This is a genomic window from Pseudomonas ogarae (genome assembly GCF_014268695.2).
Lineage (GTDB): Bacteria > Pseudomonadota > Gammaproteobacteria > Pseudomonadales > Pseudomonadaceae > Aquipseudomonas > Aquipseudomonas kilonensis.
On record NZ_CP077086.1, the window covers coordinates 5,704,440 to 5,762,110 of the forward strand.

Genomic DNA, 57,671 nt, shown 5'->3' on the forward strand with positions numbered 1-57,671 from the left:
GCCGACCAGGGCCGCGATCCGATTGCCGTGCTCGACGGCGGCAGCCTGGGCCGCGATGAGCTGCCTTCGCTGCTGGAAAAGTACCGCGACCTGTTCATCCAGGCCGAAGTACAGACCCAGGAAGAACTGGAAGAAAAAATCATGCGGCGCATGACCCAACTGGGTTTTGCCAGCGAAGAAAACGGCGTGTATCGCTTCCTGCCGCCGATGCATCGGTTCCTCGACGTGTGCCTGTCGGTCCAGCAGGACCGCGACCTGGCCGCCAGCCTGCACAGCGTGCTGCCGTTGCCGGTGCCCGTGCTGATCGACGAAGACAGCGACAAAAAACTGCTGCAGACCGATGATCCGCTGGACCTCAGCGAATTTGAAGGTAAGAGCGAAGAAGACGCACTGGCCCGCGCCATTGCCGAAGAACAGGAGACCGACGCATGAGCAAGGAACGCTACGGCATCCGCCGTTTTGCCCTTTTGAACACCGCCGGCTACAGCCTCGGTCTGTTCCCGCTGGAAGAACCGCTGTCGGTGTACGGCGCGAACAACCTCGGTAAATCCGCCTCGATCAACGCCTTGCAGTTCCCGATCCTGGCGCGCATGTCGGACATGAGCTTCGGCAAGTACAGCCTGGAGCAATCCCGGCGCTTCTACTTTGCCTCGGACACCAGCTACATTCTGGTGGAAGTCGCCCTGCCCCACGGCCCGCACGTAATTGGCGTGGTCGGTCGCGGCCCTGGCGGCGGTTTCGGTCACCAGTTCTTTGCCTACGCTGGCAAACTGGACCTGGCCCACTATCAGAAAAATGACACCTGCCTGCGTCAGAAAGAGCTGTTCACCAACCTGGAGCGCGAAGGCCTGAAAGCCTACGAACTCAAGCCGGATGAACTGCGACGCCTGCTGGTGGGTGGCCACACCTCGATCCCGCTGGACCTGACGCTGATCCCGCTGCGCTCCACCAGCGAACAAAGCCTCAAGACCTTCCGCGCACTGTTCATCAACCTGCTGCACATGCGCGAAATCACCGCAGCCAAGCTCAAGCAATTGTTCCTCGACGCGTTCGAACACAGCCTGCGCTCCGGTAGCGTGGACTACATCGCCGCGTGCGAAGAAGCCTTCCGCGATGTACGCCGCATGGAGCAGGACTACAACTCCCTGGTGGCGGCCGGCCCGCTGGTGGAAGCCCTGGCCAATGGCGTGAAGCAGCGCGATATCCTGCGCGGCAAATTGCATCGTCTCTCGCCGTTGCTCGATTCGCTGCTGGGTACCTGGTCGGACTACGCCAGTGCGCGCAAGGAAGAGCTGACCATCCAGGCCGAGCACTACCGCAACGAACAGGATTCGCTGCAGAACGACCAGCGCGGCGGCACTCAGGAGCTGATGCGCCTGGAGCGGGAAATCAGCGGCATCCAGCGTTGGCTCGGCGAACTGTCGGTGCTCAAGCATCGCTTTGCCCTGGTGGATGACGTCAAGGTCCTGGAGCAGCAACTGCTCGCCGCCAAGGACGCCCACGACGAACTGGCCGGCGCCCTGGCCCAGTCCCGGCAGTTCAGCGCCGAGGACCTGGAAGAGCGCCTGCGCGACCTGGAAAAACGCCTGAAGTCGGTCAAGCAGCAACTCGATCACGCCGACAACAACAGCTACGCCCGTCTGCGGGAAGAGTTCTCGCAGCAGGACGTCGAACGCCTGATGCGCCTGTTCAACAGCGCCCTGTTCAGCCTGCCACTGGGCGAACACGGCATCGCGCTGGACGAGAACGGCGAGTGGGTCAAATCCATGGAGCTGATCCTCGACGGCTTCAAGGGCGAGCGTTTCGAAGTGCCGGGCCTGTCCATCGACCTGTCCCACATCGAGCCACCTGCCCTGCAAGCCCTGGCCGACCGAGCCGCGCTGCGCGACCAGAAAGAGCGCCTGGAAAAAGAACTCAAGCAGCTCAAGACCCAGCAAGCCGTGGCCGCCGACCGCGCCGCGAGCAAGACCCGGACCGAGGCGCTGTACCAGCAGGTCCTGGATGCGCAGAAAGCCCTGGAAGACTTCCGTCGCAGCCAGACCCTGAGTGCAGAGGAAGGCGAGAAGCTCGAGCAACTGGCGCAGATGGAAGCCGCTCAGGACGAACTCAAGCGCTCCAGCGATGCCTTCACCGAGCGCGTCCAGCAGCTGTCCGCCAAGTTGCAGTTGGTGGGCCGGCAGATCGCCGACATGGAAGCCAAGCAGCGCACCCTCGACGACGCCCTGCGCCGTCGTCAATTGCTGCCGGCAGACCTGCCGTTCGGCACGCCGTTCATGGACCCTGTCGACGACTCCATGGACAACCTGCTGCCGCTGCTCAATGACTACCAGGACAGCTGGCAAGGGCTGCTGCGGGTCGACGGCCAGATCGAAGCGCTGTATGCCCAGGTGCGCCTCAAGGGCGTGGCCAAGTTCGACAGCGAAGACGACATGGAGCGACGCCTGCAACTGCTGATCAACGCCTATGCCCACCGCACCGACGAAGCGCTGACCCTGGGCAAGGCGCGCCGTGCGGCGGTGACCGACATCGCCCGGACCCTGCGCAATATCCGCAGCGACTACGACAGCCTCGAGCACCAACTGGCGCTGTTCAACCGCGAGATCAACAAGCGCCAGGTGTCCAACCTGCAGAGCTTCCGGATCGTCCTGGCGCCGAACAAGGAAGCGCTCAAGCACATCGACCAGATCATCCACAGTGCCGGCCAGTACGAGGAAGGCGAGACGCTGTCGGTGTTCGACCTCAGCCAGAGCGCCGAGCAGGACAACAAGAACGAAGAAGCCAAGGAATACCTGGCGCGGCTGGTGGCGGCGAACCACAACCAGCTCGGCCTCAAGGACCTGTTCGAGCTGGCGTTCGAGATCACCAAGGTCAACGGTCAGCCCGTGATCCACACCGACATCGACGGCGCGGCGTCCAACGGCACCACCATGACCATCAAGGCGCTGACCAACATGTACTTGTTGCTGCACCTGATGGACCGCGAACAGGCCGGCCGCGTGCGCCTGCCGTACTACCTGGACGAAGCCGCGGACATCGACGAGAAAAACCAGGCCGCCCTGCTGGAAACCAGCCTGCAACTGGGCTTCGTGCCGATCCTGGCCAGTGTGAAGCCGCAAGTCTGCGCCAGTGTCGCCATCGACCTGGAAGGAGGCAGCGGTCCGAACGGCATCTACATCGACGAAGCGGACTGGAAATACATCCGTCGTCACGATGCGGTGAAGGCCACGGTGAATGTCCAGGCCGACGAGCCGGAGCTGGATTCGGTGTGAGTGAATAACCGGGCATGAAAAAGGCCGCAGTCCAAATGGATCGCGGCCTTTTTTTATTGCGCTAGTTCTTGAGTTTTCAGGGCACCTGATGGCCTCATCGCGAGCAAGCTCGCTCCCACAGGGGATGCAGGATCGCCCATCCAAAGCATTCCAAGGTGGGAGCGAGCCTGCTCACGATGGCGTCAGAATAGACTAACGTTACACCAATCACTTACCCAGACTGATCTTCGGCGCCCAGGTCAGCCATTCATCTTCAAACTTATCGAACAGCGGGAAAGTCTGCTCCGGTCGAGCCGGATTGCCCATTCGTTCGCCATCCGGCGTTGCGAACGCAATGCCGCCCTGGATAAGCGTTTCAAGGGACTCGGTTCTCACCGTCGCGCCCTTGAACAGACCGAAGTCCAGACCGAAGCCACTGCTATTCCAGAAGCGTGTGCCGCTGCGCACCAGTGGCGCATATTTGGGCTCGATCAAGATATGGATCAGCACTCGGTCTGCGGTCTGGCCCAATTCATAACCAGTAACCTTGCCCACCGTAATCTCGCGATAGGTCACCGGCACACCGGTCTTCAACGAACCACGGCGGGCCGCGCTCAGCACCAGGCTCAATCCCGCTTCGGGCACCGCACTTTCCGGTGGGTTGGCCAGGGCCACGAAGCTTTTCTGCGGCCCGAGGTTTTTCGCCGAAGGCTGCACTTCAACGTACTGGCCGGTTACCAGGGTTTCCAGGTTGGAGGTCTTCATCAACCCCAACTCCGGCTTGACCACCCAGAACTGGGACCCGACCCGGGCGATGCGCTCGGGCACTTCGGTGATACGCGCAGTGAGCAGCACCGATTGCATATCGGCGCTGAGATCGACATCCTCGATCTGGCCCACATCCAGCCCTTTGAAACGGATCGGCGTACCGCTGCGCAAACCATCGGCGCGGTCGACCTTGATCGTCACCACGGTGCCGCGCTGTTGTGCCGCTTCATGATCGGCAAACAGGCGGAAACGCGGGATGCGTCTTTTCAGCGGCACATTGGGTTCCGGAGTTTCGAAGGCAATCCCGCCGGCCATCAGGCTTTGCAGGGACTCGCTCTTGACCTGGATCCCGCCCGTCAAACCTCCCGTAAGGGTGATGCCACTGGCGTTCCAGAAACGTGTCGAGCCGTTGACCAGCCCTTCGTATTCTTTCTCGATGTGCACACCAATGATCAGTTGCTTCTTCTTGCGGGAAAACTGGTAGCTCTGCACCGACCCGACCTTGACCTGCTTGTAGAGGATCGGACTGCCGACTTCCAGGGAACCGAGGTTTTCGGTCAGCAGGACCAAGTGCAAGCCCGGTGAACGCAAGTCCAGCGGCGGCGCCTTTGCCCTGGCTTCGTACTCGCGCTGCGGCGCGCCGCCCTTGTCACCCGGTCGCACAGCAATGTAGTTGCCCTTGACCAACGCTTCCAGACCGGTGATCCCCGCCAGGGAAATCGACGGCTTGACGACCCAGAACTGCGTGCCGGTTACCAGGTAATCTTCGGCCAAGGGATCCAGGGTCAATTCAGCCGTGGCGCTGGACAGGTCCGGATCGACCTTGAGGGTCTTCAGGCTGCCGACCTGGATGCCTTTGTACATGACCGGTGTACGACCGGCCTGCAAGCCCTCGAAATCACTGAGCTTGACCTTCACCCGGATGCCCGCCGCAGCGGCGTCAAAGTCTTCGTAAAGACGGAACGGCAGGCTTGGGTCCGTCGGCGGGCTGTCCTTGCGGCTTTCCGGCGTGGCGAAAGCAATCCCTCCGGCCACGATGCTGGCCAGGGACTCGCTGCGCACTTTGACGCCCGAGAGGTTGGCATCGATGCTGATGCCACTGGCGTTCCAGAAACGCGTGTGTTTGCGCACCAGGCTGGCATAGGTCGGTTCGATGAAGATTTTGATCTCGACCTTGCTCTGATCCTCGGACAACAGGTAGCTCTTCACCTGACCGACCTGGATCTGTTTGTAGAACACCGGGCTGCCGCGGTTCAGCGAACCCAATCGATCAGCCTTGAGGGTCAGGTGCAAACCCGGTTTGGCGTCCGACAGTGGAGGCTCTTCGACCAGTGCCTTGAATTTACGGGTCGATTCGCCTTCACCCGGGCTGATAGCTACGTAGTTACCCGATACCAGGGTTTCCAGGCCGGTGATACCGGCCAGGCTCACGCTCGGCTTGACCAGCCAGAAACGTGTTCCGGTCTTGAGGTATTGCTCGACGTCCTTGTTCATCTCGACCGTCGCGACCACTCCCTTGGAGCTGCCTTCGTCATCGAGTGTAAGGGCCGTCACTTTGCCGACCGGCATCCCTTTGTAGACGACTTCGGTTTTGTTGACCTGGATGCCTTCACCACTCTCAAAGCGCACATTGATCTCGATTCCGGTCTCGTTATAAGCCCGCCAGCCGAGCCAGCCGCCGATGATCAAGGCGATCAGCGGCAGGACCCAGATGGCCGACCAGTTCGAAGCCGGTCGGGTTTTAGCGGTAGGCAAATCAGTCATGGTCGTCATCCGACTCCGTGTTATCCCAAATCAGTCGGGGATCGAAGGTTACTGCGGCAATCATTGTCAAAATCACTACGCTGGCGAAAGCAATCGCGCCAAGACCGGCTTCGACACTGGCGAGCCGCCCAAAATTCACCACCGCCACCAGAATGGCGATCACGAAAATATCGAGCATCGACCAACGACCAATGAACTCGATGAAACGGTACATAAGGATGCGTTGCCGCGCCGACATGGGCTGGTGCCGCTGCACGGAAAACAGTAATAAGGCGATACCCACCAGCTTGAAAGTGGGCACCAGGATACTGGCGATGAACACCACGGCGGCAATAGGAATCATGCCGTGTTGTACCAACTCGATGACGCCGGACATGATAGTACTCGGAGCGCCTTGGCCCAGCGAGTTGATGGTCATGATCGGCAACATGTTGGCCGGAATATAAAGAACCGCGGCGGTGATCAACAACGCCCAGGTCCGCATCAAGCTGTTCGGGCGACGGGGGTGAACCAGCGCGCCGCAGCGAGTACAGGTTTGGTTGTCGGCTTCAGCATCCTGCCGATTCAACTCATGGCATTCCGCACAGATCAGAATGCCTGCATCAATCGCCCGCATGGGCATCTTCTCCTGATAACGCCTGCCAGATCTGATGCGGTGACATCACCACCTCCAACCAGACCTGGACCAGCAACAAACTGATGAAGCACACCAGGCCAAGGCCTATGGTCATGGCCGCCATATCTGCCAACTTGACGATGGCCACCAGCACGCCCATGAGGTAGACCTCAAGCATCCCCCAGTCTCGTAAATGGTGATAAATGCGGTAGAGCAACAAACCGTAGCTACGGCCAACGTCCAAGCGAATGGTCAGCAGCACAGCCAACTGGCAAAGCAACTTGAGTAGCGGAATACCCATGCTGCACAGGAACACCACCGCCGATACACCTTGCATACCGGTATCGAACAGACCGACCACGCCACTCCAAACGGTGTCCTGGGAGGACTGCCCGAGCAGATTGAGTTGCATGATGGGTAAGAAGTTGGCCGGCACATATAACAGCAGGGCGGCGATAACCAAGGCAAGACTGCGTTCGACTACATTGTGCCGGTGAGCATAGAGCTCATAGCCACAGCGGGGGCACTCGGCTTTTTCACCATGGGCCAGCTGAGGCTTGCGCATCAACAGGTCGCACTCATGACACGCCACCAGACCGCTCAGGGGCAGATCTGACAACCTATCAATGTCTGACGGATCGGGCATAAACAGCTCTGGCTCAGCTAAAGTGGGGCTATTCTAGTGCTCCAGCTCGGAAATAACTGTGCAAATTTATCACGAGCTTTCGCAGACTTTCCTAGGGACAAAAACAAAACCCCTACCTGCATCAGCAGATAGGGGTTTCGGAATTTAATCTTGACGATGACCTACTCTCACATGGGGAAACCCCACACTACCATCGGCGATGCATCGTTTCACTGCTGAGTTCGGGATGGGATCAGGTGGTTCCAATGCTCTATGGTCGTCAAGAAATTCGGGTACTGAGTCGTGGCCAGTCGGCCTCGCTTCAGCAAATTGGGTATGTGATAGCTTCGGTGTTTTGTGAGATTCGAACTTTCGGTTCGTTTCGTCTTCACACACCGCAATCTGGTCTCTTTCGCTTTTGGGCTTGGAGTTCACAAATTGCTTGGGTGTTATATGGTCAAGCCTCACGGGCAATTAGTACAGGTTAGCTCAACGCCTCACAGCGCTTACACACCCTGCCTATCAACGTCGTAGTCTTCGACGGCCCTTCAGGGGACTCAAGGTCCCAGTGAGATCTCATCTTGAGGCAAGTTTCCCGCTTAGATGCTTTCAGCGGTTATCTTTCCCGAACATAGCTACCCGGCAATGCCACTGGCGTGACAACCGGAACACCAGAGGTTCGTCCACTCCGGTCCTCTCGTACTAGGAGCAGCCCCTCTCAAATCTCAAACGTCCACGGCAGATAGGGACCGAACTGTCTCACGACGTTCTAAACCCAGCTCGCGTACCACTTTAAATGGCGAACAGCCATACCCTTGGGACCGGCTTCAGCCCCAGGATGTGATGAGCCGACATCGAGGTGCCAAACACCGCCGTCGATATGAACTCTTGGGCGGTATCAGCCTGTTATCCCCGGAGTACCTTTTATCCGTTGAGCGATGGCCCTTCCATACAGAACCACCGGATCACTAAGACCTACTTTCGTACCTGCTCGACGTGTCTGTCTCGCAGTCAAGCGCGCTTTTGCCTTTATACTCTACGACCGATTTCCGACCGGTCTGAGCGCACCTTCGTACTCCTCCGTTACTCTTTAGGAGGAGACCGCCCCAGTCAAACTACCCACCATACACTGTCCTCGATCCGGATAACGGACCTGAGTTAGAACCTCAAAGTTGCCAGGGTGGTATTTCAAGGATGGCTCCACGCGAACTGGCGTCCACGCTTCAAAGCCTCCCACCTATCCTACACAAGCAAATTCAAAGTCCAGTGCAAAGCTATAGTAAAGGTTCACGGGGTCTTTCCGTCTAGCCGCGGATACACTGCATCTTCACAGCGATTTCAATTTCACTGAGTCTCGGGTGGAGACAGCGCCGCCATCGTTACGCCATTCGTGCAGGTCGGAACTTACCCGACAAGGAATTTCGCTACCTTAGGACCGTTATAGTTACGGCCGCCGTTTACCGGGGCTTCGATCAAGAGCTTCGCGTTAGCTAACCCCATCAATTAACCTTCCGGCACCGGGCAGGCGTCACACCCTATACGTCCACTTTCGTGTTTGCAGAGTGCTGTGTTTTTAATAAACAGTCGCAGCGGCCTGGTATCTTCGACCGGCGTGGGCTTACGCAGCAAGTGCTTCACCCTCACCGGCGCACCTTCTCCCGAAGTTACGGTGCCATTTTGCCTAGTTCCTTCACCCGAGTTCTCTCAAGCGCCTTGGTATTCTCTACCCAACCACCTGTGTCGGTTTGGGGTACGGTTCCTGGTTACCTGAAGCTTAGAAGCTTTTCTTGGAAGCATGGCATCAACCACTTCGTCACCCAAAGGGTAACTCGTCATCAGCTCTCGGCCTTAGAATCCCGGATTTACCTAAGATTCCAGCCTACCACCTTAAACTTGGACAACCAACGCCAAGCTGGCCTAGCCTTCTCCGTCCCTCCATCGCAATAACCAGAAGTACAGGAATATTAACCTGTTTTCCATCGACTACGCTTTTCAGCCTCGCCTTAGGGACCGACTAACCCTGCGTCGATTAACGTTGCGCAGGAAACCTTGGTCTTTCGGCGTGGGTGTTTTTCACACCCATTGTCGTTACTCATGTCAGCATTCGCACTTCTGATACCTCCAGCAAGCTTCTCAACTCACCTTCACAGGCTTACAGAACGCTCCTCTACCGCATCACTTGCGTGATACCCGTAGCTTCGGTGTATGGTTTGAGCCCCGTTACATCTTCCGCGCAGGCCGACTCGACTAGTGAGCTATTACGCTTTCTTTAAAGGGTGGCTGCTTCTAAGCCAACCTCCTAGCTGTCTAAGCCTTCCCACATCGTTTCCCACTTAACCATAACTTTGGGACCTTAGCTGACGGTCTGGGTTGTTTCCCTTTTCACGACGGACGTTAGCACCCGCCGTGTGTCTCCCATGCTCGGCACTTGTAGGTATTCGGAGTTTGCATCGGTTTGGTAAGTCGGGATGACCCCCTAGCCGAAACAGTGCTCTACCCCCTACAGTGATACATGAGGCGCTACCTAAATAGCTTTCGAGGAGAACCAGCTATCTCCGAGCTTGATTAGCCTTTCACTCCGATCCACAGGTCATCCGCTAACTTTTCAACGGTAGTCGGTTCGGTCCTCCAGTTAGTGTTACCCAACCTTCAACCTGCCCATGGATAGATCGCCCGGTTTCGGGTCTATTCCCAGCGACTAGACGCCCTATTAAGACTCGCTTTCGCTACGCCTCCCCTATTCGGTTAAGCTCGCCACTGAAAATAAGTCGCTGACCCATTATACAAAAGGTACGCAGTCACCCAACAAAGTGGGCTCCCACTGCTTGTACGCATACGGTTTCAGGATCTATTTCACTCCCCTCTCCGGGGTTCTTTTCGCCTTTCCCTCACGGTACTAGTTCACTATCGGTCAGTCAGTAGTATTTAGCCTTGGAGGATGGTCCCCCCATATTCAGACAAAGTTTCTCGTGCTCCGTCCTACTCGATTTCACTTCTAAGATCCTTTCGCGTACAGGGCTATCACCCACTATGGCCGCACTTTCCAGAGCGTTCCGCTAAAATCAAAGAAGCTTAAGGGCTAGTCCCCGTTCGCTCGCCACTACTAAGGGAATCTCGGTTGATTTCTTTTCCTCAGGGTACTTAGATGTTTCAGTTCCCCTGGTTCGCCTCTTGCACCTATGTATTCAGTACAAGATAACCATCTTATGATGGCTGGGTTCCCCCATTCAGACATCTCCGGATCAAAGTCTGTTTGCCGACTCCCCGAAGCTTTTCGCAGGCTACCACGTCTTTCATCGCCTCTGACTGCCAAGGCATCCACCGTATGCGCTTCTTCACTTGACCATATAACCCCAAGCAATCTGGTTATACTGTGAAGACGACATTCGCCGAAAATTCGAATTTCTCAACTAAGAGAACTCACAAATTTTACCTTAGCCTGATCCGTTACCAGTGAAAGTAACGTCCAGTCTATCTTTCTATCACATACCCAAATTTTTAAAGAACGATCTAATCAAAAGACTAGAAATCAACATTCACCATCACCTTGATGGAATGCTCATTTCTAAGCTTTCAGAAGCAGTTTATGGTGGAGCCAAGCGGGATCGAACCGCTGACCTCCTGCGTGCAAGGCAGGCGCTCTCCCAGCTGAGCTATGGCCCCATTACAAAATTGGTGGGTCTGGGCAGATTCGAACTGCCGACCTCACCCTTATCAGGGGTGCGCTCTAACCAACTGAGCTACAGACCCAATTTCGAGCTTGTAACTGTTAGCCATGAGCTATCAGCTTGGAGCTTAAAGCTGCTTCTATCGTCTTCTTCAATGAATCAAGCAATTCGTGTGGGAGCTCATGAAGCAGCTGCGGTCGTCGATTAAGGAGGTGATCCAGCCGCAGGTTCCCCTACGGCTACCTTGTTACGACTTCACCCCAGTCATGAATCACACCGTGGTAACCGTCCCCCCGAAGGTTAGACTAGCTACTTCTGGTGCAACCCACTCCCATGGTGTGACGGGCGGTGTGTACAAGGCCCGGGAACGTATTCACCGCGACATTCTGATTCGCGATTACTAGCGATTCCGACTTCACGCAGTCGAGTTGCAGACTGCGATCCGGACTACGATCGGTTTTGTGGGATTAGCTCCACCTCGCGGCTTGGCAACCCTCTGTACCGACCATTGTAGCACGTGTGTAGCCCAGGCCGTAAGGGCCATGATGACTTGACGTCATCCCCACCTTCCTCCGGTTTGTCACCGGCAGTCTCCTTAGAGTGCCCACCATGACGTGCTGGTAACTAAGGACAAGGGTTGCGCTCGTTACGGGACTTAACCCAACATCTCACGACACGAGCTGACGACAGCCATGCAGCACCTGTCTCAATGTTCCCGAAGGCACCAATCCATCTCTGGAAAGTTCATTGGATGTCAAGGCCTGGTAAGGTTCTTCGCGTTGCTTCGAATTAAACCACATGCTCCACCGCTTGTGCGGGCCCCCGTCAATTCATTTGAGTTTTAACCTTGCGGCCGTACTCCCCAGGCGGTCAACTTAATGCGTTAGCTGCGCCACTAAGAGCTCAAGGCTCCCAACGGCTAGTTGACATCGTTTACGGCGTGGACTACCAGGGTATCTAATCCTGTTTGCTCCCCACGCTTTCGCACCTCAGTGTCAGTATCAGTCCAGGTGGTCGCCTTCGCCACTGGTGTTCCTTCCTATATCTACGCATTTCACCGCTACACAGGAAATTCCACCACCCTCTACCATACTCTAGCTTGTCAGTTTTGAATGCAGTTCCCAGGTTGAGCCCGGGGCTTTCACATCCAACTTAACAAACCACCTACGCGCGCTTTACGCCCAGTAATTCCGATTAACGCTTGCACCCTCTGTATTACCGCGGCTGCTGGCACAGAGTTAGCCGGTGCTTATTCTGTCGGTAACGTCAAAACACTAACGTATTAGGTTAATGCCCTTCCTCCCAACTTAAAGTGCTTTACAATCCGAAGACCTTCTTCACACACGCGGCATGGCTGGATCAGGCTTTCGCCCATTGTCCAATATTCCCCACTGCTGCCTCCCGTAGGAGTCTGGACCGTGTCTCAGTTCCAGTGTGACTGATCATCCTCTCAGACCAGTTACGGATCGTCGCCTTGGTGAGCCATTACCCCACCAACTAGCTAATCCGACCTAGGCTCATCTGATAGCGCAAGGCCCGAAGGTCCCCTGCTTTCTCCCGTAGGACGTATGCGGTATTAGCGTCCGTTTCCGAGCGTTATCCCCCACTACCAGGCAGATTCCTAGGCATTACTCACCCGTCCGCCGCTCTCAAGAGGTGCAAGCACCTCTCTACCGCTCGACTTGCATGTGTTAGGCCTGCCGCCAGCGTTCAATCTGAGCCATGATCAAACTCTTCAGTTCAAACATCTTTGGGTTTTGAGAAAACCCTAAACTTGGCTCAGCAATCGTTGGTTACATCTTTGATTTCTCGCGGAGTAACTTGTGATGCTGATAATCTGTTGACTAGCAGTCTGACTCCACAAGCACCCACACGAATTGCTTGATTCAGTTGTTAAAGAGCGGTTGGCTGAGTCTTTCGTCTCAACCGAGGCGCGCATTCTACAGCGCCCCGTGCATCTGTCAAGCGGTTATTTTCAGAAGTTTTCAAAGTTTCCTTTGCAACTTCAACCACTTGCGCTTCCGATCTCTCGTTAGCGGGAGGCGAATTCTACAGCGTTACTCGCTGCTGTCAACACCTCTTTTTCACCGCTTTCGACCGAGAAGATCGAACCGCCGATAGAGCCAAACAACACCGCTCTACCTGCTCCTTCCGGGCTTCGATTACCTGAAGCCCAACACCTTCGAAACTTACTTAACTCATTGAATTTCAAGGAGTTTTCCGTTTCGACTGCGCCGGAAGTGGGGCGAATTATAGACTTCCAGAATCTGCCGTCAACCCCTAATTACGCTTTTGTTGCAGAAGCGACTTTCCTACCCAGCAAACGCGGGATCCGGCGCATAACCGGCGGAACCCTCAGTACCAACAGTACGGCACCTATAAAGGCGTATATCGACCACTCTTTCAGATCTGCCCGCACGATCCACAGCATATGCAGCAGCCCAAGCCCCAGGATCAGATAAACCAGGCGATGCAGTTTCTTCCAGCGCACGCCAAGCCGCCGCTGACTGTAGCGATTGGAGGTGACCGCCAGCGCCAGCAGGCCGAGAAACCCAAGCGCCCCAACAATAATGTAAGGCCGCTTGCTCAACTCGACACCCAGCTGCGACCAGTCAAACCCCAATATGAACGCCGCATACCCACTCAAATGCAGCACCACATAAGCAAAGCACCACAATCCCAATTGGCGTCTGACCGCAATCCACCCCGCCCATCCCGTCAGCTTTTGCAGCGGCGTCATGCTCAAGGTAATCAACAACAGGATCAACGTGCCCAACCCGAGCCGATCCACCAGCACCTTGCCTGGGTCAGGACCCAGCGAGTTCATCAAGGCCTCGTAAAGCCACAACAAGGGCCAGACCGCCGCCGCGATGAAGACGCCGACTCGCCAGACTGGAAAACGCATCAGTAGTCCTTCCTCAGGTCCATCCCTGCATATAAAGAAGCGACTTCATCCTGATAGCCGTTGAACATCAACGTATCGCGAACATTGGGACTGAACAGCCCGCTTGGTAAACGACGTTCACGCGCCTGGGTCCAGCGCGGGTGATCGACCGTTGGATTGACGTTGGCATAAAAGCCGTATTCGTCAGACGCAATGCTTTGCCAAGTCGTCTTCGGCTGCTCGCTCACCAAACTGATACGTACGATGGACTTCACACTTTTGAAACCGTACTTCCATGGGACCACCAACCGCAGCGGCGCCCCGTTCTGGTTCGGCAACTCCCGTCCGTACATCCCAACCGCCAGGATGGCCAACGGATTCATGGCCTCGTCCAATCGCAAGCCTTCGACATATGGCCAATCGATCAAGGCGAAACCAGAACGCTGCCCCGGCATGACCTTGGGATCCTGCAGGGTTTCGAAGCGGATGTACTTGGCCTTGGAGGTCGGCTCGACCTGCTTGAGCAGCGCGGAAATGGGGAAGCCGATCCAAGGAATGACCATCGACCAGGCCTCGACACAGCGCAATCGATAAATACGCTCTTCCAGTTGATAAGGCTTCATGAAGTCTTCCAACCCGTAGCGTCCCGGCTTGCCCACCTCCCCGTCCACGACCACACTCCAGGGCTCGGTCTTCAACGATCCAGCATTGGCTGCCGGGTCTCCCTTGTCGGTTCCGAACTCATAGAAGTTGTTGTAATGGGTCGCGTCCTTGAACGGTGTAATGGACTCATTCTTGACCGTGACTGCGCCCCATTGGACTGAAGGCAGTTTCTCGGCGAACCAGGACGGTGCCTTGCCGGGCTCGACATCGGCATAACGCGCCGCATCGGCAGCACTGGCCCATCGTGGCAAGCTGCTCACGGCCAGACCCGCCATGGTTGCACCGAGCATCTGACGACGGGATAGATAAAGGGATTCTGGCGTGACGTCCGATTCATGGCAGTCGGACGACTTGGGGATCTTGATCAGCATGACAACTCCGCAGCATTGGAGGGCAGGTACACCAATAGACTGCGGAGTATGGGTGAAATTACATTAAGGCAACGTTTAGCGTCGGCGAAGACGCAACAAGTATTGCACCGGCCCAGAGGCGGCATAGCCCAGGAACACCAACAACAGGATACGTGGAGGATCACTGAACACCACGGCAAACACCAGCACCACTGCCAGAATTGCCACGAACGGCACGCGCCCCTTCAGATCCAGCTCCTTGAAGCTGTTGTACTTGATGTTGCTGACCATCAGCATCCCGGCCGCCGCAACCAGCAGCGCCACCAGAAACGACATTTTTGAACCCTGGATGCCGTAATCGCTGAATGCCCAGACAACACCTGCCACGACACCCGCCGCGGCCGGACTGGCCAGGCCGATGAAGTAACGCTTGTCAGCCTTGCCGACCTGAGTGTTGAAACGAGCCAGGCGCAACGCCGCACCCGCCACATAGACAAAGGCAACCATCCAGCCGACCTTGCCCATATCCCCCAGCGCCCAACCGAACGCCAGCAAGGCAGGCGCTACGCCGAAGGCGACCATGTCGGACAGCGAATCGTATTCGGCGCCGAACGCGCTCTGGGTATTGGTCATGCGGGCCACGCGCCCGTCCAGGCCATCGAGCACCATGGCGACGAAGATCGCAATGGCGGCGAACGCGAAGTAACGGCTCGCCCCTGCGCTATCGCCAGCGCTCAAGGCAGCCTGGGCACTCATGGAGCTGATGATGGAATAGAAACCGGCGAACAGGTTCGCGGTGGTGAACAGATTCGGCAGCAGATAGATGCCACGATGCCGGACCTTACGGCCTTCTGCGTCATGGCCTTCTTCGACGTGCTCATCGATGGGCAACAGGCTTTCGGCGTCAGGAGCCTGGTTTGGCTCGTCGGGACGTTCGCTCATGGACAATACCTTGCAACGGTGTGAAAAAATTCGACAGATGTCTGGGACGACGGTTCTACCGCAAACGATGCAGCTTTATACCAGAAGCCACCGCCCAAACGAAAAAACGCGGCCAAGGCCGCGTTTTTCGATCAAGTTCGCGACTTAGTTCTTGGCTTTGTCGACGATCTTGTTGGCACCGATCCACGGCATCATCGAGCGCAGTTGCTCGCCGATGATTTCGATACCGTGGGCGGCGTTGTTGCGACGCTTGGCGGTCATCGAAGGATAGCCGGTAGCGCCTTCGCTGATGAACATCTTGGCGTATTCGCCGTCCTGGATACGTTTCAGGGCGTTGCGCATGGCCTGGCGGGATTCGGCGTTGATGACTTCCGGACCGGTCACGTACTCGCCGTACTCGGCGTTGTTGGAGATCGAGTAGTTCATGTTGGCGATACCGCCTTCGTACATGAGGTCAACGATCAGCTTCAGTTCGTGCAGGCACTCGAAGTAGGCCATTTCTGGCGCGTAGCCAGCTTCAACCAGGGTTTCGAAACCGGCCTTGACCAGCTCGACGGTACCGCCGCACAGAACGGCTTGCTCGCCGAACAGGTCGGTTTCGGTCTCGTCCTTGAAGGTGGTTTCGATGATGCCGGTACGACCGCCACCCACGCCAGCAGCGTAGGACAAGGCCACGTTCTTGGCGTTGCCGGACGCATCCTGGTAGATCGCAATCAGGTCAGGGATACCGCCGCCTTTCACGAACTCGGAACGCACGGTGTGACCCGGAGCCTTCGGCGCGATCATGATCACGTCGAGGTCGGCACGTGGCACAACCTGGTTGTAGTGGATCGCGAAGCCGTGGGAGAAGGCCAGGGTGGCGCCTTTCTTGATGTTTGGTTCGATTTCGTTCTTGTACAGCGCCGATTGGAACTCGTCCGGGGTCAGGATCATGACCAGGTCGGCGGCAGCAACGGCAGAAGCCACGTCGGTCACTTTCAGGCCATGGGCCTCGGCCTTGGCAACGGTGGCCGAGCCTTTACGCAGGCCGACAGTCACGTCAACGCCGGAATCTTTCAGGTTGCACGCTTGGGCGTGACCTTGGGAGCCGTAGCCGATGATGGCGACTTTCTTGCCCTGGATGATCGACAGGTCGCAGTCTTTATCGTAGAAAACTTTCATGAATTTCCCCTATATCCGGCCGTTCAGGCCATTCGCTAATTTGGTTAGATGCTCAGTACTTTGTCGCCACGGGCAATCCCGGTGACGCCACTGCGTACGGTTTCCAGAATCGAGGCAGTGCCGATCGATTGAATGAAGCTGTCGAGCTTGTCGCTGGTACCGGTCAACTGAACGGTATAGACGCTGGCGCTGACATCGACGATCTGCCCACGATAAATATCGGTAGTGCGTTTGATCTCGGCGCGCTGGGCGCCGGTGGCCTTGACCTTGACCAGCATCAGTTCACGCTCGATGTGAGCGCTTTCCGACAGGTCCACCAGCTTGACCACCTCGATCAGCTTGTTCAGGTTCTTGGTGATCTGCTCGATGATTTCATCGTGCCCCACGGTGGTCAGCGTCAGACGCGACAGGGTCGGGTCTTCGGTTGGCGCCACGGTCAGGCTTTCGATGTTGTAGTTGCGCTGCGAGAACAGGCCCACAACACGAGACAGCGCACCCGGTTCGTTTTCCAGAAGCAGGGAAATAATATGTCGCATGATTAGGTACGCTCCGTCTTGCTCAGCCACATATCGCGCATGGAGCCGTCTTTGATCTGCATCGGGTAGACGTGCTCGCTGGTGTCGACCGCAATATCGATCACCACCAGGCGATCCTTCATGGCGAACGCTTCCTCCATCTTCGACTTCAAATCCTTCGATTCGGTGATGCGCACGCCAACGTGACCGTAGGCCTCTGCCAGCTTGACGAAATCAGGCAACGATTCCATGTACGAGTGCGAGTGACGGCTGCCGTAGCTCATGTCCTGCCACTGGCGAACCATCCCCAACACGCCGTTGTTCAGGATCACGATCTTCACCGGCAAACCGTATTGCAGGCAGGTGGACAGTTCCTGGATGTTCATCTGGATGCTGCCTTCGCCCGTGACGCAGGCGACATCAGCCTCTGGGAAGCTCAACTTGATGCCCATGGCCGCCGGGAAACCGAAGCCCATGGTGCCCAGGCCGCCGGAGTTGATCCAGCGATTGGGTTTGTCGAACTTGTAGTACTGCGCAGCGAACATCTGGTGCTGACCCACGTCGGAGGTCACAAAGGCGTCGCCCTTGGTCACTTCGCACAGGGTTTCGATCACGGTCTGCGGCTTGATCACACTGCCGTCACCCTTGTCATAAGGGAACAGGCCACGATCGCCGCGCCATTCATCAACCTGCTTCCACCAACTGGCCACGGACTCCTTGTTTGGAACCTCGCCGATTTCCTTGAGAATGGCGACCATTTCGGTCAGCACGCTCTCTACAGGACCGACAATCGGCACGTCTGCCTTGATGGTCTTGGAAATGGACGCCGGGTCGATGTCGATGTGGATGATCTTGGCGTTCGGGCAGAATTTCGCCGGACCATTGATGACGCGGTCGTCGAAACGTGCGCCGACCGCCAGGATCACATCGGCGTGGTGCATCGCCAGGTTGGCGGTGTAGCTGCCGTGCATGCCGAGCATACCGATGAACTGACGATCGGTGCCCGGGAACGCGCCCAGGCCCATCAGCGTATTGGTGACCGGCAGGTTGAGCATTTTCGCCAGTTCGGTCAGCGGCGCGGAGCCACCGCCGAGGATCACGCCACCACCGGAGTACAGCACCGGGCGCTTGGCCGCCAGGAGCATCTCGGCTGCCTTGCGGATTTGCCCGGAGTGGCCGCGTACGGCCGGGCTGTAGGAGCGCAGCTTGGCTTTTTTCGGGAAGATGTATTCGAACTTCTCGGCCGGGTTGGTCATGTCTTTCGGGACATCGACCACGACCGGGCCCGGACGACCGGATTCAGCCAGGTAGAAGGCCTTCTTCATGACTTCTGGGATTTCCGACGCGTGCTTGATCATGAAGCTGTGCTTCACGATCGGCCGGGAGATACCGATCATGTCGGTTTCCTGGAATGCGTCGGTACCCACCATGGTGCTGGGCACCTGACCGGAAATGATCACCATCGGGATGGAGTCCATGTACGCGGTGGCGATACCGGTGATGGCGTTCGTGGCGCCTGGACCGGAAGTCACCAGTACCACGCCGGCCTTGCCGGTGGCACGGGCATAGCCGTCAGCCATATGGGTGGCCGCCTGCTCGTGACGAACCAGGATGTGGGTCACTTCCGGTTCTTTGAACAGGGCATCATAGACATGAAGAAGAGCACCACCGGGGTACCCGTAGATATATTTGACGCCTTCGTCACGCAAAAAGCGGACGAGCATCTCACCGCCAGATAAAAGCTCCACGTTGTTCACCTCTAAAACGCCAGAATACCGACCCACAAGAAAGGGACGGGTCTTAATAGGTTTACTTCTCGGCAGAGCATGAGCGACGGTGGTCGCCGACTACGTCAGCACTGACTGAGCAAGTATTGGGATCGTCCCAAGTGTTGCGGGCCTTTCCCACCCAGCGCGAGGTAACGCGTTGCGGGTGTAACAGGTCGGCGCGGATGTGCGCCTCATGATCTGCCGAGTGGGTCTGCTTCTGGCAGTCCCTCTACAGCGGACTTTGGATTCTTCTGTTTCGCCTCCTTCAAGTCAAGTCGTCTATGTGCTTTATTCGAAGTAAGCGCATGAGAACGCAAGAAAAAACCTTTAAACGGCAACTGTGTTAGCTTCAATTGCGCAACCCATGACAAGGAAACAGCATGCGAATGATCTTCTTGACGGCCAGCCTGCTGGTTGGCCTGAGCCCGATATGCATGGCCGGTCAGGTCTACAAATGGGTAGACGCCCAGGGCGTTACCCACTTCGGCGCCCAGCCGCCCGAAGGCACGGAAGCCACGACCGTGATCAAGTCCGCCCCGCCGCCCGCCAAACCGGCGGCACCGCCGTCTGGCGGAGTCATTGGCGACCAAAAGGCCATCGACCAACAGGTCAAGAAACAGGTTGCCGAGCAGGAAGCCCAGCTCAAGGCGTTCTGCGAACAGGCCCGGACCAACCTGGCGCAATTGCAGAACAACCCCAGGGTGCGCGAAGACGTGGAGGGGGAAATGCGCCGCCTCACCGAAGAAGAGCGGCGCCAGCGGATCGAGGAGACACGCCAGCAAATCGAGGAGAACTGTCAGTAACGTCGGTCAGCCGGCGTTGCTGATCAACTGATCGAACTGCGCCAGCAGCCGCTGCAACTCGATGCCCTGCCCTGGCCGCTGGGCATAGACCATCTCGGCCATGGCAAGGATGCCCGAGGCGTTGGGCAGCGGCAGGTCATTTTCCAGGATGGCTTTCATCCTGGGCAGGAAGATCCATTGCAGCCATTGCTCGAAGTCCAGGGTGTCGACCGCGAACGGCTCGACACTGGCCAGCGCCTGCGCCGAAGGCGAAACATCGCTCCACCAGCCCTGGACCCGCAACTCCCGCTCGATCAACAGCAACTGATCGGCGATCTGAGGAAAACGCGTATCCATCAAAGCGAAACCTTGGCCTTCTGACGGGCCAATGCCGCGCCAGCGGAATCGCCCTGTTTCTCACGGGCCTGGGCGATCAATTCCCACAGGCTGGCCTGAAGTGCCGGGCGACCACTGGAGAATGTCAGGCCACGACGAGCCAGTTGTTCGGCTTGCGGCGCATCGCCCTGGGCCATGCGTACCTGGGCCAGGCGATAAAGCACCTGGGGTTCGCGCGGCGCCACACGCTGGGCGCGCTCCAGGCTGGAGGACGCACCGTTGAGATCACCGCCAGCCTGTTGCTGTTGCGCCGTGGTCAACAGGGCCAGCACCGGGCCGTCCAGCTGTTCATCGGCGGACAACCCACCGGCACCTGCCGACGGGACGCTGCTCGGCGTCGAAGGCATGCTGTAGCTGCCCTGGTTGATCGGTGAGGTTTCGATTGGCCCAGGGGTGATCGGACCCGGCGTGATCGGCGTGCTGCTGATCGGCGCCGAGGCCGTCGCGCCACCACCAGGCACCATCACGACGACACCGGTGTCGCCCTGCGGGATTGCCTGGACCTGGCCCTGCACCGGCCGCTTCACCGTCGTCTGACGGAAACCGCCGTTGGCCGAGACCCGCTCACTGTTGGAAACAGCAGTGCCGGAATCAACGACCGGAATCGAACCGCGCTGTACGGTAGAGCAACCACTGAGCAAAGCCACGGCCGTTACCGCTGGAATCAACCACTTGTTCACTTGAAACCCTCTTTGCTTAATTCATCCAGTCCTTGACCCAATCCATCACCGACTCGGCGGGATTCGTGCCGCCACAGGCTGCACCGGGTGGTGGTTCGCTGCCGCGAATATACGGCATCTGCACAGCGCCCGGGCAATTGGCATCGGAGCCTTGGCCCGTGCGCGAATCAACCCACGCCTGGACGATGTTGTCCGGTTGCGGCATGTCCAGCGGCAACGGGTCGGCCTTGCGCATGAAACTGGTCCAGACCTGCAGTGCACCGGTGGCACCGGTGAACGGGGTCTTGCCGTTGTCATCCCGTCCGAGCCAGACCACCGCCAGCAGGTCCTGGCTGAAGCCGGCGAACCAGCTGTCGCGCGAGTCGTTACTGGTGCCGGTCTTGCCCGCCAGGGTCAGGGTCCGGGGCAGCACGTTATAGACCGAACTGCCGGTGCCTTCACGCATGACCCGCTGCATCGCGCTCTGGATCAGGTAAATGGAGGCCGGATCGAAACGCTGCTGGATCTGGAACGGATAACGCTTGAGCGGTTCGCCATCGGCGGTCAGCACGCTGCGAATGCCGCGCATCGGCGTATTGAAACCGCCATTGGCCAGCGTCTGGTACATGGCCGCCACTTCGATCGGCGCAAGGCCACCGGCCCCCAACAGCATCGATGGGAACGCCGGGAATTCACGACTCACCCCCAGGCGCGCCAAGGTCTTGAGGACGTTCGGCACGCCGACTTCAAGCCCTAGGCGAGCCGTCGACAGGTTGTAGGAATGCGCCAGCCCCTGGTAGAGGAACACCGTGCCGTGGGACCGACGATCATAGTTCTGCGGTTTCCAGACCTGGCCATCGGCGCCCTTGACCGAGAACGTCTCGTCCGACAGCCAACTGGTCAGTGTGTACTGGCTCGGCTTTTCCAGGGCGGTGAGGTACACCGCCGGCTTGATCAGCGAGCCAATCGGGCGCACCGCATCCAGGGCCCGGTTGAAACCGGCGAAACTGGCCTGGCGGCTGCCGATCATGGCCTGGACTTCGCCGGTTTCCGGGTTGGTCACCACCATGGCCGCTTCGACTTCGTCAGCGCCCTTGCGCCCGCCCAGTCGCTTGAAGGTGTCCTCGACCGAGGCTTCGGCCTTCATCTGCAGGATTGGGTCGAAGCTGGTGAAGATGCGCAGGCCTTCTTCGGTCAAGTCTTCGTCGCGGTAGTCTTCGCGCAGCTGACGCTTGACCAGGTCCATGAAACCTGGGAAGGAACTGTCCGCCAGGCTGCCACGCTTGGTCACGCCCAATGGCATCTTTTTCGCTGCCTCGACTTGCTCGGCCGTCGCTACACCCTGTTCCTGCAGCAGGTCGAGCACCAGGTTGCGCCGTTCGAGGGCGCGTTCCGGATTACGACGCGGGTTGTAGGAAGACGGTCCCTTGACCATGCCCACCAGCAACGCCACCTGATGCAGCTTGAGCTCGGACAACGGCTGGCTGAAGAAGAACTGGCTGGCAAGGCCGAAACCGTGCACCGCCCGCTGACCGTCCTGGCCGACGAATACCTCGTTGAGGTAGGCCTCCAGAATCTCCTGTTTGTCGTAGTGCAGCTCCAGCAACAACGCCATCATGGCTTCGGTGAGCTTGCGGGTCAGGCTGCGCTCGTTGGTCAGGTAGAAGTTCTTGACCAACTGTTGGGTCAGGGTACTGCCGCCCTGGCGCATACGGCCTGAGGAGGTGTTGACCCAGATGGCCCGGGCGATCGACTTGGGCGAGACGCCGAAGTGATGGTAGAAGTCGCGGTCTTCGACGGCGATCAGCGTATCGAGCAGGAACGGCGGCACCTGGTCGATCTTGATCAGGATCCGGTCTTCGAGGTTCTTGGGGTACAGGCCACCAATGAGCAGCGGCTCAAGGCGCACCACCGACAGGCTCGCGTTTTTTGCGCCGGTCAGCGCAGCGACATAATCACCGGAAAACCGCACCCGCACCGGTTGCGCCTGTTCCATGCCTTCATAGAACTGGAAACCACGGGTATTGAGGTCGATGGTATTGCCATTGACCGAGGCCGCACCCGGACCGTTGGCCACGCTTTCACGGCGATAACCCAAGGCATCGAGTTCGGTCAGGAAATCATCCTTGCTCAGCTTTTGTCCGACGAACAGCTCCAGCGGCCGGGCATAGACCTTGGCCGGAATGGTCCAGCGCTTGCCGGAGAATTTCTCCTGGACCACGGCATCGAGATAGACCGCAAAACCGGCGAGCACGACGAGGCCCACCAGGCTGAGTTTAAGGGCCCAGCCCAGCCAGGGCCGCAGGCGGCTGGCGGGTGGTTTCTTGGGGGTACGGGGGGATCGGGTACGAGTCATGGCGGCGGATTATACGCACTTTGTCGCGGTTCAACATGAGCCCAGCACACAGGCCATCCGGTTTGCGTTCGCGTCGCTTGCCGCCATAATGACGGCCTTGAATTTTTCCCGTCTATGAAGGACCGCCCGTGAGCCAATCCCTGATCGCTGCCCTGCAAAACCCGGCCCTCTACCCGCATCCCGTCGAAGGGTTCCAGGTCATCGAGACCCACATTTCCTGGGTATTGCTCACCGGGCCTTACGCCTACAAGTTCAAAAAGCCGGTCAACTTCGGTTTCCTCGATTTCACCAGCCTCGAGGCGCGCAAGCACTTCTGTGGCGAGGAGTTGCGCCTCAACCAGCGCCTGACCCAGGACCTGTACCTGGAAGTCCTGCCGATTACCGGCAGCGCCGAAGCGCCACAGCTGGGTGGCGACGGCCCGGCCATCGAGTACGCCCTGAAGATGCGTCAGTTCCCGCAGAGCGAACTGCTCAGCACGCTGCAAGCCAACGGTGAGCTGACCACCGCGCACATCGACGAGATGGCCGCGCAGATCGCCCAGTTCCACCTCTCCACGCCCAAGGTGCCCGCCGAGAACGACGCCGGCACCCCGCAAAGCGTGATGGCACCGGTGCTGCAGAACTTCGAACAGATCCGCCCGTTCCTCAACGACAAGGCCGACCTGTTGCAACTCGAGGCCCTGCAAGCCTGGGCCGAGAGCAGTTTCGAACGCCTCAAGCCGCTGTTCACCCAGCGCAAGGCCGAAGGTTTCATCCGCGAATGCCACGGTGATATCCACCTGGGCAACGCCACCGTGATCGACGGCAAGGTGGTGATTTTCGACTGCATCGAGTTCAACGAACCGTTCCGTTTCACCGACGTCTACGCCGACACCGCGTTCCTGGCGATGGACCTGGAGGACCGCGGCCTGAAGTCGCTGGCACGGCGCTTCGTCAGCCAGTACCTGGAACTGACCGGCGACTACCAGGGCCTGGAGCTGCTGAACTTCTATAAAGCCTATCGCGCCCTCGTCCGGGCAAAAGTCGCACTGTTCAGCATGCCGGCCGAAGCCGATCCGGTGCAGCGCGCCACCACCCTGCGCCAGTACCGCAACTACGCCAACCTGGCCGAAAGCTACAGCACCATTCCTTCGCGCTTCCTGGCCATCACCCACGGCGTCTCGGCTGTCGGCAAAAGCCATGTCGCGATGCGCCTGGTAGAGGCACTGGGCGCCATCCGCCTGCGTTCGGACGTGGAGCGCAAGCGCCTGTTCGGCCAGCAACAGGTACCCAACGATCCACAGGCCGGCATTTATAGCAGCGACGCCAGCAGCGCTACCTACGCCCGCCTGCATGAAATCGCCGCGGTGATCCTGCACGCCGGCTTCCCGGTGGTGATCGATGCCACTTACCTCAAGCGTGATCAGCGCGACGCAGCGGCGAAAATCGCCGAGGCCACCGGTGCTCCGTTCCTGATCCTCGACTGCAACGCGCCGCAAGCGGTCATCGAAAGCCGCCTGGCACAGCGTCAGGCCGACCAGAAAGACCCCTCCGATGCGAATCTGGCGGTCATTGCCGCACAACAATCCAGCCGTGAAGCCCTGACCCCGGCGGAAATTCTCTGCAGCAAACGGGTCCAAACCAACGAAAGCGGCACACTCGACATCGTGGTGGCGCAGATCCGTCAGCGCCTGCCAGGCCTGTAACTATTTTCGGCCGTGAAGCGATGCCCGGCTTCACGGCCGCCAAATAGTGGCACTATACTGGCGTCATAAAACCAACAGGTGATATGAAATGAGCCTCCCCAAGCTTCTCAATACCCCGCTTTATGCCTTGCTGCGCAAAGACGATATCGCCGGGTTCAACAGCGAACGCCCACAAGGTCCGGTCGACATGCGCGGCGGCGACTTTCGAGGCCTTGATCTGCGGGAACTGAACGCGGACGACGTTGACTTCAGCGACGCCTACTTCCGCTCCGCCGATCTGCGTGGCATCGATTTTCGCAAGTCGTCACTGGAAGGCGCGAGCCTGGCCCATGCGCAAATATCCGGCGCCTACTTCCCGCCCGAGTTGTCTGCGGACGAGATCCTGATGTCGATGAACTTCGGCACCCGCCTGCGCTATCGCAGCCGCTGACAGGTAAACCAGGTCGGCCAACGCGCGGACCTGCCACCACCGAACGGATCTCCAGCGCCCCCGCTTGCGCTGGAGAATGCAGCCTTTTCCCACCGCATCGTGCGTAATGCATTAGAAGCTTTTGCGTCGAATCCGACCAAAGAATCACGCTTTTCCTACTGACCGCTACACTGCTCAGAAGCTTGCCCACTGCACCAGTCGGCCGTCGCAAGGAGGCTCGATGAATGATGAACTGCAACACCTGAAGAATCTGGGCAAGACATCAGCCCAGTGGCTGCACGCTGTGGGCATCCACAGCGCTTCCGATCTACGCCGGCTCGGCGCGGTGGACGCCTATCGCGCCGTGCGCACGCGCGGCTTCCGAGCGTCCAAGGTGTTGCTGTACGCCATCGAGGGCGCATTGATGGATGTGCATTGGAATGACATCCCCGCCGAGCGCAAAGAAGCCCTGAACAAACAGCTGGACGCCATTTCAACTCGCCACAAAGCCTGACGCCTCCTTCGCTTCCAGCGCGAACCCTGGCCGCGAGGTTATTTCGGCGAATCGCAAAACAATGTTTGACATGGTAATGAGAATCGCTATGATTACCACATCCGGTCGCGAGACTGGTCGATATTTGAACAGCCCTTGGTTCGGACTCTCAGATATCTCCTCATCAGGCTAATCACGGTTATTTGACCCGGCTTTTGCCGGGTCTTTTTTTGCCTGTAGAAAATCACTTCCCGACGTGTTCGCGCATCTGCGCACAGTAATCCTGTGGCGGCATGGCCGGGGTGTACCACACGTAATCCGCCATGGCCGATGTCACCTCACTGCCCTCCTCGGCCAGCATCAGGACGATAGGCGCCTCGCTGGCACCGAGATCCAACGCATGCAGCGGCACACCGACATCTTTTCGCGCATGCCAGGCACCGGCGAACAACAATGCCGGTGTCGGCGCTTGCAACAGGCGCTCGGCCATGCGCCGGTCACGCTGTTGCTGCACGGCCAGCATCGCCGGCATTTGCGACTCTGGCAGCAAACCGCAGTGGGATTCACGGATTTGCCCCAACAACGCGTCCTTCACCGTGGCTGCATTGGAGCGAGTGCCCATCAAGTCCGGAGCTTGTCGATAGAAACGCTGGATTTCGGCGGCGTCCAGATTGGCGGCCAGCAACGGATAGCGCTGCGCCAGGACAAACTCGACGACGGGGCCATACAGGCTCCAATCCCAGCCCGGCGACCAGTCCAGCGCGTCGGGCAGGTCCTTCGGCAAGGCGGGTAGCTGGCGGACTGAATCAACGCGTGGCTGCTGGGCGGGGGTGAGCATTTCCAGCAACAGGCTGCCCTGGGCCCGCTGCCCGGCCAGGGCCTGGAGCAGCCATACCTGCAGTGCGTGGTGATCGCGATTGTCGTGCCGCTCCCCCACCACCACCCGAGGCGCCGTTGCCAAGCGTTCGACCAATGCCTGGGGCATCACGGCCTGGCCATTGTGCAAATCACGGATTCGTCCGCCGAGTGGGGGCGGAGCGATGCTCTGACACGCCGTCAGTACACTCAATGCCAGAATCAGGAGCAGGCGCACGTCCATATCCTCCAGGGCGCCCTCAGCGGGCAATGATCAATGGATGCCCGCGCTCCGGATGGTCTTGCACCAGCACGTCCAGGCCAAACACCGCCTTGAGCGGTTCCGGGCGCAGCACGTGCCGGGGCGTGTCCAGGGCCACAGGTCGACCGGACGCGAGCAGCAACAGGCGATCACAGTAACGCGCCGCCAGGTTCAGGTCATGCAGGATCACCAGCACGGCAGCGCCGCGACTGGCGAATTCACGCACCGCCTGGAGAATGGTGTGCTGGTGCAGAGGATCGAGCATCGAGGTCGGCTCGTCCAGCAACAGGGTTTGCCCCGCTTCACCCGGCCACAATTGCGCCAACACTCGCGCCAGATGCACCCGCTGGCGTTCGCCGCCGGACAACGCCAGGTAACTGCGACCGTGCAGATGCGCGGCGTCAGCCGCTTGCAGCGCCGCGGCGACGATTTGCTCGTCGCGCAGCCGACCACTCTGGTGCGGCAGGCGCCCCATGCCGACGACTTCCTCGACACGGAAGGCAAAATCCAGGGTCGAGGACTGCGGCAAGACCGCCAGGCGCCGGGCACGCTCGGCACCCTGCCACTGGGCCAGTGGCCGATCATCCAGCCAGACCTGCCCCTGGGCCGGGCGCAACTCGCCGCACAGCCCCGCCAAAAGGGTACTTTTGCCCGCACCGTTGGGCCCGAGCACGCCGAGCACTTCGCCAGGGTTGAGCTCGAGATCGACGTCCGCCAGTACCGTCTTGCGGCCACGGTGGATGTGCAGGTTCTGCGCTCGCAGCATCAGGCGCGCCCTCGCACCAATAGATAAAGGAAGAACGGCGCGCCGATGAAGGCCGTGACAATGCCGATCGGCAATTCCGCAGGGGCCAGTGCCAGGCGCGCCACCAGGTCGGCGAACAACAGCAGGCTGGCACCCGCCAACACCGAAGCAGGTAGCAACACCCGGTGGTCGGGGCCGGCCACCAGCCGCACCAGATGCGGCACCACCAGCCCGACGAAGCCGATCATGCCCGCCGCCGCCACCGCCGCACCAACCCCCAAGGCCGTACAGAACACCAGCTCACGCTTGAGCCTTTCGACGTTAACGCCCAGGTGGGCAGCCTCGGATTCCCCCAGCAACAGCGCATTGAGTGCCCTGGCCCGGCGTGGCAGCCAGAGCGCCACTCCGGCACTGACCAGCAACAGCGGCCACAACCGCGCATAGCTGGCGCCGTTGAGACTGCCCAGGTTCCAGAAGGTCAGGGTGCGCAGGGTCGCATCATCCGCCAGGTAGGTGAACAGGCCGACAGCCGAACCTGACAGGGCGGTCAGGGCAATACCGGCCAGGAGCATGGTCGCGACATGGGTCTGACCGTTGCGTCGTCCAAGACGATAGACCAGCGCCGTAACACCGAGCCCGCCCAGGAATGCACATAACGACAACACGTAGGGGCCAAAGGCTTCGGGCAACCCACCCAGCGCCGAGCCGCCGACAATGGCGAACGCGGCGCCCAGTGCCGCACCGCTGGACACGCCCACCAGCCCCGGGTCCGCCAGTGGGTTGCGAAACAGTCCCTGCATCGCCACACCGGACAACGCCAACACCCCGCCCACCGCCAACCCCAGCAAGGTACGCGGCAAACGGATCTGGCCGAGGATCAGTTCGGCCTGCTCCAGACCATCGGCGGCCACCGGTAAACCTGACAGACGCAAGGCGGCGTGCAAGGTGTCGAGCAGCGGCAGGCTCACCGGCCCCAGGGCCAGGGATAGCCAGGTCGCCAGCAGACACAGCAGGCTCAGGCCAATGAACAAGGTGCGAGGCTTGACCAACGAGGTCATGGCGCCGTGGCCGACTCAGCCGGATAGAAGCCCGCCGTCAGTGTCGCCAGGCTTTGTGGCAACCGCGGGCCCAACCCGCCCACCAGCAGCGTCGGGTCGAGTTCCATGACACGTCCATCCCTGGCGGCCCGGGTCGAGGCAAGAATCGGGTTTTCCCGGAACAGTGCGGCACGCGCTTCCTCACCGCTCAGGGCACGGTCGGCAAAAACCAGCACTTCGGGATTCAGGCTGGCCAGGCTTTCCACGGAAAAAGATTTATAGCCGCTGTGGGTCGCAAGGTTGTGACCGCCGGCCTGCTGTAACAGCCAATCAGCAGAAGTGCCCTTACCTGCGACCAGTGGCTTGCCGCCGGAACTGCCCACCAACAGCAATACGCCGGGGGCCTTTTGTTTGCGCTGGGCCTCAGCCACCCGGGCCTGTTGCTGGGTGAGTTGTTTTTGATAACGGTCGAACAACCGCGCCGCCTCGGCCTCGGCCCCCAGCAACTGTCCCAGGTGCCGCAGATTGCCCTGCAGGGCCGGCAGGTCTGGTGTGGCCGAGAACAGTTCGACCTGCACACCGGCGCTGCGAATTTGCGCCAGCACGGGCGGTGGCCCCATTTCCTCGGTGCCCACCAGGATCTGCGGACGCAGGCTCAGCACGCCCTCCGCCGACAGCTGTCGCTGATAGCCGATACTGGGCAAGGCCCGCAAGGATTCAGGATGCTGGCTGGTGGAGTCCACGCCCACCAGCTTCGACTCGCCCCCCAGCGAACTGACCCACTCCGACACGGCGCCACCGGCGCTGACCCAGCGTTGCGGCAAGTCAGCAGCGCTGGCCCCCTGGTTGAGCAACAGTGCGACACAGAGCGCAACAACGCGGATGTTCAGGCGCATCGGGCAGCTTCCTCAAAGAAGTTTTTCACAGGACCGGTCCCGGCCAAGTATCCTCAGCCACCTGCGAAGGAGGCGCCATTTGATAATTGTTTTCATTTGACCGTCAAGCATAGATCTTTTGCCACACGAAACCTTGTGGGAGCGAGCTTGCTCGCGATAGCGGCGTGTCAGTCACTGAGATGTTGAATGTGCCGCCGTCATCGCGAGCAAGCTCGCTCCCACAGTGGATTCACACCGACAAATATAGAGATACACATGAAGTTTCTTTGTACCGCCGCCCAATTGCCCGACAACGGCAGTCGCGGTTTCGACCTCGATGGGCGCAAGGTCCTGGCCGTACGGCGCGCCGGCCAGGTGTATGCCTATCTCAACCGCTGCCCGCACCGTGGCGTGCCGCTGGAATGGCAACCCGACCAGTTCCTCGACCCCAGCGCCAGCCTGATCCAGTGCGCCACCCACGGCGCACTGTTTCTGATCGAGAGCGGTGAATGCGTGGCCGGCCCCTGCGCCGGTCAGTTCCTCACTGCCCTAGACAGCCGGGAGGACGAGCAAGGCATCTGGGTCGAGCTCTAGCAACACTGGCAACGCGCGGTCCACCCACATCTGCTCGGACGTCAGCGTGACCCCGTAGGCCAGCACCTCCACGCCCGCCGCCACCGCATCACGCAGGGCAGCGGCGTACACCGGGTCGATTTCCTGTGCCGGGCGCACCGCTTCGATGCCGCTCAGGTTCACACAATACAGCTGCACCGCCCGCACACCGTCCCGGGCCAGGCAGGCGAGTTCCCTCAGGTGCTTGGCCCCGCGCTGGGTCACCGCATCGGGAAACGCCGCCACATTCGTGCCATCGAACCCCAGCGTGACGCTTTTGACTTCGACCCAGGCCGAGCCTTGTTCATAGTCCAGGCGAAAATCGATACGGCTGTTTTCCACACCATAAGCCACTTCACGCTTGAGCCCGGTAAACCCGTTCAATTCGCTGATGACCCCAGCGCGCAAGGCCTCTTCGATCAACGCGTTGGCCCGCGCGGTATTGATGCAGGCGAGCCGTCCCTGGGGGGTTTCGCCGATTTCCCAGGTGCCGGGCAACTTGCGCTTGGGGTCGCTGGAGCGACTGAACCAGACACGCGCGCCTTCAGCCATGCAATTGAGCATCGAGCCAGTGTTGGGGCAATGAATGGTGAGAAACTCGCCGTGAACGGTCTCGATATCGGCTAGAAAACGCTTGTAACGTCGAATCAAGCGAGCTTCTTCCAACGCAGGGGAAAAACGCATCAGCCTTGCCAGCTCCGTAGTCCACGTTCGATTCGTGCCACCGCTTCCTGTAGCCGCGGCAGGCTCTGGGTGTAGGCGAAGCGCACATGATGGCCGGCCTGATGACGGCCGAAATCCAGGCCTGGCGTGAAGGCCACGTGCTCGGTTTCCAGGAAGTGCTGGCAAAACGCAAAGGCATCGCCGCCGAACGCGCTGATATCGGCATAGAGGTAAAACGCCCCTTCCGGTTCCACCGCAATACCGAAGCCCAACTCACGCAAGGCCGGCAGTAGAAAGTCACGGCGCCGTGCGAACTCGGCCCGCCGCTGCTCGAAGATCTCGATGGTCGCGGGCTCGAAACAAGCCAGGGCGGCGTATTGGGCCATGCTCGGCGCACTGATGTAGAGGTTTTGCGCGAGCTTTTCCAGCTCGCCGACGGCCGCCGAAGGGGCCACCAGCCAGCCAAGTCGCCACCCGGTCATGCCGAAATACTTGGAGAAACTATTAAGGACAAAGGCGTCGTCGTCGACTTCCAGCACACTGGCGGCGTCGGTGCCGTAGGTCAGGCCGTGATAGATCTCGTCCACCACCAGATGGCCGTTGTGGCCCTTGATGGCCTTGGACAATCCCGCCAGTTCGTCCCGGGTGAGAATCGTCCCGGTCGGGTTGGCCGGCGAGGCCACCAACGCACCGACGCTGTCCTGGTCCCAATGGCGGCTCACCAAGTCTGGCGTCAATTGGTAACGCACCTCGGGCCCAACGGGCACCAATTGCGCCGCACCTTCGACCAGGCGCAGGAAATGACGGTTGCACGGATAACCGGGGTCGGCCAGCAGCCAATGCTTGCCTGGGTCCACCAGCAAGGCGCTGGCCAGCAGCAACGCGCCGGACCCGCCCGGGGTCACGAGGATGCGTCGGGGGTCAATCTCCACCCCATAGCGTTGGCCGTAGAAACCGGCGATGGCCTCGCGCAGCTCGGGAATGCCACGGGCCGCGGTGTAACGGGTCTTGCCCGCCGCCAGCGCGGCCTGGCCGGCCTGGATGATCGGCTCGGCGGTGGTGAAGTCCGGTTCGCCGATCTCCAGGTGGATGACATCATGCCCGGCGGCCTGCAGCTCGTTGGCACGGGCCAGCAGCGCCATCACATGGAAAGGTTCGATGGCGCGGCTGCGCGCACTATAGGGCTGAGCCATTGGCCTTCCTTCAGGGGAAAAAGAACCGATTCTACCCAAGTCCGGAACAACTGCGGGAACGAGCTCTAACCCAAAGCGGTCTGAGCCCTCGGATTGCAGGAAATGACTCCCGCGATTGGCCCAGGCTTGACTAGAATCAAGCATTGAGCAGGTTTACATCCCCACCGAAGCGAACCCGGTCACGTTTTACAGGCCCCGGCGGCCGCAGGCTCGACAACCGGGAGTAGCGCGGCCCGATTTGATCTGGTAAGTTCGCCCGCTTGCAGCCGCAGGGCCGGCAGGTGTCGGTGATGGAGCAATCCTGCGTAGTGGATTACAAGAGTAGAGGCGGTCCATTCATGCCCACCCAAGCAAAGCAAAATCAAAATCAGTCGCTCAGCGGGTTTGAGCCTTACGTCCCGCAAGCTGGCGAAGAGTACATGGGCGCCCCCATGCGCGCGCACTTCACCAAGATCCTGAACAAGTGGAAACAGGACTTGATGCAGGAAGTCGACCGCACCGTGGATCACATGAAAGACGACGCGGCCAACTTCCCCGACCCGGCCGACCGTGCGAGTCAGGAAGAAGAGTTCAGCCTCGAGCTGCGCGCCCGTGATCGCGAGCGCAAGCTCATCAAGAAAATCGACAAGACCCTGCAACTGATCGAAGACGAAGAATACGGTTGGTGCGAGTCCTGCGGCGTCGAGATCGGCGTCAAGCGACTGGAAGCCCGTCCGACCGCCGACATGTGTGTCGACTGCAAGACCCTGGCGGAAATCAAGGAAAAACAGGTCGGCAAATAATCGCCTGGGCTGTCACCGAAACGGAGCGTACATACGCTCCGTTTTTTGTTTCCGATACTTTCAATATCCCTGTGGGAGCGAGCTTGCTCGCGATAGCAGTGGGTCAGCCAGCCTCGATGTGACAGATACACCGCTATCGCGAGCAAGCTCGCTCCCACAGGGGATATGCTTGGGCATCAAGATTTGTATTCCTACCGCTCAGACTCAATAACATTCGCCCTATGACTGCCACCGCCCCCTACATCGGACGCTTCGCCCCCACCCCCAGCGGCCATTTGCATTTCGGTTCGCTGGTCGCCGCCCTGGCGTCGTACCTCGATGCCCGGGCCGTGGGCGGACGCTGGTTGCTGCGCATGGAAGACCTTGACCCTCCGCGGGAAGAACCGGGCGCGCAAGCGGCGATTCTCAAGGCACTGGAAAGCTACGGGTTCGAATGGGACGGCGAAATGATTCGCCAAAGCGAGCGCCATGACGCCTACGACCAGGTGATCAACCGGCTGTTCAGCCAGGGCCTGGTCTATGCCTGCACCTGTTCGCGCAAACAATTGGAGGCGTACCAGGGCATTTATCCGGGACTGTGCCGCAACGCCGGGCACGGCACCGAGGACGCCGCCATCCGCCTGCGCGTCCCCGAACTTGAGTACCACTTCACCGACCGGGTCCAGGGCGAGTTCCGCCAGCACCTGGGCCGCGAGGTCGGCGACTTCGTGATCCGCCGCCGCGACGGGCTCTACGCCTATCAACTGGCCGTGGTCCTGGACGACGCCTGGCAAGGGGTGACCGATATCGTGCGCGGCGCCGACCTGCTGGACTCCACGCCGCGCCAGCTCTACCTGCAAGAACTGCTTGGGTTGCCGCAACCGCGTTACCTGCACGTGCCGCTGATCACCCAACCCGACGGGCACAAGCTCGGTAAATCCTACCGCTCACCGCCCCTGGCAGCCGATCAGGCCACGCCACTGCTGTTACGGGCGTTGCGCGCGCTGGGCCAGCAACCGGGCCTCGAACTGGTCGATGCCAGCCCACGGGAACTGCTGGCCTGGGGCATTCGCCACTGGGACGCGGGCAAGATCCCGCGCACACTGAGCCTGCCCGAAGCGCAAATACGTTGACGGCCCTTGCAGCTTGGCGCCCATCCGTTACCATCGCCGCACGATTTTTGGGCACGCGCATAAATTAGAGAGGCCGGGATGTATATCTATCGCTTGGTCCTGCTCCTGGTAGTGGGGATTTATCTGTTCTCCCCGGCCATCATGGATTGGTGGATCGATGCCACGGGTGCCTGGTATCGGCCGTATCTGCTCTGGCTGATCCTGATTGTCGTGACCTTCATCCTGCAGAGCCAAAAAGATGCCGATGAGCTTTAGCCTGACCCAGATGATCCTGATCAGCGCCGCCTACCTGGCCGTGCTGTTCGGCGTAGCCTGGATCAGCGAACGAGGCATGATCCCCCGGGCGATCATCCGCCACCCGCTGACCTACACCCTGTCGCTGGGTGTCTATGCCAGCGCATGGGCGTTCTATGGCACGGTCGGGCTGGCCTACCAGTACGGCTATGGCTTCCTCTCCAGTTACCTCGGCGTATCGGGCGCGTTCCTGCTGGCGCCGGTGTTGCTCTACCCGATCCTGAAAATCACCCGCACCTACCAACTGTCGTCGCTGGCCGACCTGTTCGCCTTTCGTTTTCGCAGCACCTGGGCCGGCGCACTGACCACGATCTTCATGCTGGTCGGGGTGTTGCCGCTGCTGGCCCTGCAGATCCAGGCCGTGGCCGACTCCATCAGCATCCTGACCCGCGAACCGGTGCAGCACCGGGTGGCGTTGAGCTTCTGCGTACTGATCATCCTGTTCACGATTTTCTTCGGCTCCCGGCACATTGCCACGCGGGAAAAACACGAAGGCCTGGTGTTCGCCATCGCTTTCGAATCGGTGATCAAGCTGATCGCCATCGGCGGCGTCGGCCTCTATGCCTTGTACGGCGTGTTCGATGGCCCGCAGCAGCTTGAGCTTTGGTTGTTGCAGAACCAGACCGCCCTCGCCGCCCTGCACACGCCCTTGCAGGAAGGCCCGTGGCGTACGCTGTTGCTGGTGTTCTTCGCGTCGGCCATCGTGATGCCGCACATGTACCACATGACCTTTACCGAAAACCTCAACCCGCGCTCGCTGGTGAGCGCCAGTTGGGGCCTGCCACTGTTCCTGCTGCTGATGAGCCTGGCGGTACCGTTGATCCTCTGGGCCGGCCTGAAGCTGGGCGCCAGTACCAATCCGGAATACTTCACACTGGGCATCGGCATCGCCGCCAACAGCAAGGCCCTGGCGTTGCTGGCATATGTCGGCGGCCTGTCGGCGGCCAGCGGCTTGATCATCGTCACCACGCTGGCATTGTCGGGCATGGCCCTCAACCACCTGGTGCTGCCGCTTTACCAGCCACCGGCCGAAGGCAATATCTACCGCTGGCTGAAATGGACACGGCGGGCGCTGATCGTCGCGATCATCATGGCCGGCTACGGTTTCTACCTGATGCTGGGTGAGGGACAGGACCTGGCCAACCTGGGCATCGTCGCCTTCGTCGCCACCCTGCAGTTCCTGCCCGGCGTGTTGTCGGTGCTGTATTGGCCGACCGCCAATCGCCGCGGCTTCATCGCCGGTCTGCTGGCTGGGATCCTGGTATGGCTGGTCGCGATGCTGTTGCCGCTGATGGGCAACCTGCAGGGCTTCTATATTCCGCTGCTGAACATGATCTATGTGCTCGACGACACCAGTTGGCATATGGCGGCCATCGCCTCCCTGGCGGCGAACGTGCTGATGTTCACCCTGATCTCGCTGTTCACCAATGCCAGCAGCGAAGAGGCCAGCGCCGCCGAAGCCTGTGCCGTGGACAACGTCCGCCGCCCGCAGCGCCGCGAACTGCACGCCGCCTCGCCCCAGGAGTTCGCCACGCAACTGGCCAAGCCCTTGGGCGCCAAGGCCGCGCAAAAGGAAGTCGAACAGGCCCTGCGCGACCTTTACCTGCCCTTCGATGAACGCCGTCCGTATGCCTTGCGACGCCTGCGGGACCGGATCGAGGCCAACCTGTCCGGCCTGATGGGCCCCAGCGTGGCCCAGGACATGGTCGAAACCTTTCTGCCCTACAAGGCCGGCGGCGAGAACTATGTCACCGAGGACATTCACTTCATCGAAAGCCGCCTTGAGGATTACCACTCGCGCCTCACCGGTCTTGCCGCCGAACTGGACGCCTTGCGCCGTTACCACCGCCAGACCCTGCAGGAACTGCCGATGGGCGTGTGTTCCCTAGCCAAGGACCAGGAAATCCTGATGTGGAACAAGGCCATGGAAGAACTCACCGGGATCGCTGCCCAGCGCGTGGTCGGTTCACGCCTGAGCACCCTGGGCGAGCCGTGGAAAGGCTTGTTGCAAGGTTTCATCGACCTGCCGGACGAGCACTTGCACAAACAGCACCTGGCCCTCGACGGCCAGACCCGTTGGCTGAACCTGCACAAGGCAGCGATCGACGAGCCGTTGGCACCCGGTAACAGCGGCCTGGTGCTGCTGGTCGAAGACCTGACCGATACCCAGATGCTCGAAGACAAGCTGGTCCACTCCGAACGACTGGCAAGCATCGGCCGCTTGGCCGCCGGGGTGGCCCACGAAATCGGCAACCCGATTACCGGCATCGCCTGCCTGGCGCAGAACCTGCGCGAGGAACGCGAGGACGACGGCGAGCTGACGGAAATCAGCGGCCAGATCCTCGAACAGACCAAGCGCGTGTCGCGCATCGTCCAGTCGCTGATGAGCTTCGCCCATGCCGGCGGTCACCAGCACAATGACGAGCCCGTCTGTCTGGCCGAAGTGGCTCAGGATGCCATTGGTCTGCTGGCGCTCAACCGGCGCAATTTCGAAGTGCAATTCTTCAACCTGTGCGATCCGGACCATTGGGTCGATGGGGACCCCCAGCGGCTCGCCCAGGTGTTGATCAACCTGCTATCCAACGCGCGGGACGCCTCACCGGCCGGCAGCGCGGTGCGGGTCAAGAGTGAAGCCTTCGAACACACGGTCGACCTGATCGTCGAAGACGAAGGCAGCGGTATCCCACAGAACATCATGGACCGATTGTTCGAACCCTTCTTCACCACCAAGGATCCTGGCGAAGGCACCGGTCTGGGCCTCGCACTGGTCTATTCCATCGTTGAAGAGCATTATGGACAAATCACCATCGACAGCCCGGCCGATGTACAAAGCCAACGCGGCACCCGTATCCGGGTGACCTTGCCGCGTCATGTCGAAGCGACGTCCGCTGTGAACTGAGACCGTCGAGAGAATCGAATCAATGCCGCACATTTTGATCGTCGAAGACGAAACAATTATCCGCTCCGCCTTGCGCCGCCTGCTGGAACGCAACCAGTACCAGGTCAGCGAAGCCGGTTCAGTGCAGGAAGCACAAGAACGTTTCAGCATTCCCACGTTTGACCTGATCGTCAGCGACCTGCGCCTGCCCGGCGCCCCGGGCACCGAGCTGATCAAGCTCGGCCAGGGCACCCCCGTGCTGATCATGACCAGTTACGCCAGCCTGCGCTCGGCGGTCGACTCCATGAAAATGGGCGCGGTGGACTACATCGCCAAACCGTTCGACCACGACGAGATGCTCCAGGCCGTGGCCCGCATCCTGCGCGACCGACAGGCGGCGACCAGCAACCCGGTGGAGCCCGCCGGCAAGGCCAGCGCCTCGGCGAAAGCCGGCGCCAGCAACAATAATGGCGAAATTGGCATCATCGGTTCCTGCCCGCCCATGCAGGACCTGTACAGCAAGATCCGCAAAGTGGCGCCAACCGACTCCAATGTCCTGATCCAGGGCGAGTCCGGTACCGGCAAGGAGCTGGTGGCCCGAGCCCTGCACAACCTGTCACGCCGGGCCAAGGCGCCGATGATCTCGGTGAACTGCGCGGCGATTCCGGAAAGCCTGATCGAGTCCGAACTGTTCGGTCACGAGAAAGGTGCGTTCACCGGCGCCAGCGCCGGGCGGGCCGGGCTGGTGGAAGCCGCGGACGGCGGCACGTTGTTCCTCGATGAAATCGGCGAGCTGCCACTGGAAGCCCAGGCGCGGTTGCTGCGGGTGCTTCAGGAAGGCGAAATCCGCCGGGTCGGCTCGGTGCAGTCACAGAAGGTCGATGTCCGTCTGATCGCGGCCACCCACCGCGACCTCAAGAGCCTGGCGAAAATCGGCCAGTTCCGCGAAGACTTGTATTACCGCTTGCACGTGATCGCCTTGAAGCTCCCTGCCCTGCGCGAGCGCGGCGCGGACGTCAATGAAATTGCCCAGGCGTTTTTGGCCCGCCAGAGCGCGCGGGTCAACCGCACCGACCTCAAGTTCGCCCCGGACGCCGAACAGGCCATTCGTCATTACGCCTGGCCGGGTAACGTTCGCGAGCTGGAAAACGCGGTCGAACGGGCGGTGATCCTGTGCGAGAGCCCGGAAATCTCCGCCGACCTGCTGGGCATCGACATCGAACTGAGTGACCTGGACGACGAAGAATTCATCGGCCTGGCCCCGCAACAGGGCGGCGCTGCCAACAACACCAGCCACGAACCCACCGAAGACCTGTCCCTGGAAGACTACTTCCAGCACTTCGTACTGGAGCACCAGGACCACATGACCGAGACCGAACTGGCACGCAAGCTGGGCGTCAGCCGCAAGTGCCTGTGGGAACGTCGCCAGCGCCTGGGGATTCCACGGCGCAAGACCGGAGCGACCAGCGAAAGCTGAGGTGTGGGGGTAACACCGCTGAATGTGAAAAAACTGTTACCTCAGCTTTTTCACGTAACAGAAGCCGGGGTTTACGGTAACGAAACCCCGGCTTTTTTTCGCCCCGAAAAAATGGTTATAACCCTAGAACCCCCGGTTTCGCTGGGCCTCGCAAAAGTTGGCACGCACCCTGCTATAGCTTTGGTACAAGAACAATAACAAGCAATGCAAAAGACAATAAAAATAAGACGAATCGACTCACGCACAATAAAAACAAGACGGCGAGAGGCGCAGCTAACTGATTCTTTTGGAGAGGCGTTGTATTTGGGGCTTGCCCCACAACCAGGCCGAGAACAATAAAAACTGTCTCAAGACAGGTGCCTGAACTGGTTGGATCGATAGATCACTGCAACACAGCGATCAAAGCAATCCGTTTGCTCTTGGCTCCCGATTGGGAGGGTCACGAAGGGAAAACCTCGTGACGCGGGCACTCAACAAAAACAAGAAGCCCGAAACCAATAATAAAAACAGAGCACGCAACTAATTCTGGGGGAGCTTCGGCTCCCCTTGTGGTTTCTGTCGTTCCGCCTCCCCGCAGCCTACAAGGCTTGTCGCTGAAGCTTGCAGCTCTAAACTGCTCCGTCCTACACCATCCCTCGACTAAATGCTAGAATCTCGGCCCATCATGCGGTCATTCTTCGTTTTTGGCCGAATATTCCTTCAAACAGTGCATCCCATGCTGAAGAAGCTGTTCCAGTCATTCCGTTCTCCCTTGCGTCGTACGCAACACATTCGCAGCACGCCTGAAGTGCTCAACAGCGGCCAGCATTCACTGCAAAAGGCCCAGTTCAGCCGTTATGCGGTGAACATCGTCGAACGTTTGCAGAACGCCGGCTACCAGGCTTATCTGGTCGGCGGCTGCGTGCGCGACATGCTGCTCAACATCACCCCCAAGGATTTCGACGTTGCCACCAGCGCCACGCCGGAACAGATACGGGCCGAATTTCGCAATGCGCGGATCATTGGCCGGCGCTTCAAGCTGGTCCACATCCACTTCGGTCGCGAAATCATCGAAGTGGCGACCTTCCGCGCCAATCACCCGCAAAACGATGAAGAGGAAGACAGCAACCAGTCTTCCCGCAACGAGAGCGGGCGCATCCTGCGCGATAACGTCTACGGCACGCTGGAAGAAGACGCGCAACGCCGCGACTTCACCATCAACGCCCTGTATTACGATCCGGTCAGCGAACGCATCCTCGATTACGCCAACGGCGTACACGATATTCGCAATCGCCTGATCCGCCTGATTGGCGACCCCAAGCAGCGCTACCAGGAAGACCCGGTGCGAATGCTGCGGGCCGTGCGTTTCGCCGCCAAGCTGGATTTCGGCATCGAAAAACACAGCGCCATGCCAATTCGCGAACTGGCGCCGATGCTGCGGGAAATCCCTTCGGCGCGCCTGTTCGAGGAAGTGCTCAAGCTGTTCCTCTCGGGCAACGCCGCAGACACCTTCGAGATGCTGGTGGACCTGCAGCTGTTCGATCCGCTGTTCCCCGCCAGTGCCGAAGCCCTGGAGCACAACCCGACCTACACCCACACCTTGATCAGCGAAGCCCTGATCAACACCGACCTGCGCATCAAGCAGAACAAGCCGGTGACGCCGGCGTTCCTGTTCGCCGCGCTGCTCTGGCCTGCCCTGCCGGCCCGGGTGCTGCGCCTGCAAGAGCGTGGCATGCCGCCGATCCCGGCGATGCAGGAAGCTGCCCACGAGCTGATCGCCGAACAGTGCCAGCGCATCGCCATTCCAAAACGCTTCACGATGCCGATCCGCGAGATCTGGGACATGCAGGAACGCCTGCCACGGCGCAGCGGCAAACGTGCCGACCTGCTGCTGGACAACCCGCGCTTCCGTGCCGGCTACGACTTCCTGCTGCTGCGTGAAAGCGCGGGCGAGCAAACCGATGGCCTTGGCGAATGGTGGACCGATTACCAGGACGCCAACGACAGCGAGCGCCGCGACATGATTCGTGAGCTCAGCGGCAAGGATGACGGCGCCAGCGGCCCGCGCAAGCGCCGTCGCAGCAGCGGAGCCAAGCGCAAGCGTGCCGGTGTACCGAGCGCATCAGGCGAGTAATCGATGGAACGCATCTACATCGGCATGGGCAGCAACCTGGCCGAACCCGCCGAACAATTGCGCAGTGCCGTCCAGGCGCTGGCGCAATTGCCCGACACCCAACTGGTGGGGGTCTCGGCGTTTTATCAAAGTGATTCCCTGCTGCCCGGCCAACCGCGCTACACCAACGCGGTGGCGGCGCTGGACAGCCACCTGGCACCGCTGGACCTGCTCGATGCGCTGCAAGGCATCGAAACCGGACAGGGTCGCGAACGCCTGGAACGCTGGGGCCCGCGCACCCTGGATCTGGACATCCTGCTGTTCGGCGATCGCCTGATCGACGAGCCTCGCCTCAAGGTCCCCCACTACCACATGCAAGCCCGGGCCTTTGTGCTGTACCCACTGGCCGAGTTGGCGCCCGCCGACCTGCGCCTGGCCGATGGGCGCTCACTCAAGGATCTGCTCGCGGCGTGCCCATTCGTTGGCCTGGAACGCTTGCCTCCAAACTGAAGCAGTTCCTCTTGTGGGAGCAAGGCTTGCTCCCACAGGATGCGGTACTGGACCGTCATTCCGGGGACACGCCTCTACGCTGAAACGCATCAGTAACCCCGGTAACACCCGGCGGTAACACATCCAATTGACTTCCCGAGTACTCCTCACGACTATAGGCGTCCCGTTGCCGCCAATACGGCGCTGAAGGGCGCAATCCAGGCCTTACAAGCACCACGCACAAGAGGGTGCGCCTGTATAGATAACGAATCATGCGCGTTACTCGCAGTAATTCACGAGCGCCTAATGAGGACTTTTTCATGCCAGCTATTACCCTGACCACGCTGCAAGGTCTCAAGCAAAAAGGTGAGAAAATCGCCATGCTGACCTGCTATGACGCAACTTTCGCCCACGCCTGCAATGAGGCCGGTGTCGAAGTGTTGCTGGTGGGCGATTCCCTCGGCATGGTGCTGCAAGGTCACGACAGCACGCTGCCGGTGACCACCGCCGAGATGGCCTACCATGTGGCCGCCGTCAAACGCGGTAACACCGATGCGCTGATCCTCGCCGACCTGCCGTTCATGGCCTACGCCACCCTCGAACAAACCATGACCAACAGCGCCATGCTGATGCAGGCCGGTGCCCACATGGTCAAGGTCGAAGGCGCGTTGTGGCTGGCCGATTCGATTCGGCTGCTGGCCGAGCGGGGTATCCCAGTGTGCGCGCACCTGGGCCTGACCCCCCAAGCGGTCAATATCCTCGGTGGCTACAAAGTCCAGGGCCGCAATGAGAACCAGGCGCGGCAGATGCGCGCCGACGCGATTGCGCTGGAGCAGGCTGGGGCGGCGATGTTGCTGCTCGAATGCGTGCCTAGCGAACTGGCTGAAGAAATCACCCAGGCGGTGAAAATCCCGGTCATCGGGATCGGCGCCGGCAACGCCACCGACGGCCAGGTGCTGGTGCTGCACGACATGCTCGGGCTGTCGATCACCGGTCGCGTGCCCAAGTTCGTGAAGAACTTCATGGCTGGGCAAACGTCCATCCAGGGCGCCCTGAGCGCCTACGTCGCTGACGTCAAGGCCACAACCTTTCCTGGCGCCGAACACGGGTTTTCTGCATGAACACCGTCAAAACCGTACGCGAACTGCGAGCCGCCGTGGCCCGTGCCCGCGGCGAAGGCAAACGCATCGCCTTCGTGCCGACCATGGGCAACCTGCACAGCGGTCATGTGGCGCTGGTCACCAAGGCCACGCAACGGGCCGACTTCGTGGTGGCGAGCATTTTCGTCAATCCACTGCAATTCGGCGCTGGCGAAGACCTGGACAAATACCCCCGCACCCTGGCGGCCGACCAGGAGAAACTGCTCCAGGCCGGCTGCCATCTGCTGTTCGCGCCCAGCGTCGAAGAGATGTACCCCGACGGCATGGCCGGGCAGACCCGGGTCAGCGTCCCGCAATTGTCCGAAGGCTTGTGCGGCGCCAGCCGTCCAGGGCATTTCGAGGGTGTGGCGACGGTGGTCAGCAAACTGTTCAACATGGTCCAGCCTGACCTGGCGGTGTTTGGCCAGAAAGACTTCCAGCAACTGGCGGTGATCCGCGCACTGGTCCATGACCTGAACATGCCGATCCAGATCATCGGCGAGCCGACCGTTCGCGCCGAGGACGGCCTGGCATTGTCCTCGCGCAACGGCTTCCTCAGCCCGGATCAACGTGCAGTCGCGCCCGTGGTCTATCGCGTCCTGAGCCAGATCGCCGACGCCATCAAACAGGGTCGGCGAGACTTCCCGGCGCTGATCGATGAGCAGCTCAAGCAACTTGAAGCCGCCGGCCTGCGTCCCGATTACCTGGAAATCCGTCACGCCAAGACCCTGCGCCCGGCATTGAGCGAGGACCGTGACCTGGTGATTCTGGTGGCGGCCGTCCTCGGTACCACGCGCCTGATCGACAACCTGCACCTGGACCTCGACAGCCCCGCCTGAACCCACACCCGTCCCAATCTGGGATGGGCCTTGTGGGAGCAAAGCTTGCTCCCACATACAGACTGCACTTGCAAATCCCTCGCGTATTGCCGCCCCACAAGCCTTCAGGCAGACTGCCCGCCGTTCGGACCCGACCAGAGGAAACATTCATGCATGCCATCATGCTCAAGGCCAAGCTGCACCGCGCCGAAGTCACCCACGCCGTGCTCGATTACGAAGGCTCCTGCGCCATTGATGGTGAGTGGCTGGACCTGTCGGGGATCCGCGAATACGAACAGATCCAGATATACAACGTCGACAACGGCGAACGCTTCACCACCTACGCCATCCGTGGCGAGGACGGTTCGCGGATGATCTCGGTGAACGGCGCCGCAGCGCACAAGGCCAAGGTCGGTGACCGCGTCATCATCTGCGCCTACGCCCACTACAGCGAAGCCGAACTGGTCAACTTCAAGCCCCGCATGCTGTACATGGCGCCGGGCAATGAACTGAGCCACACCAGCAATGCGATTCCGGTACAGCTCGCCTGATCGAACCCGAACGATATCTGCTCCCACAGCGAACCATTCCCGCCCCCTGCTGTATAAAAAAGTACCGGGAATCGGTCAGACAAAGCCAAGACAGATCGCAACACGAGGTTTACTGTATTCGCCCTGCGTCCGGCGATCGTGTCGATGCAGTGTCCGGACGCCCGCCTCGAGCCGCACCGGAATTTTTAGTGTACAAAAGGCCGTTCAAGTAAAAAGGAAACCCGCAGCGATGGCGTATTACCGAACCCCTCATGACGTGACCGCTCTGCCAGCCTGGCAAGCGCTGAATGACCACCGCAAAGCCATGCAGGATTTCAGCATGCGCGAAGCGTTCAATGCCGATCCGCAGCGTTTCACTCAATTCACCCTGTCGAGCTGCGGCCTGTTTCTCGACTACTCGAAAAACCTGATCAACGCCCAGACCCGCGACCTGCTGGTGGGCCTGGCCAACGAAGTCGACCTCAAGGGCGCGATCAAGTCGCTGTTCGAAGGCGAAATCGTCAACGCCTCGGAAAACCGCCCTGCCCTGCACACCGCCCTGCGTCGGCCGGTGGGCGACAAGTTGCTGGTCAACGGCGTCAACGTGATGCCGGACGTGCACAAAGTGCTGAACCAGATCACCGACCTGGTGGGCCGCATTCACGACGGCCTATGGCGCGGCTACACCGAAAAGCCCATCACCGACGTGGTGAACATCGGCATCGGTGGTTCTTTCCTCGGCCCGGAGCTGGTGTCCGAAGCGCTGTTGTCCTACGCGCAAAAAGGCGTTCGCTGCCACTACCTGGCGAACATCGACGGCAGCGAGTTCCATGAGCTGACCATGAAGCTGCGCGCCGAGACCACGCTGTTCATCGTCTCGTCGAAATCCTTCAATACCCTCGAAACCCTGAAGAACGCCCAGGCCGCCCGCGCCTGGTACCTGGCCCAGGGTGGCTCCGAAGCAGAGCTGTATCGCCACTTCATCGCCGTGTCGAGCAACAACGCTGCCGCCGTGGCCTTCGGCATCCGTGAAGAAAACATCTTCCCGATGTGGGACTGGGTCGGCGGGCGTTACTCGCTGTGGTCGGCTATCGGCCTGCCGATCGCCCTGGCCATCGGCATGTCGAACTTCAAGGAATTGCTCTCCGGGGCCTATTCCATGGACCAGCATTTCCAGAGCGCCCCGTTCGAGCAGAACATGCCGGTGCTGCTGGCGCTGTTGGGCGTGTGGTACGGCAACTTCTGGGGCGCGCAGAGCCATGCGATCCTGCCGTACGACCACTACCTGCGTAACATCACCAAGCATTTGCAGCAGTTGGACATGGAATCCAACGGCAAGAGCGTGCGCCTGGACGGTACGCCGGTGTCGACCGACACGGGCCCGGTGATCTGGGGCGGCGTTGGCTGCAACGGTCAGCACGCCTACCACCAGTTGCTGCACCAGGGCACTCAACTGATCCCGGCCGACTTCATCGTGCCGATCGTCAGCTTCAACCCGGTTTCCGATCATCACCAGTGGCTGTATGCCAACTGCCTGTCCCAGAGCCAGGCGCTGATGCTCGGCAAGACCCGCGCCGAAGCCGAAGCCGAGCTGCGGGACAAAGGTGCCAGCGAAGAAGAGGTGCAGAAACTGGCCTCCCACAAAGTGATCCCGGGCAACCGTCCGAGCAACACCCTGGTGGTCGAACGCATCAGCCCTCGTCGCCTCGGCGCGCTGGTGGCGCTGTATGAACACAAGGTGTTCGTGCAGAGCGTCGTCTGGGGCATCAACGCCTTCGACCAATGGGGCGTGGAGCTGGGCAAGGAACTGGGCAAGGGCGTCTACAACCGCCTGGTGGGCAGTGAAGAAAACCCGGCCGAAGATGCCTCGACCCAGGGCTTGATCAACTACTTCCGCGGGCGTCACCGCGGCTGATCCCTGGGTTTGCATCACCCTTGTGGGAGCGGGTCTTGTGGGAGCAAAGCTTGCTCGCGATAGCGGCCTGATATCAACCTACGTGTTGAATGTGACGGCGTCATCGCGAGCAAGCTTTGCTCCCACGAGGCTCGCTCCCACAGTTGCTTTGTGCATGACTTGAACCCTCAGGCTACTGGGCGCATCTTTATATCTTGTCGCAAAACAAGAATAAGGAACCGTCATGTTCGATATCAGCCAGTACCCCCAAGCCGATGCCGTCCGCCGGGCTGCGCAACTGAGTCAGGACGAGTACAAGCGGCTCTACAAAGAATCCATCGAACACCCCAGCGCCTTCTGGGCCGAGCAGGCCACGCGCTTTCTCGACTGGATGACGCCCTGGCAAACCGTCCAGCGCTATGACCTCAAGAACGGCGACGCGACCTGGTTCGCCGGTGGCAAGCTGAACGTCAGCGCCAATTGCATCGACCGTCACCTGCAAACACGTGGCGACCAGACGGCAATCATCTGGGAAGGCGACGACCCCGCCGAATCGGCAGAAATCACCTACAAAAAACTTCACAACCATGTGTGCCGCCTGGCCAACGTGCTGAAAAGCCGTGGCGTGAAGAAAGGCGACCGGGTCTGCATCTACATGCCGATGATCCCCGAGGCCGCCTACGCCATGCTCGCCTGTACCCGCATCGGCGCGGTGCATTCAGTGGTGTTCGGTGGCTTCTCACCGGACTCCCTGCGCGACCGGATCCTCGACGCCGATTGCCGCACCGTGATCACCGCTGACGAAGGTGTACGCGGCGGGCGCTTCGTACCGCTCAAGCGTAACGTCGACAAGGCCCTGGAAAGCTGTCCGAACGTCAGCACCGTGCTGGTGGTCGAGCGCACCCAGGGCGAGGTGGACTGGGCTGAAGGTCGTGACCTCTGGTACCACCAGGCCATGCATGACATCAGCGACGATTGCCCACCCGAACCGATGGACGCCGAAGACCCGCTGTTCATCCTCTACACCTCCGGCAGCACTGGCAAACCCAAGGGTGTGCTGCACACCACGGGCGGCTATCTGCTGCAAGCGGCGATGACGTTCAAGTACGTGCTCGACTACCGCGACAACGAAGTGTTCTGGTGCACCGCCGATGTCGGCTGGGTCACTGGCCATAGCTACATCGTCTATGGCCCGCTGGCCAATGGCGCCACCACGCTGATCTTCGAGGGCGTGCCGAGCCACCCGAGCAGTTCGCGCTTCTGGCAGGTGATCGACAAGCATCAGGTCAACATCTTCTACACCGCGCCGACTGCCCTGCGCGCGCTGATGCGCGAAGGTGCCGGACCGTTGCAGGAAACGTCCCGCAAAAGCCTGCGATTGCTCGGCACCGTCGGTGAGCCGATCAACCCGGAAGCGTGGGAATGGTATTTCAACACGGTAGGCGAACAGCGCTGCCCGATTGTCGATACCTGGTGGCAGACCGAAACCGGCGGCATCATGCTCAGCCCGTTGGTGAGTGCCCCACGGCTCAAGCCAGGCTGCGCCACCCGGCCGATGTTCGGCGTGCAACCGGTCTTGCTGGATGAAGTGGGCAAGGAAATCAATGGCCCCGGCAGCGGCGTACTGGCGATCAAATCCAGTTGGCCCGGGCAGATTCGCAGCGTCTACGGCGATCATCAACGCATGGTCGACACCTACTTCAAACCCTACCCCGGCTATTACTTCACTGGCGACGGCGCGCGCCGCGACGAAGACGGCGACTACTGGATCACCGGGCGCATCGACGATGTGATCAACGTCTCCGGGCATCGCATCGGCACCGCCGAAATCGAAAGCGCCCTGGTGCTGCACGACAACATTGCCGAAGCGGCCGTCGTCGGCTATCCCCACGACCTCAAGGGCCAGGGCATCTATGCCTTTGTCACGCCGATGAACGGTGTGGAGGCCAATGACGAGCTGAAGAAGGAACTGCTGGCCCACGTCAGCAAGGAAATCGGCAGCTTCGCCAAACCGGAACTGATCCAGTGGGCGCCGGCGTTGCCCAAGACCCGTTCGGGCAAGATCATGCGGCGCATCCTGCGCAAGATCGCCTGCAACGAACTCGACAGCCTCGGCGACACCTCGACCCTGGCCGATCCAAGTGTGGTGGAGGGGTTGATCGACAAACGCCTCAATCGCTGAGGATTCCTGTGGGAGCGAGCTTGCTCGCGATGGGGCCTTGTCAGTCCAGACCGCCATCGCGAGCAAGCTCGCTCCCACAGGGACCACGCCAGCCATAACTGCTAAACTCCCGCGCCTCATTTCTCTAAGGCGCGCCCGGCATGTCTTCCTTGAATCAGGCGCTGCGCGCCGCCCTCGACCAGCGCCAGGAGCTGCTCGGCCAACTGCACCAGCAAGGCACCGACTGCTATCGCCTGTTCCATGGCAGCCAGGAAGGCGCACCCGGCCTGACCATCGACCGCTACGGCCCGCAACTGCTGGTACAGAGCTTCCATCAGTCGCTGGAGCGCGACGACCTGCTGCAACTGCACGGTATCGTCAACGAACGACTGGGCCTGGACACGCTCTTGGTCTACAACGATCGCGCCCGGGGCAATTCGCGCATCGACCGCCAGGACACTGTCTATCAGGCGGACGAGGCCGCCCTGCAAGACCTGGTCGGACATGAATGGGGCTTGAATTATCGCGTCCGCGGTCGCCATGCCGGGCAGGATCCACTGCTGTTTCTCGACCTGCGCAACGCCCGGGGCTGGGTCAAGGCACACAGCCGCGATAAAAGCGTGCTGAACCTGTTCGCCTACACCTGCGGCGTCGGCCTGAGCGCTGCGGCCGGTGGTGCGCGGGAGGTGTGCAACCTGGACTTCGCCGAAGGCAACCTGGCGGTGGGCCGTGAAAACGGCTTGCTCAACCCCGACTTGCCGCCGATGGAGTTCGTGCAGTCGGATTACTTCCCGGCGATCCGCCAACTGGCCGGCCTGCCTATCAGCCAGCGGCGTGGGCAGAAACTGCCCAGCTACGTGCGCCTGGAGCAACGCCAGTATGATTTGGTGCTGCTCGACCCGCCTGCCTGGGCGAAAAGTGCGTTCGGCACCGTCGACCTGTTGCGCGACTACCAAAGCCTGCTGAAACCGGCGCTACTCACCACCGCCGACAATGGCGTGCTGATCTGCTGCAACAACCTGGCAAAAGTGCCCATGGACGACTGGCGCGAGCAGGTGTTGCGTTGTGCGGAAAAAGCCGGCCGCCCGGTCCGCGAGTGGAGCGTACTGACGCCCGGCAGTGATTTCCCTTCCCGGGACCAGCAGCCGCCGCTCAAGACGTTGATCCTCCAGCTCTAGGCCCGCACCGGAATCCTCACCGAGAAAACCAGACAAATCTCATAAATCACAGTGGCTTCGGAACCGTAAACGCATGCCATACTCCAAGGCATTCCGAATTCACACCAAGATGAAGCCACAAATGCCCAAAGGATTGATTCGCGCCATCGGCGCTCTGTTGACCGCACTGGCCCTCTACAGCCTGTTGGGCTTTCTGATTTTGCCGGGCATCGCCTTGCGCGTCGCCAACCAGCAATTGGCCACCCTTGCGACAGTGCCGGCCCAGATCCAGCGCATCGAACTCAATCCCTTCAGCCTTGAAGTCACCCTCTGGGGCCTGAATATCGGCGAACCGGGCAAGGAACAGGTCGGCTTCGAACGGCTGTACGCCAATTTGCAACTCGACAGCTTGTGGTCCGGCGCCCTGCACCTGGTCGACATCGAGCTGGACAAGCCCAAGACCGAAGTGATGTTCGCCAAGGACGGTCAGTTGAACCTGCTGGGCCTGTTCAAGCTGCCGGCCAGCGAACCGACGCCCGCCGACCCCGAGGCCAAGCCCTTTCCCCTGCGGGTCGATCGAATCAAGTTGGCCAGCGGTTATGTGCATTTCCAGGACCTGCGCCCCAGCGAGCCCATTGAGTTTCTCTACGACACCCTCGATTTCGAGCTGAAGAACCTCAGCACCCTGCCCGACGACAATGCCGACATGACCCTGGTGGCGGTAGGTCCCAACGGCGGACAGATCGATTGGACCGGTAATTTCAGCCTCACCCCGATTGCCTCCCAAGGCACGCTCAAAGTCACCGACGGCCAGATGAAAGCCTTTTGGCCCTACGTGCGCGACGCCGTACCGCTGGTGTTGGAAAACGGTGTCCTGAACCTCAGCACCGACTACAAGCTCAACCTGGCCAAGGGCACCGAACTGCTGCTCAACAACGTCGCGGTCAGCGTCGCGCCCTTCGCCATCAAGGCCCCCGATGGCCGTCCACTGGTGAAACTCGAACGCCTGGACGTGAGTGAAACCTCGGTGGACCTGGCCAAGCAGCAAGTTATCGTGGGCAAGATCCGCAGCCAGAAGCTGGAAACCTGGGCCGCTCGCGAGGCGGACGGGCAACTGGACTGGCAGAAACTCTTCGCCAGCCAGCCGGCCAAACCCCAGGTCAAGGCTGAACCGGCATCCGCCCCGGCCGCGGCGGACTCGCCAAAAGCTGAACCGGCACCGCCGAGCAAACCGTGGCAGGTGATATTGAAGGACGTGCAACTGCGCGACTACCAGGTGCACCTGGCCGACCGCCAGGCCCAACCCGCCGTGGCCCTGGAGGTCGGCCCGCTGAACCTCGACCTGCAGAACTACGACACCCTCAACGGCTCGCCCTTTACCCTCAAGCTGGACACCGGGATAGGCAAGCAGGGCAAGATCCTCGCCGACGGCGAGGTCAACCTGAACCCGATCACCGCCAAGCTCAAGGTCAAGACCCAGGACGTCGACCTGCGCGTCGCCCAGTCGTACATCAACCCGTTCATTCGCCTGGAGCTGCGTTCCGGGATGCTCGGCAGCGACCTGGCAGTCGACCTCAAAAGCACCGAGCCACTGGCATTTGCCGTCACCGGCCGCGCCCAGGTCGATCAGTTGCACACCCTCGACACGCTCAAGACCCGCGACTTCCTCAAGTGGCAGCGCCTGGTCCTCGAAGGCCTGAGTTATCAGCACGGTGACAGCCTGTCCATCGACAAGGTCAACCTGCTCCAGCCTTATGCGCGCTTCATGATCAACGACGACCGCACCACCAACGTCGATGACCTGCTGATTCCGCAACCGGCCGACAGCGGCACCAAGAAAACCGCGGCAAAACCGGCGTCCCAGGAAAAGCCGCTGGGCATCCACATCGGCGGCATCGCCATCAATGACGGTTCGGCCAACTTCGCCGACTTCAGCCTGACGCCCAATTTCGCTACCGCCATCCAGCAGCTCAACGGCCAGATCGGCACCATCGACAGCCGCCAGGCCAAACCGGCCAGCGTCGACATCAAGGGCAAGGTCGACCGTTACGCGCCTGTCACCATCAAAGGGGCGGTCAACCCCTTCGACCCGATGGCCAGCCTCGACATCGCCACCAGTTTCAAACGGGTCGAGCTGACCACCCTGACACCCTACTCCGGCAAGTTCGCCGGCTATCGCATCCGCAAGGGTCGGCTCAATCTCGACCTGCATTACCGAATCACCCAGGGCAAGCTCCAGGCGGAGAACAAAGTGGTGGTCGAGCAACTGCAACTGGGGGAGAAAGTCGACAGCCCGGACGCCGTGAGCCTGCCGCTGAAACTGGCCGTCGCTTTGCTCAAGGATTCCGAGGGCAGGATTTCCATCGAACTACCCGTGTCCGGCGATCTCAACGACCCGCAATTCAGTGTCATGCCAATCGTCTGGCAGACCCTGCGCAACCTGGTGGTCCGAGCGGCCCAGGCGCCGTTCAAGCTTATCGGTGGGCTGGTGGCCGGTGGCGGCTCGGAAGATCTGGGCAGCGTCGCGTTTGCGCCGGGATCCAGCGGCCTGAGCAAAGACAACGAAGGCACGCTGCTCAAACTGTCCGAGGCCCTTGGCAAACGTCCGGAGCTGCGTCTGGAGATCGAAGGCACCGCCGCCGAAAGCAGCGACGGCCCACTGCTCGCCGCCCAGCGCCTGGAGCGCGAATACCAGTACAACTACTACAAGATGCTCCAGCGTCGGGGCGACAAAGTCCCGGCCCAGGCCTCGCTGATACAGGTGCCCGAGGACGAAAAGGCGCCGCTGCTCGAAGGCATCTACCGCACCCGCCTCAAGACCCAACCGCCGGCCGAATGGACGCAACTGGATAAAAAGGCACGCATCGAGAAACTGCGTGAAGGCGTGATCAAGTTCTGGAGCGGCAGCGACGTGCTGTTGCGTCAACTGGGACAGGAACGGGCCAGCAGCATCAAGGACTTCCTGGTAGACAAAGGCCAGTTGGCCGACGACCGCGTGTATTTCATCGACGCCAGCCTCGGCCAGGCCGAGAGCGATGGCCGGGTGATTACCCCGATGCATCTGGATGCCGAATAAGATGAAACCCTGGTTCGGGCTCTGTCTATTGCTAGCCGCCGGCCAGGCCCCGGCTGCCGACACGCTGCGTTGCGGCAGCCAGTTGATCAGCGTCGGCGACCGCTCGAGCGAAGTGTTGCAAAAGTGCGGGCAGCCAGCGGCGCGGGATGACCTGGGCTACAAGCGCAGTGTCAATCGCCGGGAGGAATACCCGGTGGAGGAATGGACCTACGGCCCCAACAGCGGCATGTATCAGTACCTGCGCTTCGAGGGGAATCGGCTGGTGCAGATCACCAGCAAGCGGGGGCCGTGAGCTGATAGGTCTCTGCACTCAGTTGGCATGATGTTGAAAATATCACCGCCATCGCGAGCAGGCTCGCTCCCACAGGGGGCCGGGTTTCTTCAGGCAGAATGCATTTTAAATGTGGGAGCGAGCCTGCTCGCGAAAAGGGCAACTCGGTCCCCCCGGCTGCCCCACATACTTTTTTCCACTGGAATAGAACAGGCCCCCGGCACGAATGCCGGGGGCCTGTAATGGCCACGTCCATGTGGCCTTTCGCATGAACTCCAAAGCGACGGAAAACGTATATCCTGGCCCGCTTGCCGCGCCTTCTCCCAGTCCAGGCGAGAAGTCTTAGCCTTACTCGGCTTTCAGGCCGTCAGCCGATACGGCCTTGACGCCTTTGATTTTCTTGGCGATCGCCACAGCGGTGTCTTTTTGTGCATCAGTGACTTTGGTCATCGAAGACAGGGACACAACACCTTTATTGGTTTCGACTTTGATATCTGTGCCTGGAATGCCTTTTTCAGTGACCAGATCAGCTTTGACCTTGGTGGTGATCCAGGTATCGGAAACGTCTTCCTTGGCCTCTGTCACTTCGCCCGCAGCCAGCATCATTGGCGCCTGAGTTGCTTGAGTGGTCTCGGCGAATGCGCTAGCCATGGTCAGGGTCAGAGCGGTAGCAGCGGCGGCAGTGATAGCGAACTTCTTCATACGAGTAACTCCTGTTTTTCTCAAAAACTGCCGGAGGTGCATCCCGGCAGGGTTATCAGGAGTAGTGCGAAGGCTGTGCCAGCTTTTAAACATTTACTAATTTCTTATAAATCAGCAAGTTAAGCGAAACGGTGATTTCCGTGATCATGCAAAATGCATGAAGCGCTGATTCTGGACATGCAACTTGCGGGTTTTGGCCTATTTCTAAGCTTATGAATTGCGAAGGATTTCTGTAAGGCCTGAGATTGTTCCCGCCTGACTACCCAACATCCATAAAAAGGGCCGCTAAGCAGCCCAGGACAAGTTAAGTTCGAATTCATTAACCTCCGGCAGGAGCCGCAGCGCCACCGGTGCAGCCGGCCGGCAAAAACTCCTGAGCAGCCGTCGAACCGCAACTCCAAACACCTTCAGCAGAACGGGTAAGAGTGATCGTCTTGCCAAGAACCGGAGCGGGCGCATTCAACAAGGTACATGCGATGGTACCTGTTCCAGCCGAAGCAGAACCTGAAGCATCCAACGTGCAATTGCTGGTGGGCGTTGTCCCACCGATGTTGGCCAACGATGGATCGGTACCTTGATTCATGACGTCCTCAAACGGCACTTTCAAGGCAGACACTTCTGCCAACCCCGCCGTGGCCTTGGCCCGCGCCTGGTACTTGGAATACTGCGGCAACGCAAAGGTCGCCAGGATGCCGATGATCGCCACGACGATCAGCAGCTCGATCAAGGTAAAGCCACTCTGCTTATTCATAGACATCTCCCATGCATGAGTCGAAATCTCATGACCTGAAACGGCCATTGCAGGGCACATGCCAACCCTCAAGCCTCATCAATAAAGGGGATTGAACCCGCACAACGGCGACGTCCTACCTCAACAACCGCACTATCTGACGTTTTTTGTCACCCTGCCCTGCTGGTTTGGCGTCGAGGCTTGACTAGGCTATAAGTCATGAATTGTTCGCCGCCGGGATTCCCATGACTGACATCGCCCTCAGCGGCCTGACCAAGCAATTGGTGCTGGCCGAACTGCTCACCGAGCAAAGTGCGCAACAGGCGTATCAACAGGCCCAACGCAGTCGCATTCCCCTGGTCAGTTATCTGGTGCAGAACAAACTGGTCCAGAGCCGCCAGGTCGCGGAGATCGCCTCGGAGCATTTCGGCGTCGCCCTGCTGGACCTCAACAGCCTGGACAAAGAAACCCAACCCACCGGCCTGGTCAGCGAAAAACTGGTGCGCCAGCACCACGCCCTGCCGCTGTGGCGGCGTGGCAACAAATTGTACGTAGGCATCTCCGACCCCACCAATCACCAGGCCATCAACGATATCCAGTTCAGCACCGGCCTGACTACCGAAGCCATCCTGGTGGAGGACGACAAGCTCAGCGACGCCATCGAAAAGTTTTTCGAGTCCAGCAGCACCGGCCTGGAAGGCATGGGCGATGTCGACCTCGACGGCCTGGACATCGAATCGATCGACGACACCAGGCAGGACTCCATCGCCGGCCAGGATACCGACGACGCGCCCGTGGTGCGCTTCGTCAACAAGATGCTGCTGGACGCAATCAAGGGTGGCTCTTCCGACTTGCACTTCGAGCCCTATGAAAAGATCTATCGGGTGCGGGTGCGCACCGACGGCATGCTGCGAGAAGTGGCCAGGCCGCCGATCCAACTGGCCAACCGTATCGCCGCACGCCTGAAAGTCATGGCCAGCCTGGATATCTCCGAGCGGCGCAAACCCCAGGACGGGCGCCTGAAAATGCGCCTGTCGAAAACCAAGTCCATCGATTTCCGGGTCAACACCCTGCCCACGCTCTGGGGCGAAAAAGTGGTGATCCGGATCCTCGACCCGTCCAGCGCGCAAATGGGCATCGATGCCCTGGGCTACGAACCGGACCAGAAAGACCTGTACATGGCCGCCCTCAAGCAACCGCAAGGGCTGATCCTGGTGACCGGCCCAACCGGCTCGGGCAAGACCGTGTCGCTGTACACCGGGCTGAATATCCTCAACACCGTGGACATCAACATTTCCACCGCCGAAGACCCGGTGGAGATCAACATGGAAGGCATCAACCAGGTCAATGTGAACCCGCGCCAGGGGCTGGATTTCGCCCAGGCCCTGCGCTCGTTCCTGCGCCAGGACCCGGACGTGATCATGGTCGGCGAGATCCGCGACCTGGAAACCGCCGAAATCGCCATCAAGGCCGCCCAGACCGGGCACCTGGTGCTCTCCACACTGCATACCAACAGCGCCGCCGAAACCCTGATCCGCCTGCAAAACATGGGCATTCCGGGGTTCAACATCGCCACCGCCGTGCACCTGATCATTGCCCAACGGCTGGCGCGCAAGCTGTGCAACCACTGCAAGAGAGCCATCGAGATTCCCGAAGAAACCCTGCTCAAGGAAGGTTTCAGCCGGGAACGCATCGGCACATTCACGATCTATGAGCCGGTCGGTTGCGAACAGTGCAACCAGGGTTACAAAGGGCGCGTGGGGGTTTACGAAGTGGTCAAGAACACGCCCGAGCTGCAACGGTTGATCATGGCCGAGGGCAACTCGCTGGAAATCGATCTGCAGATGCGCAAGGACGGCTTCAATGACCTGCGCGCATCGGGGCTGCTCAAAGTGATGCAGGGCGTCACCAGCCTCGAAGAAATCAACCGGGTCACCAAGGATTGAGCATGGCGGTCAAGGCAGTAAAAACCGACGTCTATACGTGGGAAGGCAAAGACCGCAAAGGCGCGAAAATGACCGGCGAGCTGACGGGGCAGAGCCCGGCCCTGGTCAAGGCACAGCTGCGCAAACAAGGCATCAACCCGCAGAAGGTGCGCAAGAAATCCACCTCGATATTCAGCAAGGGCAAGCGCATCAAGCCGCTGGATATCGCCCTCTTCACCCGCCAGATGGCCACGATGCTCAAGGCTGGTGTACCCCTGCTGCAAGCGTTCGACATCATCGGCGAAGGCTTCGACAACGCCAACATGCGCAAGCTGGTGGACCAGGTGAAGCAGGAAGTTGCCGCTGGCAACAGCTTCGCCGCCTCGCTGCGCAAGTGCCCGCAATATTTCGACGAGCTGTACTGCAATCTGGTGGACGCCGGTGAGCAGGCTGGCGCCCTGGACACGCTGCTGGACCGGGTCGCGACCTACAAGGAAAAGAGCGAAGCCCTCAAGGCCAAGATCAAGAAAGCCATGACCTACCCGACGGCGGTGATACTAGTCGCAGCGGTGGTCACCGGCATCCTGCTGGTCAAGGTGGTGCCGCAGTTCGAATCGGTATTCTCCGGGTTCGGTGCGCAACTGCCGGCCTTCACGGTGATGGTCATCGGCCTGTCGGAATTCATGCAGGAGTGGTGGTGGATGCTGCTTGGCGGCTTGGCGGGGGCTTTTTTCGGGGTGAAATATGCCCTCAAGCGTTCCCAGGCGTTTCGTGACTGGCGAGACAAATGGCTGCTCAAGCTCCCCTTGATAGGTACCTTGATGTACAAGTCTGCGGTGGCTCGCTATGCCCGCACGCTCTCGACGACATTCGCCGCTGGCGTGCCGCTGGTCGAAGCCCTCGACTCGGTATCGGGCGCCACCGGCAACGTGGTGTTCAAGCGTGCCGTGCAGCGCATCCGCCAGGATGTCTCGACCGGCATGCAGTTGAATTTTTCCATGCGTGCCTCAGGGATCTTTCCGAACCTGGCGATCCAGATGACCGCCATCGGCGAGGAGTCCGGCGCGCTGGACGACATGCTCGACAAAGTGGCGAGCTTTTATGAGGCCGAGGTGGACAATCTGGTGGACAACCTCACCAGCCTGATGGAACCCTTCATCATGGTGGTCCTGGGGGTCGTCGTCGGTGGCCTGGTGGTTGCCATGTACCTGCCCATCTTTCAACTCGGCTCTGCGATCTGACATGCCCCTGAGCGAATTCTTCGTGCTGTATCCCCTGGCCTTCGTGCTCGTTGCGGCATTGCTCGGCCTGATCATCGGCAGCTTCCTCAACGTGCTGGTGTGGCGCCTGCCGAAAATGCTCAATCGCGAATGGCGCCTGCAAGCCCACGACCTGCTGGGCCTGCCGGCCGAAACCCCGGGCCCGGTCTACAACCTGATGCTGCCCCACTCCCAGTGCCCGCACTGCGGCCATCGCATCCGCGCCTGGGAAAACATTCCGCTGCTCAGCTACCTGATGCTGCGCGGCCGCTGTTCGAGCTGCGCCGCGCCCATTGGCAGGCGCTACCCCCTGACCGAATTGACCTGCGGTGCGTTATCGGCGTTCGTCGCCTGGCATTTCGGCTTTGGCTGGCACGCCGCGATGGTGATGGTGTTGACCTGGGGTCTGCTGGGCATGAGCCTGATCGACGCCGAGCATCAATTGCTGCCCGATACCCTGGTGCTGCCGTTGTTGTGGCTGGGCTTGATCATCAACAGCTTCGGGCTCTTCGTGCCCTTGAACCAGGCGATGTGGGGCGCGGTGGCCGGCTATCTGGCGCTGTGGTCGGTGTTCTGGGTATTCAAGCTGATCACCGGCAAGGAAGGCATGGGCTACGGGGATTTCAAGCTGCTGGCGATGCTCGGCGCCTGGGGTGGCTGGCAGATCCTGCCGCTGACGCTGCTGCTGTCGTCGCTGGTGGGCGCCGTTATCGGGGTCATCGTGCTGCGCTTGCGTGATGCTCCCGGGTCGACGCAGATCCCTTTTGGACCTTATCTGGCCATTGCCGGCTGGATTGCCTTGCTCTGGGGTGGTCAAATAACCGACTTCTATTGGCAGTCTGTCGGTTTTTAATGAATACCTCAGTGAAAAAACCCTGGATTCTCGGCCT

46 protein-coding genes, 2 tRNA genes and 3 rRNA genes (2 of these 51 cut by a window edge) are annotated in these 57,671 nt (G+C 60.2%); 26 read left to right on the forward strand and 25 right to left on the reverse strand.

Annotation, left to right across the window (positions count from 1 at the left end; translation table 11 throughout):
* Positions 1–432: the 3' portion of an Mks condensin complex protein MksE gene (gene mksE / locus HU749_RS25175; protein WP_186652071.1), read on the forward strand. Its footprint begins 270 nt before the window's first position; 432 of the gene's 702 nt are visible here — the last part of the coding sequence; its start codon lies beyond the left edge, outside the window; it ends in the stop codon at positions 430–432.
* A complete protein-coding gene (gene mksF / locus HU749_RS25180; protein ID WP_186652069.1) occupies positions 429–3,269 on the forward strand; it encodes an Mks condensin complex protein MksF in 2,841 nt (946 codons plus the stop codon). The genes mksE and mksF overlap by 4 nt, the downstream gene beginning before the upstream one ends.
* Positions 3,270–3,476: 207 nt before the next feature.
* Here the strand turns inward: mksF and HU749_RS25185 are convergent, their stop codons facing one another.
* From HU749_RS25185 to HU749_RS25250, 14 genes are all read right to left on the reverse strand, one after another.
* Complete coding sequence (locus HU749_RS25185) at positions 3,477–5,780, reverse strand: PqiB family protein (protein WP_095963352.1); 2,304 nt, start codon at positions 5,778–5,780, stop codon at positions 3,477–3,479.
* A complete protein-coding gene (locus HU749_RS25190; protein WP_014340220.1) occupies positions 5,773–6,396 on the reverse strand; it encodes a paraquat-inducible protein A in 624 nt (207 codons plus the stop codon). The genes HU749_RS25185 and HU749_RS25190 overlap by 8 nt, the downstream gene beginning before the upstream one ends.
* Positions 6,383–7,042 (reverse strand): paraquat-inducible protein A, encoded by a 660-nt coding sequence (locus HU749_RS25195; protein WP_014340221.1) that lies wholly within the window; start codon positions 7,040–7,042, stop codon positions 6,383–6,385. Before HU749_RS25195 ends, HU749_RS25190 begins: the two co-directional genes overlap by 14 nt.
* 148 nt (positions 7,043–7,190) lie before the next feature.
* A 5S ribosomal RNA gene (gene rrf / locus HU749_RS25200) occupies positions 7,191–7,306 on the reverse strand.
* Between the two features lie 168 nt (positions 7,307–7,474).
* Positions 7,475–10,366: ribosomal RNA gene (locus HU749_RS25205) — 23S ribosomal RNA — on the reverse strand.
* Positions 10,367–10,608: 242 nt separating this feature from the next.
* Positions 10,609–10,684, reverse strand: a tRNA-Ala gene (locus tag HU749_RS25210).
* A 10-nt stretch (positions 10,685–10,694) separates the two neighbouring features.
* Positions 10,695–10,771, reverse strand: a tRNA-Ile gene (locus HU749_RS25215).
* Between the two features lie 123 nt (positions 10,772–10,894).
* Positions 10,895–12,431, reverse strand: a 16S ribosomal RNA gene (locus HU749_RS25220).
* Together the 16S, 23S and 5S rRNA genes with 2 tRNA genes alongside form the textbook arrangement of a ribosomal RNA operon.
* 542 nt (positions 12,432–12,973) lie before the next feature.
* Positions 12,974–13,594 carry a protein-methionine-sulfoxide reductase heme-binding subunit MsrQ gene (gene msrQ / locus HU749_RS25225; RefSeq protein ID WP_186652330.1) on the reverse strand — a complete coding sequence of 207 codons (621 nt, stop codon included), beginning with the start codon at positions 13,592–13,594 and terminating at the stop codon, positions 12,974–12,976.
* Positions 13,594–14,607, reverse strand: coding sequence for a protein-methionine-sulfoxide reductase catalytic subunit MsrP (gene msrP, locus HU749_RS25230; RefSeq protein ID WP_186652332.1), 1,014 nt, complete (start codon positions 14,605–14,607; stop codon positions 13,594–13,596). Before msrP ends, msrQ begins: the two co-directional genes overlap by 1 nt.
* Before the next feature lie 75 nt (positions 14,608–14,682).
* Positions 14,683–15,528 carry a CDP-diacylglycerol--serine O-phosphatidyltransferase gene (gene pssA / locus HU749_RS25235; RefSeq protein ID WP_014340224.1) on the reverse strand — a complete coding sequence of 282 codons (846 nt, stop codon included), beginning with the start codon at positions 15,526–15,528 and terminating at the stop codon, positions 14,683–14,685.
* Positions 15,529–15,672: 144 nt separating this feature from the next.
* The gene (gene ilvC, locus HU749_RS25240) at positions 15,673–16,689 is read right to left on the reverse strand and encodes a ketol-acid reductoisomerase (protein WP_003185459.1); all 1,017 of its coding nucleotides are present in this window, start codon (positions 16,687–16,689) and stop codon (positions 15,673–15,675) included.
* Positions 16,690–16,733: 44 nt separating this feature from the next.
* Complete coding sequence (gene ilvN, locus HU749_RS25245; protein WP_003205610.1) at positions 16,734–17,225, reverse strand: acetolactate synthase small subunit; 492 nt, start codon at positions 17,223–17,225, stop codon at positions 16,734–16,736.
* 2 nt (positions 17,226–17,227) lie between these two features.
* Entirely contained in the window at positions 17,228–18,952 is a 1,725-nt protein-coding gene (locus tag HU749_RS25250; protein WP_003205612.1) for an acetolactate synthase 3 large subunit, read from the reverse strand.
* 401 nt (positions 18,953–19,353) lie between these two features.
* Here HU749_RS25250 and HU749_RS25255 point away from each other — a divergent pair, with 401 nt between their 5' ends.
* Positions 19,354–19,776 carry a DUF4124 domain-containing protein gene (locus HU749_RS25255; RefSeq protein WP_046065864.1) on the forward strand — a complete coding sequence of 141 codons (423 nt, stop codon included), beginning with the start codon at positions 19,354–19,356 and terminating at the stop codon, positions 19,774–19,776.
* A gap of 6 nt (positions 19,777–19,782) precedes the next feature.
* Here the strand turns inward: HU749_RS25255 and HU749_RS25260 are convergent, their stop codons facing one another.
* The 3 genes from HU749_RS25260 to mrcB are packed head-to-tail and all read right to left on the reverse strand — an operon-like array spanning position 19,783 to position 23,166.
* A complete protein-coding gene (locus tag HU749_RS25260; RefSeq protein WP_003205615.1) occupies positions 19,783–20,112 on the reverse strand; it encodes a YqcC family protein in 330 nt (109 codons plus the stop codon).
* Positions 20,112–20,831 (reverse strand): tetratricopeptide repeat protein, encoded by a 720-nt coding sequence (locus HU749_RS25265; RefSeq protein WP_046065865.1) that lies wholly within the window; start codon positions 20,829–20,831, stop codon positions 20,112–20,114. The genes HU749_RS25260 and HU749_RS25265 overlap by 1 nt, the downstream gene beginning before the upstream one ends.
* Positions 20,832–20,847: 16 nt before the next feature.
* Positions 20,848–23,166, reverse strand: a complete 2,319-nt coding sequence (mrcB, locus tag HU749_RS25270) for a penicillin-binding protein 1B (RefSeq protein ID WP_046065866.1) — start codon at positions 23,164–23,166, stop codon at positions 20,848–20,850.
* A gap of 128 nt (positions 23,167–23,294) precedes the next feature.
* Between mrcB and HU749_RS25275 the strand changes: the two genes are divergently transcribed.
* From HU749_RS25275 to HU749_RS25285, 3 genes are all read left to right on the forward strand, one after another.
* Entirely contained in the window at positions 23,295–24,851 is a 1,557-nt protein-coding gene (locus tag HU749_RS25275; RefSeq protein ID WP_186652334.1) for a bifunctional aminoglycoside phosphotransferase/ATP-binding protein, read from the forward strand.
* An 88-nt stretch (positions 24,852–24,939) separates the two neighbouring features.
* Positions 24,940–25,281 carry a pentapeptide repeat-containing protein gene (locus HU749_RS25280; protein ID WP_014340229.1) on the forward strand — a complete coding sequence of 114 codons (342 nt, stop codon included), beginning with the start codon at positions 24,940–24,942 and terminating at the stop codon, positions 25,279–25,281.
* A 220-nt stretch (positions 25,282–25,501) separates the two neighbouring features.
* Complete coding sequence (locus tag HU749_RS25285) at positions 25,502–25,774, forward strand: TfoX/Sxy family protein (protein WP_003205623.1); 273 nt, start codon at positions 25,502–25,504, stop codon at positions 25,772–25,774.
* A gap of 223 nt (positions 25,775–25,997) precedes the next feature.
* Here the strand turns inward: HU749_RS25285 and HU749_RS25290 are convergent, their stop codons facing one another.
* The 4 genes from HU749_RS25290 to HU749_RS25305 are packed head-to-tail and all read right to left on the reverse strand — an operon-like array spanning position 25,998 to position 29,548.
* Positions 25,998–26,852 (reverse strand): ChaN family lipoprotein, encoded by an 855-nt coding sequence (locus HU749_RS25290; protein ID WP_079301786.1) that lies wholly within the window; start codon positions 26,850–26,852, stop codon positions 25,998–26,000.
* Between the two features lie 16 nt (positions 26,853–26,868).
* Complete coding sequence (locus HU749_RS25295; protein WP_079301785.1) at positions 26,869–27,636, reverse strand: heme ABC transporter ATP-binding protein; 768 nt, start codon at positions 27,634–27,636, stop codon at positions 26,869–26,871.
* Positions 27,636–28,619: a FecCD family ABC transporter permease gene (locus HU749_RS25300; RefSeq protein WP_172436090.1), complete on the reverse strand. Its 984-nt coding sequence runs from the start codon at positions 28,617–28,619 to the stop codon at positions 27,636–27,638. The genes HU749_RS25295 and HU749_RS25300 overlap by 1 nt, the downstream gene beginning before the upstream one ends.
* 50 nt (positions 28,620–28,669) lie before the next feature.
* Positions 28,670–29,548 (reverse strand): heme/hemin ABC transporter substrate-binding protein, encoded by an 879-nt coding sequence (locus HU749_RS25305; protein ID WP_186652337.1) that lies wholly within the window; start codon positions 29,546–29,548, stop codon positions 28,670–28,672.
* A gap of 255 nt (positions 29,549–29,803) precedes the next feature.
* Here HU749_RS25305 and HU749_RS25310 point away from each other — a divergent pair, with 255 nt between their 5' ends.
* Positions 29,804–30,121 carry a Rieske (2Fe-2S) protein gene (locus HU749_RS25310; RefSeq protein WP_186652340.1) on the forward strand — a complete coding sequence of 106 codons (318 nt, stop codon included), beginning with the start codon at positions 29,804–29,806 and terminating at the stop codon, positions 30,119–30,121.
* Here HU749_RS25310 and sfsA read toward each other — a convergent pair.
* Both sfsA and HU749_RS25320 read right to left on the reverse strand, forming a co-directional pair.
* The gene (sfsA, locus tag HU749_RS25315) at positions 30,077–30,823 is read right to left on the reverse strand and encodes a DNA/RNA nuclease SfsA (protein ID WP_079301783.1); all 747 of its coding nucleotides are present in this window, start codon (positions 30,821–30,823) and stop codon (positions 30,077–30,079) included. The genes HU749_RS25310 and sfsA overlap by 45 nt on opposite strands.
* Entirely contained in the window at positions 30,823–31,995 is a 1,173-nt protein-coding gene (locus HU749_RS25320; protein WP_057450880.1) for a pyridoxal phosphate-dependent aminotransferase, read from the reverse strand. Before HU749_RS25320 ends, sfsA begins: the two co-directional genes overlap by 1 nt.
* A 338-nt stretch (positions 31,996–32,333) precedes the next feature.
* Here HU749_RS25320 and dksA point away from each other — a divergent pair, with 338 nt between their 5' ends.
* The 15 genes from dksA (at position 32,334) to HU749_RS25395 (ending at position 52,186) form a co-directional block, all read left to right on the forward strand.
* Entirely contained in the window at positions 32,334–32,777 is a 444-nt protein-coding gene (gene dksA / locus HU749_RS25325; RefSeq protein WP_018609331.1) for an RNA polymerase-binding protein DksA, read from the forward strand.
* Between the two features lie 221 nt (positions 32,778–32,998).
* Positions 32,999–33,889, forward strand: a complete 891-nt coding sequence (gluQRS, locus tag HU749_RS25330) for a tRNA glutamyl-Q(34) synthetase GluQRS (protein ID WP_186652343.1) — start codon at positions 32,999–33,001, stop codon at positions 33,887–33,889.
* Between the two features lie 78 nt (positions 33,890–33,967).
* The gene (locus HU749_RS25335; RefSeq protein ID WP_003176118.1) at positions 33,968–34,144 is read left to right on the forward strand and encodes a hypothetical protein; all 177 of its coding nucleotides are present in this window, start codon (positions 33,968–33,970) and stop codon (positions 34,142–34,144) included.
* Positions 34,128–37,082 (forward strand): sensor histidine kinase, encoded by a 2,955-nt coding sequence (locus HU749_RS25340; protein WP_024618745.1) that lies wholly within the window; start codon positions 34,128–34,130, stop codon positions 37,080–37,082. Before HU749_RS25335 ends, HU749_RS25340 begins: the two co-directional genes overlap by 17 nt.
* Before the next feature lie 22 nt (positions 37,083–37,104).
* Positions 37,105–38,538, forward strand: a complete 1,434-nt coding sequence (locus HU749_RS25345; protein ID WP_024618746.1) for a sigma-54-dependent transcriptional regulator — start codon at positions 37,105–37,107, stop codon at positions 38,536–38,538.
* Positions 38,539–39,253: 715 nt separating this feature from the next.
* On the forward strand, positions 39,254–40,651 hold the full coding sequence (locus HU749_RS25350) for a polynucleotide adenylyltransferase PcnB (RefSeq protein ID WP_014340240.1): 1,398 nt from the start codon (positions 39,254–39,256) through the stop codon (positions 40,649–40,651).
* Positions 40,652–40,654: 3 nt separating this feature from the next.
* Positions 40,655–41,140 carry a 2-amino-4-hydroxy-6-hydroxymethyldihydropteridine diphosphokinase gene (folK, locus tag HU749_RS25355; protein WP_057450876.1) on the forward strand — a complete coding sequence of 162 codons (486 nt, stop codon included), beginning with the start codon at positions 40,655–40,657 and terminating at the stop codon, positions 41,138–41,140.
* Between the two features lie 299 nt (positions 41,141–41,439).
* Complete coding sequence (gene panB / locus HU749_RS25360) at positions 41,440–42,240, forward strand: 3-methyl-2-oxobutanoate hydroxymethyltransferase (RefSeq protein WP_014340242.1); 801 nt, start codon at positions 41,440–41,442, stop codon at positions 42,238–42,240.
* Positions 42,237–43,097 (forward strand): pantoate--beta-alanine ligase, encoded by an 861-nt coding sequence (panC, locus tag HU749_RS25365; RefSeq protein ID WP_186652344.1) that lies wholly within the window; start codon positions 42,237–42,239, stop codon positions 43,095–43,097. Before panB ends, panC begins: the two co-directional genes overlap by 4 nt.
* Positions 43,098–43,246: 149 nt before the next feature.
* Positions 43,247–43,627: an aspartate 1-decarboxylase gene (gene panD, locus HU749_RS25370; protein ID WP_046065028.1), complete on the forward strand. Its 381-nt coding sequence runs from the start codon at positions 43,247–43,249 to the stop codon at positions 43,625–43,627.
* Positions 43,628–43,856: 229 nt separating this feature from the next.
* The gene (pgi, locus tag HU749_RS25375) at positions 43,857–45,521 is read left to right on the forward strand and encodes a glucose-6-phosphate isomerase (protein ID WP_014340245.1); all 1,665 of its coding nucleotides are present in this window, start codon (positions 43,857–43,859) and stop codon (positions 45,519–45,521) included.
* Between the two features lie 223 nt (positions 45,522–45,744).
* The gene (gene acs / locus HU749_RS25380) at positions 45,745–47,682 is read left to right on the forward strand and encodes an acetate--CoA ligase (protein ID WP_079301780.1); all 1,938 of its coding nucleotides are present in this window, start codon (positions 45,745–45,747) and stop codon (positions 47,680–47,682) included.
* Between the two features lie 140 nt (positions 47,683–47,822).
* Positions 47,823–48,839, forward strand: coding sequence for a class I SAM-dependent rRNA methyltransferase (locus tag HU749_RS25385; protein ID WP_186652347.1), 1,017 nt, complete (start codon positions 47,823–47,825; stop codon positions 48,837–48,839).
* 121 nt (positions 48,840–48,960) lie between these two features.
* On the forward strand, positions 48,961–51,894 hold the full coding sequence (locus tag HU749_RS25390) for a DUF748 domain-containing protein (RefSeq protein ID WP_186652350.1): 2,934 nt from the start codon (positions 48,961–48,963) through the stop codon (positions 51,892–51,894).
* Position 51,895: 1 nt separating this feature from the next.
* Positions 51,896–52,186: a DUF2845 domain-containing protein gene (locus HU749_RS25395; RefSeq protein ID WP_079301778.1), complete on the forward strand. Its 291-nt coding sequence runs from the start codon at positions 51,896–51,898 to the stop codon at positions 52,184–52,186.
* Positions 52,187–52,513: 327 nt separating this feature from the next.
* On the opposite strand, the gene HU749_RS25400 is transcribed toward HU749_RS25395, so the two are convergent.
* Positions 52,514–52,867, reverse strand: a complete 354-nt coding sequence (locus tag HU749_RS25400; protein ID WP_003205664.1) for a BON domain-containing protein — start codon at positions 52,865–52,867, stop codon at positions 52,514–52,516.
* Positions 52,868–53,186: 319 nt separating this feature from the next.
* Positions 53,187–53,618: a pilin gene (locus HU749_RS25405; protein ID WP_079301777.1), complete on the reverse strand. Its 432-nt coding sequence runs from the start codon at positions 53,616–53,618 to the stop codon at positions 53,187–53,189.
* A gap of 224 nt (positions 53,619–53,842) precedes the next feature.
* Between HU749_RS25405 and pilB the strand changes: the two genes are divergently transcribed.
* The 4 genes in view from pilB to coaE are tightly spaced (at most 2 nt apart) and all read left to right on the forward strand, a layout consistent with a single transcriptional unit that may run on beyond the window.
* The gene (gene pilB, locus HU749_RS25410; protein ID WP_046065032.1) at positions 53,843–55,543 is read left to right on the forward strand and encodes a type IV-A pilus assembly ATPase PilB; all 1,701 of its coding nucleotides are present in this window, start codon (positions 53,843–53,845) and stop codon (positions 55,541–55,543) included.
* 2 nt (positions 55,544–55,545) lie between these two features.
* Complete coding sequence (locus HU749_RS25415; protein ID WP_079301776.1) at positions 55,546–56,763, forward strand: type II secretion system F family protein; 1,218 nt, start codon at positions 55,546–55,548, stop codon at positions 56,761–56,763.
* Between the two features lies 1 nt (position 56,764).
* Positions 56,765–57,634, forward strand: a complete 870-nt coding sequence (locus HU749_RS25420) for a prepilin peptidase (RefSeq protein WP_079301775.1) — start codon at positions 56,765–56,767, stop codon at positions 57,632–57,634.
* Positions 57,634–57,671, forward strand: partial view of a dephospho-CoA kinase gene (coaE, locus tag HU749_RS25425; RefSeq protein WP_186652354.1) — the 5' portion only. It continues 586 nt past the right edge of the window; 38 of the gene's 624 nt are visible here — the first part of the coding sequence; the start codon lies at positions 57,634–57,636; its stop codon lies off the right edge, out of view. The genes HU749_RS25420 and coaE overlap by 1 nt, the downstream gene beginning before the upstream one ends.

What these genes read in the sequence shown, in the direction of transcription:
- pilB (WP_046065032.1), top strand. Translation starts at nt 53,843, where the DNA reads ATGACTGACATCGCCCTCAGCGGCCTGACCAAGCAATTGGTGCTGGCC.
- HU749_RS25390 (WP_186652350.1), top strand. Translation starts at nt 48,961, where the DNA reads ATGCCCAAAGGATTGATTCGCGCCATCGGCGCTCTGTTGACCGCACTG.
- HU749_RS25340 (WP_024618745.1), top strand. Translation starts at nt 34,128, where the DNA reads ATGCCGATGAGCTTTAGCCTGACCCAGATGATCCTGATCAGCGCCGCC.
- HU749_RS25395 (WP_079301778.1), top strand. Translation starts at nt 51,896, where the DNA reads ATGAAACCCTGGTTCGGGCTCTGTCTATTGCTAGCCGCCGGCCAGGCC.
- HU749_RS25310 (WP_186652340.1), top strand. Translation starts at nt 29,804, where the DNA reads ATGAAGTTTCTTTGTACCGCCGCCCAATTGCCCGACAACGGCAGTCGC.
- dksA (WP_018609331.1), top strand. Translation starts at nt 32,334, where the DNA reads ATGCCCACCCAAGCAAAGCAAAATCAAAATCAGTCGCTCAGCGGGTTT.
- HU749_RS25195 (WP_014340221.1), bottom strand. Translation starts at nt 7,042, where the DNA reads ATGCCCGATCCGTCAGACATTGATAGGTTGTCAGATCTGCCCCTGAGC.
- HU749_RS25295 (WP_079301785.1), bottom strand. Translation starts at nt 27,636, where the DNA reads ATGCTGCGAGCGCAGAACCTGCACATCCACCGTGGCCGCAAGACGGTA.
- panD (WP_046065028.1), top strand. Translation starts at nt 43,247, where the DNA reads ATGCATGCCATCATGCTCAAGGCCAAGCTGCACCGCGCCGAAGTCACC.
- HU749_RS25260 (WP_003205615.1), bottom strand. Translation starts at nt 20,112, where the DNA reads ATGGATACGCGTTTTCCTCAGATCGCCGATCAGTTGCTGTTGATCGAG.
- mrcB (WP_046065866.1), bottom strand. Translation starts at nt 23,166, where the DNA reads ATGACTCGTACCCGATCCCCCCGTACCCCCAAGAAACCACCCGCCAGC.
- HU749_RS25350 (WP_014340240.1), top strand. Translation starts at nt 39,254, where the DNA reads ATGCTGAAGAAGCTGTTCCAGTCATTCCGTTCTCCCTTGCGTCGTACG.
- HU749_RS25280 (WP_014340229.1), top strand. Translation starts at nt 24,940, where the DNA reads ATGAGCCTCCCCAAGCTTCTCAATACCCCGCTTTATGCCTTGCTGCGC.
- HU749_RS25185 (WP_095963352.1), bottom strand. Translation starts at nt 5,780, where the DNA reads ATGACTGATTTGCCTACCGCTAAAACCCGACCGGCTTCGAACTGGTCG.
- HU749_RS25420 (WP_079301775.1), top strand. Translation starts at nt 56,765, where the DNA reads ATGCCCCTGAGCGAATTCTTCGTGCTGTATCCCCTGGCCTTCGTGCTC.
- ilvN (WP_003205610.1), bottom strand. Translation starts at nt 17,225, where the DNA reads ATGCGACATATTATTTCCCTGCTTCTGGAAAACGAACCGGGTGCGCTG.
- msrQ (WP_186652330.1), bottom strand. Translation starts at nt 13,594, where the DNA reads ATGCGTTTTCCAGTCTGGCGAGTCGGCGTCTTCATCGCGGCGGCGGTC.
- HU749_RS25335 (WP_003176118.1), top strand. Translation starts at nt 33,968, where the DNA reads ATGTATATCTATCGCTTGGTCCTGCTCCTGGTAGTGGGGATTTATCTG.
- pgi (WP_014340245.1), top strand. Translation starts at nt 43,857, where the DNA reads ATGGCGTATTACCGAACCCCTCATGACGTGACCGCTCTGCCAGCCTGG.
- HU749_RS25385 (WP_186652347.1), top strand. Translation starts at nt 47,823, where the DNA reads ATGTCTTCCTTGAATCAGGCGCTGCGCGCCGCCCTCGACCAGCGCCAG.
- msrP (WP_186652332.1), bottom strand. Translation starts at nt 14,607, where the DNA reads ATGCTGATCAAGATCCCCAAGTCGTCCGACTGCCATGAATCGGACGTC.
- HU749_RS25320 (WP_057450880.1), bottom strand. Translation starts at nt 31,995, where the DNA reads ATGGCTCAGCCCTATAGTGCGCGCAGCCGCGCCATCGAACCTTTCCAT.
- HU749_RS25345 (WP_024618746.1), top strand. Translation starts at nt 37,105, where the DNA reads ATGCCGCACATTTTGATCGTCGAAGACGAAACAATTATCCGCTCCGCC.
- pssA (WP_014340224.1), bottom strand. Translation starts at nt 15,528, where the DNA reads ATGAGCGAACGTCCCGACGAGCCAAACCAGGCTCCTGACGCCGAAAGC.
- sfsA (WP_079301783.1), bottom strand. Translation starts at nt 30,823, where the DNA reads ATGCGTTTTTCCCCTGCGTTGGAAGAAGCTCGCTTGATTCGACGTTAC.
- gluQRS (WP_186652343.1), top strand. Translation starts at nt 32,999, where the DNA reads ATGACTGCCACCGCCCCCTACATCGGACGCTTCGCCCCCACCCCCAGC.
- panB (WP_014340242.1), top strand. Translation starts at nt 41,440, where the DNA reads ATGCCAGCTATTACCCTGACCACGCTGCAAGGTCTCAAGCAAAAAGGT.
- HU749_RS25290 (WP_079301786.1), bottom strand. Translation starts at nt 26,852, where the DNA reads ATGGACGTGCGCCTGCTCCTGATTCTGGCATTGAGTGTACTGACGGCG.
- HU749_RS25285 (WP_003205623.1), top strand. Translation starts at nt 25,502, where the DNA reads ATGAATGATGAACTGCAACACCTGAAGAATCTGGGCAAGACATCAGCC.
- HU749_RS25415 (WP_079301776.1), top strand. Translation starts at nt 55,546, where the DNA reads ATGGCGGTCAAGGCAGTAAAAACCGACGTCTATACGTGGGAAGGCAAA.
- folK (WP_057450876.1), top strand. Translation starts at nt 40,655, where the DNA reads ATGGAACGCATCTACATCGGCATGGGCAGCAACCTGGCCGAACCCGCC.
- HU749_RS25305 (WP_186652337.1), bottom strand. Translation starts at nt 29,548, where the DNA reads ATGCGCCTGAACATCCGCGTTGTTGCGCTCTGTGTCGCACTGTTGCTC.
- acs (WP_079301780.1), top strand. Translation starts at nt 45,745, where the DNA reads ATGTTCGATATCAGCCAGTACCCCCAAGCCGATGCCGTCCGCCGGGCT.
- HU749_RS25255 (WP_046065864.1), top strand. Translation starts at nt 19,354, where the DNA reads ATGCGAATGATCTTCTTGACGGCCAGCCTGCTGGTTGGCCTGAGCCCG.
- HU749_RS25190 (WP_014340220.1), bottom strand. Translation starts at nt 6,396, where the DNA reads ATGCGGGCGATTGATGCAGGCATTCTGATCTGTGCGGAATGCCATGAG.
- HU749_RS25405 (WP_079301777.1), bottom strand. Translation starts at nt 53,618, where the DNA reads ATGAATAAGCAGAGTGGCTTTACCTTGATCGAGCTGCTGATCGTCGTG.
- mksF (WP_186652069.1), top strand. Translation starts at nt 429, where the DNA reads ATGAGCAAGGAACGCTACGGCATCCGCCGTTTTGCCCTTTTGAACACC.
- HU749_RS25400 (WP_003205664.1), bottom strand. Translation starts at nt 52,867, where the DNA reads ATGAAGAAGTTCGCTATCACTGCCGCCGCTGCTACCGCTCTGACCCTG.
- panC (WP_186652344.1), top strand. Translation starts at nt 42,237, where the DNA reads ATGAACACCGTCAAAACCGTACGCGAACTGCGAGCCGCCGTGGCCCGT.
- ilvC (WP_003185459.1), bottom strand. Translation starts at nt 16,689, where the DNA reads ATGAAAGTTTTCTACGATAAAGACTGCGACCTGTCGATCATCCAGGGC.